The organism is Streptomyces sp. NPDC007164, assembly GCF_040634135.1.
Lineage (GTDB): Bacteria > Actinomycetota > Actinomycetes > Streptomycetales > Streptomycetaceae > Streptomyces > Streptomyces sanglieri.
Genome location: NZ_JBEYFB010000011.1, coordinates 164,102 through 209,570 on the forward strand (window position 1 = coordinate 164,102; position 45,469 = coordinate 209,570).

Annotated in this window: 34 protein-coding genes and 3 pseudogenes; 15 read left to right on the forward strand and 22 right to left on the reverse strand. The window is 72.8% G+C overall.

The features are described from left to right. Positions 1 to 277 precede the first annotated feature (277 nt). Together ABZ622_RS17305 and ABZ622_RS17310 are read right to left on the reverse strand one after the other, a co-directional pair. A pseudogene (locus ABZ622_RS17305) lies at positions 278 to 601 on the reverse strand (cytochrome); the annotation flags it as partial. A gap of 144 nt (positions 602 to 745) precedes the next feature. After that, a pseudogene (locus ABZ622_RS17310) lies at positions 746 to 1,126 on the reverse strand (LysR family transcriptional regulator substrate-binding protein); the annotation flags it as partial. Between ABZ622_RS17310 and ABZ622_RS17315 the strand changes: the two are divergent. Further along, positions 1,109 to 1,459: pseudogene (locus ABZ622_RS17315) on the forward strand (dihydrolipoyl dehydrogenase); the annotation flags it as partial. The pseudogenes ABZ622_RS17310 and ABZ622_RS17315 sit on opposite strands and share 18 nt — an antisense overlap. A gap of 89 nt (positions 1,460 to 1,548) precedes the next feature. Here the strand turns inward: ABZ622_RS17315 and ABZ622_RS17320 are convergent. Then, entirely contained in the window at positions 1,549 to 2,115 is a 567-nt protein-coding gene (locus ABZ622_RS17320; RefSeq protein WP_360543899.1) for a DUF1707 and FHA domain-containing protein, read from the reverse strand. A gap of 182 nt (positions 2,116 to 2,297) precedes the next feature. On the opposite strand from ABZ622_RS17320, the gene ABZ622_RS17325 reads away from it, so the two are divergent. Both ABZ622_RS17325 and ABZ622_RS17330 read left to right on the forward strand, forming a co-directional pair. Further along, a complete protein-coding gene (locus tag ABZ622_RS17325) occupies positions 2,298 to 3,251 on the forward strand; it encodes a GNAT family N-acetyltransferase (RefSeq protein WP_360543901.1) in 954 nt (317 codons plus the stop codon). Between the two features lie 174 nt (positions 3,252 to 3,425). Beyond that, entirely contained in the window at positions 3,426 to 4,337 is a 912-nt protein-coding gene (locus tag ABZ622_RS17330; RefSeq protein ID WP_360543903.1) for a GNAT family N-acetyltransferase, read from the forward strand. Here the strand turns inward: ABZ622_RS17330 and ABZ622_RS17335 are convergent. Further along, positions 4,288 to 5,439, reverse strand: a complete 1,152-nt coding sequence (locus tag ABZ622_RS17335; RefSeq protein WP_360543905.1) for an alpha-L-fucosidase — start codon at positions 5,437 to 5,439, stop codon at positions 4,288 to 4,290. The genes ABZ622_RS17330 and ABZ622_RS17335 overlap by 50 nt on opposite strands. Before the next feature lie 38 nt (positions 5,440 to 5,477). Then, on the reverse strand, positions 5,478 to 6,839 hold the full coding sequence (locus tag ABZ622_RS17340; protein ID WP_360543907.1) for a GH1 family beta-glucosidase: 1,362 nt from the start codon (positions 6,837 to 6,839) through the stop codon (positions 5,478 to 5,480). Positions 6,840 to 7,007: 168 nt separating this feature from the next. Here ABZ622_RS17340 and treZ point away from each other — a divergent pair, with 168 nt between their 5' ends. After that, on the forward strand, positions 7,008 to 8,798 hold the full coding sequence (gene treZ / locus ABZ622_RS17345) for a malto-oligosyltrehalose trehalohydrolase (protein WP_360543909.1): 1,791 nt from the start codon (positions 7,008 to 7,010) through the stop codon (positions 8,796 to 8,798). Between the two features lie 38 nt (positions 8,799 to 8,836). Here treZ and ABZ622_RS17350 read toward each other — a convergent pair whose 3' ends face one another. Further along, entirely contained in the window at positions 8,837 to 9,964 is a 1,128-nt protein-coding gene (locus tag ABZ622_RS17350) for a Xaa-Pro peptidase family protein (RefSeq protein WP_360543911.1), read from the reverse strand. Between the two features lie 354 nt (positions 9,965 to 10,318). Here ABZ622_RS17350 and ABZ622_RS17355 point away from each other — a divergent pair, with 354 nt between their 5' ends. Next, a complete protein-coding gene (locus ABZ622_RS17355) occupies positions 10,319 to 11,770 on the forward strand; it encodes an amidase (RefSeq protein ID WP_360543913.1) in 1,452 nt (483 codons plus the stop codon). Between the two features lie 161 nt (positions 11,771 to 11,931). On the opposite strand, the gene ABZ622_RS17360 is transcribed toward ABZ622_RS17355, so the two are convergent. The 5 genes from ABZ622_RS17360 to ABZ622_RS17380 all read right to left on the reverse strand — a co-directional run bounded on the left by ABZ622_RS17360 (position 11,932) and on the right by ABZ622_RS17380 (position 16,931). Further along, entirely contained in the window at positions 11,932 to 12,507 is a 576-nt protein-coding gene (locus ABZ622_RS17360) for a hypothetical protein (protein ID WP_360543915.1), read from the reverse strand. A 788-nt stretch (positions 12,508 to 13,295) separates the two neighbouring features. Continuing rightward, entirely contained in the window at positions 13,296 to 14,204 is a 909-nt protein-coding gene (locus ABZ622_RS17365; RefSeq protein ID WP_360543917.1) for an aminoglycoside phosphotransferase family protein, read from the reverse strand. Positions 14,205 to 14,372: 168 nt separating this feature from the next. Beyond that, a complete protein-coding gene (locus ABZ622_RS17370; protein WP_360543919.1) occupies positions 14,373 to 14,822 on the reverse strand; it encodes a hypothetical protein in 450 nt (149 codons plus the stop codon). Positions 14,823 to 15,030: 208 nt separating this feature from the next. Continuing rightward, positions 15,031 to 15,690, reverse strand: coding sequence for a response regulator transcription factor (locus tag ABZ622_RS17375; RefSeq protein ID WP_360543921.1), 660 nt, complete (start codon positions 15,688 to 15,690; stop codon positions 15,031 to 15,033). Then, on the reverse strand, positions 15,678 to 16,931 hold the full coding sequence (locus tag ABZ622_RS17380; protein WP_360543923.1) for a sensor histidine kinase: 1,254 nt from the start codon (positions 16,929 to 16,931) through the stop codon (positions 15,678 to 15,680). Before ABZ622_RS17380 ends, ABZ622_RS17375 begins: the two co-directional genes overlap by 13 nt. Positions 16,932 to 17,097: 166 nt before the next feature. Here ABZ622_RS17380 and ABZ622_RS17385 point away from each other — a divergent pair, with 166 nt between their 5' ends. Together ABZ622_RS17385 and ABZ622_RS17390 are read left to right on the forward strand one after the other, a co-directional pair. Continuing rightward, a complete protein-coding gene (locus ABZ622_RS17385) occupies positions 17,098 to 17,817 on the forward strand; it encodes an ABC transporter ATP-binding protein (RefSeq protein ID WP_360543925.1) in 720 nt (239 codons plus the stop codon). Positions 17,818 to 17,990: 173 nt separating this feature from the next. Next, positions 17,991 to 20,594, forward strand: coding sequence for an FtsX-like permease family protein (locus ABZ622_RS17390; protein ID WP_360543927.1), 2,604 nt, complete (start codon positions 17,991 to 17,993; stop codon positions 20,592 to 20,594). An 88-nt stretch (positions 20,595 to 20,682) separates the two neighbouring features. Here ABZ622_RS17390 and ABZ622_RS17395 read toward each other — a convergent pair whose 3' ends face one another. The 7 genes from ABZ622_RS17395 to ABZ622_RS17425 all read right to left on the reverse strand — a co-directional run bounded on the left by ABZ622_RS17395 (position 20,683) and on the right by ABZ622_RS17425 (position 30,094). After that, positions 20,683 to 21,615, reverse strand: coding sequence for a LysR family transcriptional regulator (locus tag ABZ622_RS17395; protein ID WP_266910824.1), 933 nt, complete (start codon positions 21,613 to 21,615; stop codon positions 20,683 to 20,685). Between the two features lie 67 nt (positions 21,616 to 21,682). Next, on the reverse strand, positions 21,683 to 22,876 hold the full coding sequence (locus ABZ622_RS17400; protein WP_259933951.1) for a glycine C-acetyltransferase: 1,194 nt from the start codon (positions 22,874 to 22,876) through the stop codon (positions 21,683 to 21,685). Positions 22,877 to 22,914: 38 nt separating this feature from the next. Beyond that, the gene (gene tdh, locus ABZ622_RS17405; RefSeq protein ID WP_124721196.1) at positions 22,915 to 23,943 is read right to left on the reverse strand and encodes an L-threonine 3-dehydrogenase; all 1,029 of its coding nucleotides are present in this window, start codon (positions 23,941 to 23,943) and stop codon (positions 22,915 to 22,917) included. A gap of 297 nt (positions 23,944 to 24,240) precedes the next feature. Then, positions 24,241 to 26,358 (reverse strand): bifunctional serine/threonine-protein kinase/ABC transporter substrate-binding protein, encoded by a 2,118-nt coding sequence (locus ABZ622_RS17410; RefSeq protein ID WP_360543930.1) that lies wholly within the window; start codon positions 26,356 to 26,358, stop codon positions 24,241 to 24,243. Positions 26,359 to 26,364: 6 nt separating this feature from the next. Next, positions 26,365 to 28,509, reverse strand: coding sequence for a bifunctional serine/threonine-protein kinase/ABC transporter substrate-binding protein (locus ABZ622_RS17415; RefSeq protein ID WP_360543932.1), 2,145 nt, complete (start codon positions 28,507 to 28,509; stop codon positions 26,365 to 26,367). 15 nt (positions 28,510 to 28,524) lie between these two features. After that, entirely contained in the window at positions 28,525 to 29,292 is a 768-nt protein-coding gene (locus ABZ622_RS17420) for a hypothetical protein (protein WP_360543934.1), read from the reverse strand. A gap of 166 nt (positions 29,293 to 29,458) precedes the next feature. Further along, positions 29,459 to 30,094, reverse strand: a complete 636-nt coding sequence (locus tag ABZ622_RS17425) for a GNAT family N-acetyltransferase (RefSeq protein ID WP_360543936.1) — start codon at positions 30,092 to 30,094, stop codon at positions 29,459 to 29,461. Positions 30,095 to 30,402: 308 nt separating this feature from the next. Here ABZ622_RS17425 and ABZ622_RS17430 point away from each other — a divergent pair, with 308 nt between their 5' ends. Together ABZ622_RS17430 and ABZ622_RS17435 are read left to right on the forward strand one after the other, a co-directional pair. Continuing rightward, positions 30,403 to 32,079 (forward strand): cellulose synthase catalytic subunit, encoded by a 1,677-nt coding sequence (locus ABZ622_RS17430; protein ID WP_360543938.1) that lies wholly within the window; start codon positions 30,403 to 30,405, stop codon positions 32,077 to 32,079. A 16-nt stretch (positions 32,080 to 32,095) separates the two neighbouring features. Further along, positions 32,096 to 35,080 carry an acyltransferase family protein gene (locus ABZ622_RS17435; protein WP_360543940.1) on the forward strand — a complete coding sequence of 995 codons (2,985 nt, stop codon included), beginning with the start codon at positions 32,096 to 32,098 and terminating at the stop codon, positions 35,078 to 35,080. 277 nt (positions 35,081 to 35,357) lie between these two features. On the opposite strand, the gene ABZ622_RS17440 is transcribed toward ABZ622_RS17435, so the two are convergent. Together ABZ622_RS17440 and ABZ622_RS17445 are read right to left on the reverse strand one after the other, a co-directional pair. Continuing rightward, positions 35,358 to 36,242 (reverse strand): peptidase S1, encoded by an 885-nt coding sequence (locus ABZ622_RS17440; protein ID WP_360543942.1) that lies wholly within the window; start codon positions 36,240 to 36,242, stop codon positions 35,358 to 35,360. Between the two features lie 167 nt (positions 36,243 to 36,409). After that, on the reverse strand, positions 36,410 to 37,420 hold the full coding sequence (locus ABZ622_RS17445; RefSeq protein ID WP_360543944.1) for a winged helix-turn-helix domain-containing protein: 1,011 nt from the start codon (positions 37,418 to 37,420) through the stop codon (positions 36,410 to 36,412). Between the two features lie 263 nt (positions 37,421 to 37,683). Here ABZ622_RS17445 and ABZ622_RS17450 point away from each other — a divergent pair, with 263 nt between their 5' ends. The 3 genes from ABZ622_RS17450 to ABZ622_RS17460 all read left to right on the forward strand — a co-directional run bounded on the left by ABZ622_RS17450 (position 37,684) and on the right by ABZ622_RS17460 (position 41,381). Further along, positions 37,684 to 37,959 (forward strand): hypothetical protein, encoded by a 276-nt coding sequence (locus ABZ622_RS17450; protein WP_360543946.1) that lies wholly within the window; start codon positions 37,684 to 37,686, stop codon positions 37,957 to 37,959. A gap of 352 nt (positions 37,960 to 38,311) precedes the next feature. Further along, positions 38,312 to 40,792 carry a GTPase-associated protein 1-related protein gene (locus ABZ622_RS17455; RefSeq protein WP_360543948.1) on the forward strand — a complete coding sequence of 827 codons (2,481 nt, stop codon included), beginning with the start codon at positions 38,312 to 38,314 and terminating at the stop codon, positions 40,790 to 40,792. 124 nt (positions 40,793 to 40,916) lie between these two features. Next, positions 40,917 to 41,381, forward strand: coding sequence for a hypothetical protein (locus tag ABZ622_RS17460; RefSeq protein ID WP_360543950.1), 465 nt, complete (start codon positions 40,917 to 40,919; stop codon positions 41,379 to 41,381). A gap of 33 nt (positions 41,382 to 41,414) precedes the next feature. Here the strand turns inward: ABZ622_RS17460 and ABZ622_RS17465 are convergent, their stop codons facing one another. Together ABZ622_RS17465 and ABZ622_RS17470 are read right to left on the reverse strand one after the other, a co-directional pair. Beyond that, positions 41,415 to 42,536, reverse strand: coding sequence for a DUF5808 domain-containing protein (locus ABZ622_RS17465; protein WP_360543952.1), 1,122 nt, complete (start codon positions 42,534 to 42,536; stop codon positions 41,415 to 41,417). A gap of 108 nt (positions 42,537 to 42,644) precedes the next feature. Beyond that, complete coding sequence (locus tag ABZ622_RS17470; RefSeq protein ID WP_360543954.1) at positions 42,645 to 43,046, reverse strand: GntR family transcriptional regulator; 402 nt, start codon at positions 43,044 to 43,046, stop codon at positions 42,645 to 42,647. 121 nt (positions 43,047 to 43,167) lie between these two features. Between ABZ622_RS17470 and ABZ622_RS17475 the strand changes: the two genes are divergently transcribed. From ABZ622_RS17475 to ABZ622_RS17485, 3 genes are read left to right on the forward strand one after another with little or no spacing between them, the layout of a single operon-like run. Next, positions 43,168 to 43,539: a hypothetical protein gene (locus tag ABZ622_RS17475; protein WP_360543956.1), complete on the forward strand. Its 372-nt coding sequence runs from the start codon at positions 43,168 to 43,170 to the stop codon at positions 43,537 to 43,539. Further along, complete coding sequence (locus ABZ622_RS17480) at positions 43,536 to 44,597, forward strand: ATP-binding cassette domain-containing protein (RefSeq protein WP_360543958.1); 1,062 nt, start codon at positions 43,536 to 43,538, stop codon at positions 44,595 to 44,597. The genes ABZ622_RS17475 and ABZ622_RS17480 overlap by 4 nt, the downstream gene beginning before the upstream one ends. Next, positions 44,594 to 45,391: an ABC transporter permease gene (locus ABZ622_RS17485; protein WP_360543960.1), complete on the forward strand. Its 798-nt coding sequence runs from the start codon at positions 44,594 to 44,596 to the stop codon at positions 45,389 to 45,391. Before ABZ622_RS17480 ends, ABZ622_RS17485 begins: the two co-directional genes overlap by 4 nt. Positions 45,392 to 45,469 lie beyond the last annotated feature (78 nt).

Consider the following 45,469-nt stretch of genomic DNA (forward strand, 5'->3'; position numbering starts at 1 on the left):
CCGACATGTGACGTGGTACCGATGTGGGGTCCCACATGTGACGTGGTACTGAATCGGGGCCCGCCGTGTGACGTGTCACCGGATACGGACCGGTGCTCGGACTCGGGTCTGACATGTGACGTGGCACTGCCCCGGGGTCTGACGCGTGACATGGCACCGTCCCTGGGTCAGACATGTGACGTGGCACCGCCTCGCCATCTGACATGTGACGTGGCACCATCCCAGGGCCTGACGCGTGACATGGCACCGCCTCCGGCGTCGCCTGGGGCTGATTGCGGGGTGCGCAGAGTGGGTCGCCGTGGCAGAGGCCGAGCGGGGCGGGGGCGCCGCGGGGTGCGGTGTCGTGCGGGAGGCCGGTGAACCGGGGGTCGGTGAGGGCCGTGGCCACGTCCGCGTACCGGCTGACCAGCCAGGCGCCCAGAGGTGCGTCGTAGCTGAGCGGGTATTCCTCGCGCAGGACCCGGTAGAGCCGGTAGGGGTCGTGCGCCGCGCCGGGTTCGAGCAGGCTGGGGCCGGTGCTCGGGCGGGGGCCGCGCACCGGCCGGTGCGCTCGGCGGCCGAGGTCCGGTGCGGATATGCCTTCCGGCGCGTCGGCCTGCATCCGTACCCCCGGGGCGTCAGGGCGCCGGTGTGCGGCGCGGTTCCCCACCAGGGGATCACCGGCGCGGGCGTCGCGCAGTCGGCGTGCGGCCGTACGGGTGAATGCGGTGCGACCCGCCTGGCGGTGAGCCCGGTCCGGGCGGTCTCAGTCGGTCGGTGTGCGGGAGCCGGGCGGCCGGGCGCCCGCGAGCAGTTCCGTGAACGCGGCGGCGGCCCCCGTGAGTTGCACGCGGGAGAAGACCGCCAGTCGGCGCCGCCACGGTGGGTCGACGGCGAGGACCGCGCAGTCCTCGCCGACCGCTCCCCGGACGACGTGCGCCGGAGCCGTGGCGACTCCGACCCCGGACGCCGCCATCCGTACCGCTGTCGACGTGTGTTCGGTGCGCACCGCCGTACGGGGTGTGAAGCCGGCTTCCCCGCAGGCCAGGTCCAGGAACGGCCGGCCCTGGACCACGGGTTCCATCGCGCAGCGCACCCAGGGACGGTCGGCCGGCTCCTGCAGGCGGACACGTACTCGTCCCCGCAGACCGCCGCGGTGGGCCTGACCGAGTCACAGGCCCGTGACGCCGGGCACGATGTCACGGTGGGCAGCATGCCACTGACCGCCGTGGCCAAGGGGATGGTGCACGGGCGGGGCGGGATGGTGAAGGTGGTCGCCGAACGGGACGGGCGGGTCCTCGGGGTGCATCTGGTCGGGCCGCAGGTCTCCGAGATGATCGCCGGGAGCCAGCTGATCGTGGGGTGGGACGCCGAACCGGCCGATGGGGCCCGTCACGTACACGCCCATCCGACGCTCTCCGAGGCGGTCGGCGAGGTCTTCCTCACTCTCGGAGGACGCGGCCTGCACCAGCGGATCTGAGCCGGGCCGCCCGTCGCCGGGCCTCGACGGGGCCCGGCCCGGTCGTTCGAGCGGCTCCGGCCGGGCCCTCAGCGGGGCCCGGCCGGCTGTCAGGCAGGGGGTCCGAGGACGGGCGCGGAGAGCCGGAAGCTCATCCGGCCGAAGCTCACCTGGTCCCCGTCGCGTACCGGGACCGTGCCGGTGACCCGCTGGCCGTTGACACAGGTGCCGTTGGTCGAGCCGAGGTCGCGCAGCAGCCAGTGGCCGCCCTGGGCGGTGAGCTCCGCGTGCTGCCGGGAGACGGTCTCGTGGTTGAGCCGCAGCCCGTTCACCGGATCGCGGCCGATCCGCAGCGGGTGCGGGCTCGGCGCCGGGAGCAGGAGCTTGGGGAGCCGTTCGGTCTGCCAGACGCGGCGCACCCGGCCGGGGAATCCGGACACCCCGCTCACCACCCGGAGTACCCGCCGGGACCAGCGGCCCTCGCTCTCCAGGTCGGCGGTGAGCGCCTCCAGTTCCTCGGGGCGGCGGGCGGTGAGGACCAGTTCCATGCGCCGCATGAAGGTGTCGTGGGAGAGCTTGCCCTGTGCCGCGCCGTCTCTGAGTACGCCGAGCACACGGTCGCGCTGGGCGTCGGACAGCCGCACGGGATACGTGTGGGACTCGAAGGAGGACGTCACGCGGCCAATTGTCGGTCCGACCGCCCCGGAGTGTCCAGAACATGCCCGCGCTCCGCCCCTCGGCCCGCACGGCGCCGTCGCGGATATCCCCGCGCATGGCGGCGACGACGCTGCTACCGTCTCCCGCCGCGGCCCGCCCGGCATTCGCCGGTGGGCCTTTGTGCGCACTTCAAGGAGCTTGTGTGACCCGTGCACCACTGGAATTGACCATCCGTCCGCTCGCCGGCCCCGAGGAGCTCGCGCTCTTCCTCCGGCTGTCGTACACCCTCGATCACGAACTCGCCGAGGACCTGGAGAGCGGGCGCCGCCGGCCCGGGTGGATGTGGGTGGCGATGCGCGGCGGGCAGGTGGTGGCGCGGCTCGCGTGGTGGAGCCAGAACGGGGAAACGCCGCTGTTCCTCGACTTCTTCGACCTGGACGACACCGAGCCCGAGCCCGAACGCGGCGAGGCGGGCCTGAAGCTGCTGGAGGCGGCGACGGCCGCGGTCGTGCCGGCCGGCGCCCCTCGGCCCGAGTACGGGCGCTTCGTACCGGCCGACTGGCGCGAGGATCCGGCCGTCCGTGAGGGCGTCGAGGCCCGGATCCGGGTCATGGAGCGTTCCGGTGCGCGGATGCTGGTCGAGCGGCTCCGTCTGGAGTGGCGCGCCGGCACTCCGGTCCCCGCCGACAGCGGCCGGCTCCGGTTCCGCCCGGTGGAGGGTCGCGAGGACCTTCTCGCGCTGATGACACCGGTGATGGAGGGCACTCTCGACGCCCACGGGCAGGCCGACCTGGCGTCCGGGCTCGGCACCCGTGCGGCCGCCGAGAAGCACTACGACGAGGAGCTGGCGACGTACCGGACACCGCGCGAGTGGTGGCGGATCGCCGAGCTGCCGGACGGCGATCCGGTCGGCTTCGTGATCCCGGCCCGCAACGACTACAACCCGATCGTCGCGTACCTCGGTGTGCTGCCCGCCCACCGCGGCCACGGCTACATCGACGACATCCTCGCCGAGGGCACCCGGGTGCTGGCCGCGCAGGACGGTGTGGAACGCATCCGGGCCGCCACCGACCTCGGCAACGTCCCGATGGCCAAGGCCTTCGCCCGTCTCGGGTACGTGAACTTCGAGCGGTCCTTCGACATGGTGTGGGACTGAATCCGGTGGACGGTTCGCCGGCCCCCAGGTTACGGTGACGGCTCCGCCCGAGAACCGAGGAAGGAGGCGAGAACAGTGCGTACACCCACCATTTCGTTCCCGCGCTCCCGTCCCGTTCGCCGGGCGGTTTCGGTCTGACCGGGAGCGCATCGCTTTCTTCCGGAGGACTGTTCCATGACCGATCTGGTCATCCGCGCGCTCACCGAGAGCGACGCACACCTTTTCCACACCATGCGGGGCCGTGATCTCGTCGGCCGCGCCGCGTTCGGGCACCGGTACGCCACCGCGGACAACGGCGGCGACTACCGCCCCGAGTGGACCTGGATCGCCCTGCGCGACGAGGTCGTGGTGGCCCGTGCCGCCTGGTGGGCCGGGCCCCACGACACCGAGCCGGTGCTGCTCAACTGGTTCGACTTCGCCGATGGCGAGGAAGCGGCGGGCGCCGAACTGCTGCGCCGCGCCCCGCTGCACGCCGAGTACGAACTGATCCTGCCCGCCGACTGGCGGGAGCGGCCCGACGTCCGGGCCGCCGCGGAGGGCCGGATCTCCGCCGCCCGCGCGGCCGGGATGAAGCCGCTGGTCGAGCGGTACAGCTACCGGTGGACACCGGAGTCCGGCCTGCCCGAGCAGCCGGGGCGGCTGGAGTTCCGGCCGGAGCCGGACGACGAGGTGATCCTCGATGTGCTGCGCCGGGTCCACTCCGTCACGCTGGACGCCCATGCCCGGAAAGCCATCGAGGGCCCTGGCGGTGTGGAGCAGGCGGCGCGGGAGGAGCTCGAATTCTTCCACTGGTGCCCCTCGCCGCGCTCCTGGTGGCAGTTGGCGTACACCGCCGGCGGTGAACTGGCCGGCATCCAGGTGCCCGCCCACAACCCGTCCGGCCCGTGCGTCGGCTTCATCGGTGTCGTGCCCGAGCAGCGGGGGCACGGCTACGGGTACGACCTGCTCGCGGAGTGCACCCGGTTCCTGGCGGCCGAGGGTGCCGAGTTCATCTCGGGCGCCACCGACCGGGGCAATGTGCCGATGGCGGCCGCGTTCACGAAGGCCGGTCATCGCGTCGTCCAGGAACGCGTCCATCTCGTGTGAGTTCGGGGGCTGTTTCCGCCAGCCATTGCAGGCGGAGACGCTGCGCGGCGGGGATCTTCGCGTCCTCGCCGCGTGGCCCCACGTTGAGCAGCAGATTGCCGCCCCGGGCCGCCGTCTCCCGTACCAGCGATTCCAGCGCCTGCCGGCCGAGGTGCGCCTCGGGCGGGGAGTTGCGGTTGTAGCCGAAGCCGTGGTCGATGGAGCGGGTGATCTCGTACGGGTCCGGACCGGCGCAGCGGGCGGACTGCGGGGTGCGGAAGTCGTAGTACGGGGGCCGGCGCGGTGCGAAGCCCTCGCTCGGGGCGGTGGTGCGGCGTTCCCAGTTGTTGTACAGGGCCCTGGCTCCGGGGAGGGACAGTGTGCGCCGGAGCGGTGTGCGGGGCAGCAGCCGGTCGTTGACGACGCCGTGCGGGACGGTGAAGCGGTAGTACTCGACGATCTTCTGGACGTCCGTGCGTGGTCCGGGCCAGCCGATGTCGTTCCAGAGTATGTCGGGGTGGTGACAGCGGATCAGTTCGCACAACTGGGCGCCGGCGTAGGCGGGGTAGCATCCGCGCGGGACGGCCGAGACGATGTCCGCGCCGGTTCCTATCGGGCGGTCGTCGAAGGTCCGGTCGAGTCCGCCGGAGTAGTGGATGCCGAACCGCAGTCCCTCGGCCCGTACGGCTTCGGCGAATTCGCCGACGACGTCGCGTGGGGTGTGCCAGCCGGCCCGGTGCGGGTTGGCGGCCTCGGAGGGCCAGAGGCAGAAGCCGTCGTGGTGCTTGGTGACGAGGACGGCGTAACGGGCTCCCGCTGCACGGAAGTCACGGGCCCATGCGGTGGGATCCCACTGGTCCAGGGCGTCGTTGAAGTCGCCCGCGAAGGCGGTGTACGGGCGGCTGCCGTAGGTCGCGCGGTGGTGGGCCGAGACGGGGCTGCCGGGGTACCGGAGCGCGTTCTCGTACCACTCGGCGTACGGTGTCCAGCCGAGCGGCGACCGGCGCCCGGCCAGGGGGAGTTCGGCCGCGGGGACGTACGGCGGGGCCCAGCCCGGTACGGAGGCGGGCGTCCAGTGCACGAGTATCCCGAGGCCGGCCCGGGGCCACCATGAAGCAACCATGCGGCGAAGTATGGATCACTCCGGGGCCGTTCGTGAGGTCAGCGTGCCGGGCTGCCCGTCTTCTGCGTACGGATCAGGTCGCGGTACCAGGCGTAGGAGTCCTTGGGGGTCCGGCGCAGCGTCTCGTAGTCGATGTGGACGAGGCCGAAGCGCTTGCTGGCTCCCTCGGTCCATTCGACGTTGTCGGTGAGCGACCAGGTGAAGTAGCCGCGCACGTCGACCCCGGCGTCGATGGCGGTGCGCAGGGCCCGCAGGTGTCCTTCGAGGTAGGCGATCCGGCGGGTGTCCTCGGCGGGCTCGTCGACGGCGCAGCCGTTCTCGGTGATGTAGAGCGGCGGGAGGCGGTCGCCGTAGCGGCTGTGGAGCTGGACGAGGGTTTCGCGCAGGCCGTCGGGGACGACGGGCCAGCCGAAGTCGGTCTTCTCGTAGCCCTCTATCTCGCGGATGCCGAAGGGGAGTTCGGGGGGCATCCGGTAGCCGGAGAAGGTCTCCGGGGTGCTGGTGTCGGGGGCGCCGACGAGGGTGGGGTTGTAGTAGTTGATCCCGTACCAGTCGAGCGGGGTGGAGATGGTCGCCAGGTCGTCCTGGACCGGGCCGGGCATCAGTGCGGCGATGTTCTCGTCGGGGTAGCGGCCGGTGAGGACCGGGTCGGCGAACATCCAGTTGGTGATGGTGTCGTACAGTTCCGCGCCCAGGCGGTCCTCGTCGCGGTCGCCGGCGGTCCAGACGGGGGTGTGCGAGACGGCGATGCCGATGTTGTCGGCGCCCGCGCCGCGCAGCGCGCGGACGGCGAGGCCATGGGCGAGGAGCTGGTGGTGGGCGGCGGGCAGGGCGTCGAAGAGAAGGGTGCGGCCCGGTGCGTGCTCGCCGAGGGCGTAGCCGAGCAGTGTCACTTCGGCCGGTTCGTTGATGGTGATCCACATCGGTACGCGGTCGGCGAGGCGCTCGGCGACGATGCCCGCGTACTCGGCGAAGCGGTAGGCGGTGTCGCGGTTGAGCCAGCCGCCCTCCTCGTCGAGCGGCAGCGGGGTGTCCCAGTGGTAGAGGGTGGGGGCCGGGGTGATGCCGTGGGCGCACAGTTCGTCGACGAGGCGGTCGTAGAAGTCGAGCCCCTGCGGGTTGACCGGTCCGCTGCCGCCGGGCACGACGCGCGGCCAGCTGACGGAGAACCGGAAGGCGTCGGCGCCGAGGCCGGCCAGCAGGGCGACGTCCTCGCGGTAGTGCTGGTGGAAGCCGGTGCCGCGGGTGGTGTCGGTGCCGTCCTTGATCCGTCCGGGCTGTGCGGCGAAGGCGTCCCAGCCGGAGGGGCCCTTGCCGTCGGTGTCGGACGCCCCCTCGGTCTGGAAGGCGGATGCTGAGGCTCCCCAGAGGAAGCCGGGCGGGAACGACGGCACAGTCATCTCGGTCTCCACAGCCGTACGAGGGAGTGCGTATTGAGCGGAACCTGACGGGGCAATGATCAGAACCAGACCTTAATCGCCAGTAACGGGCTCGATCCAGTGTTGTGGGCCGGTGATCGTGGCCGCTGCCCACGATGGGGCGCGGGGCGATGAGACGAGGAGCGTTGCATGCTGTTCGAGGTATGGGCACCGGATGCGGACGAGGTGGGGCTGCGGCTGGCGGGCGAGCCGCGGGCGATGGAGCGTGATCCGGCCCGCTCCGGCTGGTGGAAGGCCGAGGCACCGGCTTCGGACGGGGACCGCTACGGCTTCGTCCCGGACGGGGGCGGGAGCGGAAGCGGGGGCGGGAGCGACGGGAGGGTGCTTCCCGATCCCCGTTCGCGGCGCCAGCCGGACGGGCCGGACGGCGAGAGCGCCGTCGTCGACCACTCGTTGTTCGAATGGCGCAGCGACTGGTCCGGCCGCGGGCTGCCGGGCGCCGTGCTGTACGAGCTGCACATCGGTACGTACACCGAGGAGGGCACCTTCGACGCCGCGGCCGCCAGGCTGGGGCATCTGGCCGAGCTCGGTGTCACCCATGTGTCGCTGATGCCGGTCTGCCCGTTCCCCGGTACCCACGGGTGGGGGTACGAGGGGGTGTCGCTGTGGGCCGTGCACGAGCCGTACGGAGGACCGGACGGGCTGAAGCGCTTTGTCGACACGGCGCACGGTCTGGGGCTCGCGGTCCTGCTGGACGTGGTCCACAACCATCTCGGCCCGTCCGGCAATCACCTCCCGGCCTTCGGCCCGTACTTCACCGAGACCCATCACACGCCGTGGGGGGCGGCGGTCAATCTGGACGCCCCCGGTTCGGACGAGGTGCGGGCCTTCCTGCTGGGCAGCGCGCTCGGCTGGCTGCGGGACTACCGGCTGGACGGGCTGCGGCTGGACGCGGTCCACGCCCTGGCCGACGGCCGGGCGCTGACCTTCCTGGAGGAACTGTCGACGGCGGCCGACGCGCTCGCGGCGGAACTGGGCCGTCCGCTGCCGCTGATCGCCGAGTCCGACCTCTGTGACCCGAGGACCACGACTCCGCGCGAATCGGGTGGCATCGGGCTGCACGCCCAGTGGAACGACGACTTCCACCACGCCCTGCACACCGCGCTGACCGGTGAGTCCCAGGGCTATTACGCGGACTTCGCCCAGGCTCCGCTGGCTGCCGTCGCCAAGACCGTGACCAGTGCGTTCTTCCACAACGGGACGTACTCCAGCTTCCGGGGCCGGACCCACGGCCGCCCCGTCGACATCGCCCGCACGCCCGCCCACCGCTTCGTCGGCTACGCGCAGACCCACGACCAGATCGGCAACCGGGCCCTGGGCGACCGGCTCTCCGCGACGCTCTCCCCCGGCCGGCTGGCCTGCGCCGCGGCCCTCGTGCTGACCGGGCCCTTCACTCCGATGCTGTTCATGGGCGAGGAGTGGGGCGCCCGCACTCCCTGGCAGTTCTTCACCGACCACACCGATCCGGAGCTCGCCGAGGCGGTCCGCAACGGCCGGCGGCGGGAGTTCGCGGCGCACGGCTGGGCGGCGGACGACATTCCGGACCCGCAGGACCCGGCCACCCGCGACCGCTCCTGTCTGGACTGGACCGAACCGTCGCGGGAGCCGCACGCCCGCCTGCACGCCTGGTACCGGGAGCTGATCGCGCTGCGCCGCGCGCTGCCCGACCTCAGCGATCCGGATCTGGCGTCGGTGCGCACCGCCCACGACGAACGGGCGCGCTGGCTGGCGTACCGCAGGGGCGATCTGCGGATCGCGGTCAACCTGGGCGAGAAGCCGGCCGTGATCCCGCTGGGCGGCGGTCGGCACCGGGGCGGCGGGGACCGGGTGGTGGCGGCGTGGGAGCCGGTGGCGGCCCCGGGCGCCGACGGGCTGCTGCGTCTGCCGCCGGAGTCGTGCGTGGTGCTGGCCGACGGCTGAGGGGGCTCGGGCGCGGCGGGCGGGGCCCCCGCGTCCGGCTACTCGACGATCGCGAGCTCGCGTGCCGTGCTGTTGAGGCGCCGGCCGCCGTCCTCGGTCACGGTCACGATGTCCTCGATCCGTACCCCGAACCGGCCCGGCAGATAGATGCCAGGCTCCACCGAGAAGCACATCCCGGGCACCAGCGGCTGCTCCTCGCCCTCGATCATGTACGGCGGTTCATGGGTGGTGACGCCGATGCCGTGGCCGGTGCGGTGGATGAAGCGTTCGCCGTAGCCGAACTCGGTGATGACGGCGCGGGCCGCCCGGTCGATCTCCTGGCAGGCGACGCCCGGCCGGACCGCCTTGCAGCCCGCCTCCTGCGCCTCCCGCACGATGTCGTGGACCCGCTGCTCCTCGGCGGTGGGTTCGCCGACGTGGACCGTGCGGGAGGTGTCCGAGCCGTAGCCGTGCTTGAGGCCGCCGAAGTCGAGTACGACCATGTCGCCCCGCTCGATGGTGCGCTCCCCGGCCTCGTGGTGCGGATTGGCGCCGTTGGGGCCGGAGCCGACGACCGTGAAGTCGACCTGGGAGTGCCCGAACCGCTTGAGCAGTGCGGCCAGTTCGGCGGCGATGTCGGTCTCCTTGCGGCCGGAGAAGCGCACCTTGAGGATCTCGCCGTACGTGGCGTCGGCGGCGGCTCCGGCGGCGGCGATCCGCTCCAGCTCGTGGGCGTCCTTCACCGCGCGCAGCATCGGCAGGGCCTCGGTGAGCGAGACGTACGAGGTGTCCGGCAGCGTCCGCTGAAGCCCGAGCAGATGCATCGCCCAGGCGTTGTCGCTGATCCCGAACCGGCCGCGGCCGTCGAGCAGCGGGGCGGTGACGGCGTAGGGGTCCGTGCCGTCGGTCCAGTCCCGCAGGGTGAGCGCCGGGGCGCCGACGGCCTCCTCGGCGTCCGGGGCCTCCAGCGTCGGGACGACGAGGACCGGGTCCTGCCCCGGTGTGAGGACGAGGACGGTGAGGCGTTCGGTGTTCACGGGCCGATAGCCGGTGAGGTAGACGAGATCGGGGCCGGGAGCGACCAGTACGCCCGCGAGCCCGGCCTCGGCGGCGGTGTCGGCCGCGCGCGTCATGCGGGCCCGGTAGTCGTCGGCGGTGAACGGCACGGGCTGGCTCTGGCTGGACATGCGGGACCTCCTGGCGACGCGACACGGCACACAGCATCCTGCCCGTCCGGGCTGCCCGACGCGAGTGGGACTCGGGCGTGCCGTGGCTACGGGTACGGCCCGTCGCGGTGGCACCGGCTGTTGTGGATCTCGCAGAAGTCTTGGGAGAAGGCCGCCGATCGAATGCACGGCCCGCAGCCCGGGACGACCGGCCGGTTCGACGGCCGCCGGCTCGGCAGCCGCTCCGCGAGCGGATCAACGGAGCCCGGAACCAACGCAGTGGCGGGCCGGACGAGTGCGGCTGAGACGCACCGTCACCCCGTTGTGCGAAGTGGTATTTCGTGCCCTCTTCCACAGGCCCATACGGTCGGATTCATGGAGTGGAAATTTTCTACGGCCGGACAACTCGCGGCTGCCCTGCGTGCCGGTGAAGTGACCTCGGCGGAACTGACCGACGAGACGATCGCCCGTATCGAACGGGACGACGATGCGATCAACGCGATCTGTGTGCCGGACTTCGACCGTGCACGGGCCGCCGCGCGCGATGCCGACCGGGCGCGTGCCCGCGGTGAGGACCGGCCGCTGCTGGGCATTCCGGTGACGGTCAAGGAGTCGTACGACATTGCAGGGCTGCCCACGACCTGGGGTATGCCGTCGCACCGGGACTTCGTGCCGGCCGAGGACGCGGTGCAGGTGTCGCGGCTCAAGGCCGCGGGCGCGGTGGTGCTCGGCAAGACCAATGTGCCCGTGGGGCTGCAGGACGTGCAGACCTTCAACGAGATCTACGGCACCACCAACAACCCGTGGGACCACCGGCGTACGTCGGGCGGATCCTCCGGCGGCTCGGCGGCGGCCCTGGCGTCCGGATTCGGCGCGCTGTCCATCGGCTCCGACCTCGCCGGTTCGTTGCGCACCCCCGCGCATTTCTGCGGCATCTACGCGCACAAGCCGACACTCGGGCTGGCGGCGAGCCGCGGCATGGTCCCGCCGCCCGGTCCGGCCCTGCCGGTCGAGCATGACCTCGCCGTCGTCGGTCCGATGGCGCGCACCGCCCGCGACCTCACGCTCCTGCTCGACGTCATGGCCGGACCGGACCCCCTGACGCTCGGTTTGGCGTACCACCCGACGCTGCCGCCCGCGCGTCACGAACGGCTCCGCGACTTCCGGGTCCTGGTCCTCGACGAACATCCGCTCATACCGACCGGGTCCGCCGTGCGGGCGGGCGTGGGCCGGGTGGCCGACGCGCTTGCCGACGGCGGTGCCCGCGTAGAGCGGGACAGCCCGCTGCTGCCCGATCCGACCGAAGCCGCGGTGCTCTACACGAAGTTCCTGTTCTCGGGCTCCGTTGCACGTTTTCCCGTCGAAGCGTACGAGCAGCTGCAGGCCCGCGCCGCCGGACTGGGCGCAGACGACGAGAGTCTCGATGCGGCACGGCTGCGTGGCATGGTGTTCAGCCACCGCGACTGGATCGAGGCGAACGGCCTTCGCGAGTTCCACCGCCATGGCTGGCGCCGGTTCTTCGCCGAGTTCGACGCCGTGGTGTGTCCCATCACGCCCACGCCCGCGTTCCCGCACGACCACGACCCCGACCTGATGAAACGTCGGATCGACATCGACGGCGTCGGGTATCCGTACTTCGACCAGCTCGTCTGGGCCGGTCTGGCCACCATGCCCGGTCTGCCCGCCACCGTGATACCAGCGGGCCGGTCGCCCGAGGGTCTGCCGGTGGGAGTGCAGCTCATCGGTCCGATGTTCGAGGACCGCACCCCGCTGCGGCTGGCCGAATTGCTTGAGCAGAGGATCGGCGGCTTCCAGGCACCGAAGTAGGGCGTACTGTCCGGGTGTCCGTCGAGGGCGAGGTGCGGATCACGACGAGTTCCTCCGAGTGCGCGCAGTCGCTCCCCGGAACCGGAACGCCGAGCCGGGTGCCGCCGCCTCCGGCACCCGGCTGCGGCCCAGAGGCCTTGGCCGTGCTGTTCGGGCGGTCTTCATGGCCATCGCCACGAAGCACTCGCCGCGCCGACAGCCCCGGCGGTGAGTACAACAGTCGGCCCGCACGGGAGCGTCGGTGGGACGAAGCGTCGAGATCTCGTCAGGAGGGGACCTGGTCCTTCGCCGTGAAACGCCTGGGCGAGCACCCACTGGGGCGGGTGCTCGGGGCCGGCCGGGCAGACGAAGACGTGCAGGTCCCGGTCCCGGCCGAAGCGGAGCCGAGTGGGTTGGGCAACGGACTGGCCACCCCGGATCGATGCCTTCCCCCTCAGGGTCGGGTCCCGGTCCTCCAGTGGCATCCAGCTGTGAGAGCCGGCGTCCATCTCGTAGCCCTCGGCCGTCAGCAGCAGTCGCATGGGGGTTGCGCAGGACGCGCAGTCGATGGCCATCGGGCCCGTCGACGCCCAGCTGGGACAGCCGCCGACGCGCCAGCCGGGAGGGATCGACAGGTCGTACTGGTAGCAGGGGGCATCGGGGCCGTGTTCCGATACCTGGGCGTCGTCCCACGCGTCGATGCGCGCGATCAGCGAGGCGGGCAGCGTGTCGTCCTCCGCCCAGGGATAGCTGTCCACCTCTTCCGGGTGCAGGACACACGGCTCGGGGAGCTCGTGCTCCCGTCGAGCAGGGGCATTTCGGGCGGAACAGCGAGGAAGCGTTCCGCGTCCTCGGTCTGCCCGGCCTGTCGCCACCGCAGGTGGTAGCGGCGCTCCAGGTACGGGCCGTGGGTGCGGGGGCAGCGGAAGAGCTGCACCAGGTCTGCACCGTCGGGCCCACGGTGAAGGCCTGGGATGTCACGGCGGAAGAACTGGGCCAGCCCCACGAAGGGCACCGAAAGGTCCTTCTCGGGAGTTCCCGCGCGGGGCCATGGCCGGCTCGGCGGCCGGACGCCTGCGGCCCGGGCGCTGTGGATCTCCTGCGGTGCGTACCCTCCGGTCTCGCGCCGGTGCGGCTCGTGGCAGACCGGCCATGGTTCGCCGTCCGGCCACAGCATCGGCCCGCCGACATGACTGTCATGCGTGCCGGGCCGCCCCGGTCGGGTGCAACCGGGTCGTCCGGGCCCGGTAGGGGGCCAGCTCCGGGAACACGGCCTCCACGGACACCGGTCTGGCCGGCGCGGTCCTCGTCATGCGCAGACCGTACGCGGCCGGGCGACGGCGCCACGCGAACGGACTGCCGCGATCCCGGTGCACCAGGGTCTCCAGGCCGGCCTGGCCGACGCCGAGGAGAAGCTCGGCCGGCTCGATCGGCCGGCTCGATCGGGGCCACGGGCAGCGTACGGCGGCGGACCTTGGCATCCCCACCACGCGTGATGACCGATGAACCCACGAAGGCGGGGCTGCCGCCTGGCCTCGACCAGGAATCAAACGCCCTTCAGGACACGATCAAGTGCCGCCCGGCCCGCAGGTCCCCAGTTCGGCTTGCCGCCGGGAAGGCCCCGATCTCCGTTCTGCCCCATGAGCATCAGGAAGAGGCTCTTCATGGCGGCCAGCCCGCGGGCGCGCCGGATCGCCGCCTCGTCGGCACGCGCGTACATGTCGAAGAAGCGTGAGGCCGTGCCCGCGGGCAGCAGCACCCATGCGGCGGCGAGGTCCCACGCCGGATCTCCGGCGAACAGACAACCGAAGTCGACGATGCCCGAGAGCGTTCCGTCCGAGACGACGACGTTCGCGGGATGGAGGTCTCCGTGCACCCACACCGGCGGGCCCACCCACGCGTCGGCCGCGACGGCGTCGTCCCAGACGGCCCGGACGTCGGCAGCGATGTCGACGGGGGCGACGGCCTGGAAGAAGCTCTCGAAGCCGTCCGTGCAGTTCCTGGGATGACCACCGCGCTCCGTAGTGATCGGCGCCTCGGCGGGCGCCTCCACATGGAGCGCCCGAAGAAAGCCCGCCAGCGTGTCGGCCGCGTGGGCGCCGCGGCTGATCGAGCCGTGGTCCAGCGGCACACCGGGAACCCACGTCATCACGGTCCAGTGCTTGGGGAAGCGCTCGGACGGTTCACCGAGCCGCACCGGGGTCGGCACCGGGAGCGGCAGGCGCGGGGCCAGCACGGGTAGCCACCGCCGCTCGTTGAGCTGGAGCTCCGGGGTGGGGTCCATGCGCTGCATGCGCACGGCCAACTCGTCCCCGAGGCGCCACATTTGGTTGCCCCAGCCGCCCGCCACCTCGCGGATGGCCAGCCCTGCAAGGTCCGGATGTTGCTCCTGCAACAGGTCACGGACCAGGTCTGCGGTGATCTCGGTGTCGGTGTCGATGTCGGTGTCGTTCATGCGAAGTCACCTTACTGAGGCGGCAGGCGGAGCGGCTCTCACTCTCCGTGACATCTCCCGTGATTCCTCTGCCATCACCGATTCGGTTCCGCCCCCGCCCAGCTCACCGCCCGCACCGGCGAAGCCACCGGGTGACGAGCTCGTACGGGCTGTCCCGCCATGTTCTCGTCACCAGCACAGTCGTGGGTCCTGTTCATGCTCGGGGGAGTGCGGGGACACCTCCTCCGCGTCCGGCCCGTCCGTGCGCCACAGGTATCCGGGGCGGGGGCTGTCGTCCCACCACGGTGGTGGCGGGGTATGGACCCGCTGGACGCGCGGGATCGGCACCTCGGCCAATGTCCCGTCCTGGAACATCCAGAGCCCGAAGCAATCGTCGTCCTCGTCGTGGAGCATGACCTGGACGCACTGCGGCGCCTTCCACGGCAGCGCCTCCAGGTCCGCGAGGACCCCGCGGCGCTGGCTTTCGCGGAAGAACTCGAGATACCACCCGCCGACGAACCAGTCCGGTATCCGCTCGAAACAGCCACGCCAAGTACGCGTCTCGTCGAACCGCGTCAGCGGCTCCATCACCTCGTCCTCGTACCGCGCGAGGACCAGGACCTGCGCCATTCTGCTCATGGGGGCATGTCATCCCGTAGAGCGGTCGGGTGGCAAGTTCGTTTCGGCTCGCGGCCCGCGACTCCCGCGTCCAACACGATCGCGAACCCTTACGGAGCGGGTCACAGCCGCCGCCGGCGCTTCGTGGACCAACTCTCGCCAGGGCACGCTTCGCGGAGCTGGCAGCGGTGCGGCCGGACGGCGGGCATCCGGCCGATCGGGTCCGGGATCAGCGAACCCCTCTGCCTTCCAGGTATGCCAGTACCGCCAGCACCCGTCGGTGCACCGTGCCGTCGTCGGGTTCCAGGCCGAGTTTGGCGAAGATCGAGCCGATGTGTTTGCTCACCGCCCGTTCCGTCACGACGAGTTCGGCGGCGATGGTGCCGTTCGCCTTGCCCTGCGCCATCAGTTCCAGTACCTCGCGCTCGCGCGGGGTGAGGCTCTGCAGCGGCTGGGCCGAGGACTTGCGGGTCAGCAGCTGGGTCACCACCTCGGGGTCGAGCGCGGTGCCGCCGCCCGCCACCCGTTCCAGCGCCTGGAGGAACTGGTCGACGCGGCCGATCCGGTCCTTCAGCAGGTAGCCGATGCCCTGCGCGCCCTTGGCGAGAAGTTCGGCGGCGTACGTCTCCTCCACGTACTGCGAGAGCACCAGGATCGGCAGTTCGGGCAGCTCCGCGCGGGCGGCGAGCGCGGCGCGCAGCCCCTCGTCGCGGAAGGTGGGCGGGAGCCGTACGTCGAGCACGGCGGCGTCCGGACGGTGTGCCAGCAGAGCGGGCAATACCTCGGGCCCGGTCGCCACGTCGGCCACCACCTCGTGGCCCGAGCTGGTGAGCAGCAGGATCAGGCCCTCCCGCAACAGCGCGTTGTCCTCGGCGATCACGATCCGCACGGCAGCTCCACTTCGATGTCTGTCGGCCCCCCGATGGGGCTGCTGATGCGGGTGGTGCCGTCCAGAGCGGCAATCCTCCGCCCGATGCCGACCAGACCACTGCCGGTGGAGGGGTTCCCCGAGGTGCCGTGCCGTTCGTCCGCGCCGCCGTGCCCATTGTCGCTGATGGTCACGCGCAGGGTGCCGGGGGTACGGGCGATGCGCACGGTCGCGGCCGTCGCACCGCTGTGTTTGCTGATGTTGGTGAGTGCCTCGGCGATGACGAAGTAGGCGGCGGCCTCGATCGCGGCCGGTAGCCGCCGGCCGTCCTCCACGCCGTCCAGTTCCGCCGCGACGGGCACTCCCGCGTCGGCGGCCAACGCCCTCACCGCACCGGCCAGTCCACGGTCCGTGAGCACCGGGGGGTGGATGCCACGCACGACGTGCCGGAGCTCCGCGAGGGCCGCCTCCGCACCGTCCTGCGCCTCGTCCAGACGGACGCGCGCGGCGGCCGGGTCGCTGTCGAGGAGCTGTCTGGCGAGGCCGATACGCAGGGACAGGGCGACGATCCTGGCCTGGGCGCCGTCGTGCAGATCGCGTTCGATGCGGCGCAGCTCGGCGCCGTGCGCCTCCACCGCACCGGCCCGGCTCTCGGTCAGCTGGGTGATGCGCTCGGCGAGCGCGGTGGACGGTGAGGCGGTGAGCAGGGACCTGGTCCAGCCGGCCGACAGGTCGGCGAGTACGCAGTGCCAGCGCAGCACCCAGCCGGGCCGCTCGGGCATCGGTGTGCCGTATTCGTCGGCGGCCCGCCGGTCCAGCAGGCGCACGACCGGCAGCGCGGCGCCATCCACAAGGAGGCCGACCGGCCACAACATCATCGCCAGATACCCCACGGCATTGCCCATGAGCGCCTGGAGCGGCAGCCAGAGCGCATCGCGCCACACCGTCGGATCGGTGAGTACGCGCCGCACCCGCTCGGAGAGTTCCGCGCTTTCCAGCGATGGATACGGCGTCGGTGTGAACTCGATGCCCAGCCGCTTCGCCGCCCTGCGCCGCTCGTACTCCGCGAACCGGCGCAGCACCTTGGCGGCCTCCGGCAGTGCGGGCAGCCCGATGATCACGGCGCCGAACAGCAGGACAGCCACCACCAGGAACGCGCTCACATATGCGAGCAGTGCGACCGCGATGCCGATGAACAGGTAGCGCGATGCATCCCAGGAGCGCCGGATGGCGGCTGTCAGCGGGGCGGGTGCGGTGCTCATGACGGACCACGTTACGGGGGTTGTCCGGCCGCCGGAGTGGGGCCCTCACCCGCGCCCCGGTGGAGCTGGCTGCACCCCCGTTCCGGGACCGCGCACCCTCGCCCGGCAGACCCCCGGTTCATAGCGTTTACGCAGGTCGGAACGGACCCGGCGGGCAGACGAAGGAATGGTGGAATCAACGGTGGACACGATCACGGCGGTGCGGGCGGCCGCGCTGAGTCTGGAGTCGGTGAGCCGGCGCCACGGCCGGGGCGACCGGGAGACGACCGCGCTCGACGCGGTCAGCTGCGCGGTGCCGGTGGGGAGTTTCACCGCGGTGGTGGGTCCTTCGGGCTCGGGGAAGAGTACGTTCCTCCAGTGCGCGGCGGGGCTGGACCGTCCGACGGCGGGCACGGTACGGATCGGGGGCACCGATCTCGGTGCGCTCTCCGAAGCGGCGCTGACCCGGTTGCGCCGGGACCGGATCGGCTTCGTCTTCCAGTCGCACGCCCTCAATCTGGTGCCCTCGCTGAGCATCGAGGAGAACGTCGTGCTGCCGCTGGTGCTGGCGGGCGCCGACCCGGAGGACGAGCAGGTGCTGAGCCGCGGGCGGGATCTGCTGACCCGGGTCGGCCTGGCGGGGCGCGGTATGCAGGGGCCCGCCACGCTCTCCGGCGGGCAGCAGCAACGGGTTGCGGTGGCACGGGCGTTGGTGACCGGACCCGAGGTGATCTTCGCGGACGAGCCGACGGCCTCCCTGGATCCGGAGTCGGCGGCGCTGGTGCTCGGTCTGCTGCGGGACGCGGTGCGGATCGACGGCCGTACGGTCGTCATGGTCACCCATGATCCGGTGGCGGCGAGCTGGGCGGACACCGTGCTGACGATGGACGGCGGTCGGCTGCGATGAGCAGGAACGGCGCCAGGCGCGGAGACAGGGACGGAAACGGAAACGGGAACGGGAACGGGAACGGGAACGGAAACGGAAACGGGAACGGGAACGGGAACGGGACCAGGCGCAGGAACAGGAACAGGAACAGGGACAGGAACGGTGGCGAGGGTGCCGCGCGGACGCGGGACGACGTGCGGGACGACGTGCGGGCCGGGGTCCGGCGGGCGTCGGCGTTTCTCGCCCGGCGTTCGCTGAAGGCCCATCGCCGGGCCTGGGGCGCGGTGTTCGCGGCGACCACGGCGGCGGCCGCGCTGATCGGCGCCTTCGCCGTCGTCGTCGGTTCACTGCTGCTGGCGCAGCCGCCGGTGGAGCGTTACGCCGGGGCCGACGCGGTGATTGCGGGTGACCAGCGGGTGACGTACACGGCGAAGCCGTGGGGCAGCGAGCCGCAGACCTCGACGGCGTATCTGCCGGAACGGGTGCGGCTCGACCGCTCCGTGGTGGCGAAGGCGGCGAGCGCGCGGGGCGTCGCGAAGGCCGTCGCGGACGATTCGGTTCCGGTGACGGTGACGGGCCCCGGGAGCGGTGGTGCCGGGGCGGACGCGGCCGTTGCCGTCGGCCGTTCCTGGGCCGCCGCCGCGCTCACTCCGTACCGGCTGACGGACGGGCACGCGCCCCGGACCGCCGGTGAGGTGGTGATCGACGGCGCGCTGGCAGCCGCCACCGGGAGCGGGACCGGCGCGCATGTGACATTGCAATTTGACGGGGCTCCCCGGCCGTACACCGTCAGCGGGATCGCCGGCACCGATCGCCGGGGCGGCTCCCCCGCGGTGTTCCTCACCGAACACCACCTCGCCGCCGTGGCCGGACACCCCGGCACGGTCGACGCGATCGGCGTCCTCGCCGAGGAGGGCGTCTCCACGGACGCGCTGCGGGCATCGCTGGAGGCGGCGCTGCCCGACCGGGCCCGTGGCGACCGTGAGCTCCGGGTGCTCACCGGCGCGGAGCGCGGACAGGCCGAGTATCCGGACGCGCTCGGCGCCCGCAACGAACTGCTTCCGCTGCTCGGCTCCATCACCGGAACGGTCTTCATGGTGGCGCTCCTCGTGATCGCCACCACGATCTCCCAGGCGGTCCACCAGCGCTCCGGCGAGCTGGCGCTGCTGCGAGCCGTCGGGGCGACGCCCCGGCAGCTCAGGTCGGCCGTCGGCCGCGAGGTGAGCCGGGTGGCCGGGGCCGCGGCGGTGCTCGGCGCGGTCGGGGCCGTACCGCTGGGGCTGCTGATGCGGTCGCTGCTGACGACGGACCCGCTGCCGTTGCCGGTGCCGGTGTGGCTGCTGTTCGCCGCGACGGCCGTGGCCGCGGTGCTCGTCGCGCTCGCCGCCCGTCCGGTGGCGGTCCTCGCGGCCAGGGCCGTCACCGGGCTGCGCCCCGCCGCCGCGCTGGGTGCGGCCGGCGCCCCCGAGCCGGGAGAGCCGGGGCGGGCCCGTACGGTCACCGGGGCGGTGCTGGCCCTGGCGGGGGTGAGCGCGGCCGGTGCGGCGACGGCGCAGGGCGGGCAGGCCGCCGCGGTGGCCGCGTCGGGTGCGGCGACCTCGCTGATCATCGCGGTGGCACTGCTCGGTCCGTGGATCGCCCGGGGGGCGACTCAGGTGCTGGGCACACCGTTGCGGCGGGGCGGCGGGGTCTCGGGCTTCCTCGCCGACAGGTCCGCCGCCGCGCACCATCGGCGCCTCGGTGCGGCGATCACCCCGATCGTGCTGGTGGTGGCGTTCGTCTGTGTGCAGCTGGCGGCAAGCTCGACGCTGGAGCGGGCCGCCGACCGGCAGGCCGCTGCCGCGCTCCGGGCCGACCTGGTGGTGACAGGCCCGGCCGGGCTGCCGGCCGGTGCGGCGCGGGCCGTGCGCGAGGCCCCGGGGGTTGAGGCGGCGACCGGGGTACTGCGCTCCGGCGTCGTGCTCGCCCACCGCGAGATGGGCGATCCGAAGCTGGACCGGCTCCCCGTGCTGGGTGTGACGGCGGACCAGCTGGCCGGCACGCTCGACCCGCACATCACGGCAGGCGATCCGGCGGACCTCACCGGCAGGGGCACGGTCGCGGTCGGCGAGGACCGGGCCGCCGATCTCGATGTGGGCGTCGGCGACTCGGTGGAACTCCGTCTCGGCGACGGCACCGAGGTACGGCTGCGGGTGGTCGCGCTGTACGAACGAGCCCTGGGACTGGGCGAGTTCATGCTGCCTCGCGAGGCACTGGCCGAGCACGTCGCGGTCCCGCGCGACCAGCGGATCCTGGTCCGCTCGGCAAGCGGCGGGGCGGCCCCGGCGGTACGGCGCGCCCTCGCCGCGTATCCGGGGGCCCAGGTGCGTCCCGCGACGGCCGACGACGTACGGATCGCACCGCCGTCCTCGGACCAGGACAACGCCATGGTCGTCATCGGTGTCGGGGTGATCGGCGGCTTCGCGCTGCTCGCCGTGGTCAGCACGCTGTCCCTGATCACGGTGGGCCGCCGCGCCGAGTTCCGGCTGCTGCGGACGGTCGGTGCGGGCCGCCGTCAGGTGCGGCGGATGCTGGTGCTGGAGACGGGAATGGTGGCGGTGACCGGGCTGGCGATCGGCACACTGGTCGCGGTGATCCCGCTGCTGGCGTTCTCGTTGTCGGCGACCGGTTCGATGCCGTATCTGCCACCGGCGCGGTACGGGGCGCTCGCGCTGGCCGTGACGGTGGCGGCGGGTGCGGGGGCGTTGTGGCCGGGATGGTCCGGCGGCGGCCGCTCCGTACTCGGACGCCGGAAGTGAGGACGCCCCGCCGGACCGGACCCGGGCCGCGTCCGCGCCCGCATCCGCATCCGCATCCGCGAAGTACCGTACGGCTCGCGGCGCGGTGTCACGGCGACGCGGGCAGGGGCAGCGCCCCCTCCCGCGCCGCCGCGGCGGCCAGCGCGTCGAGCACCGGGGCGATCAGCGGATGCGCCGCCGCCCCGTGCCGCACCGCGGCGAAGACCCGGCGGGTCGGCGCGCTGCCCTCCACCGGCCGCACCACCACACCGGCCAGTTCCATCCCCCGCAGCGCCGACCGCGGCACCAGCGCCACCCCGGCGCCCGCCCCGGCCAGCGAGACCACCGCGCGGAAGTCGTCCGAGGAGTGCTCCATCCTGGGCTGGAAGCCGGCGAACTCGCAGGACAGGACCACCACGTCGTGGCAGGGGTTGCCGGGGTACGGGCCGATCCACGCGTCCTTCTCCAGGTCCGCGATCGCCACCTGTGCCCGGCCGGCCAGCCGGTGCCCGACCGGCAGCACCGCGTCGAACGGCTCGGAGTACAGCGGCACCCGGGTCAGCCGCCGGTCGTCCTCGTCCGGGGCTCCCCGGTACTCGACGGCGACCGCTACATCGACCTGCCGGTCGAGCACCATCGGCACGCTGGCGTCGCCCTCGGCGTCCTGGACCCGGACCCGGATGCCGGGCGCGGTGCGCGACAGTGCAGCGATCGCGGGGGCGAGGACCAGGCCGATGCCGGTGGCGAACGCGGCGACGGTGACCGTACCCGCGTCGCCCGCGCTGTAGGCGGCGAGCTCCGCCTCGGCCCGTTCCAGCTGGGCCAGCACCGCGTTGGTGTGGGTCAGCAGGATCTCTCCGGCGGCGGTGAGCCGGGCACCGCGCGCGCCCCGTTCGACGAGCCGGTGCCCGGTCTCCTGCTCCAGCGCGGCGAGCTGCTGGGAGACGGCGGAGGGGGTGAGGTACAGCGCGGCGGCCGCGGCGGTCACCGTACGGTGGTCGGCCACCGCACGGAGGATGCGCAGCCGCCGTGAATCGATCATGTGCCCATTGTCCCAGGTCACGGCGGGAACCCTTGCCCGGCCGGGGTTCCCGGCCGGGCCCCGGGTGCTACTCCCCCAGCGCGGCCCGCGCGTCGACGAACGCGTCGACGGCGCGGTTCACGTCCGCGGTGGAGTGCGCGGCGGAGAGCTGGACGCGGATGCGGGCCGCGCCCTGCGGGACGACCGGGTAGGAGAACCCGATCACGTACACACCGCGCTCCAGGAGGAGTTCCGCCATCCGGCCTGCCTTCGCCGCGTCCCCGATCATGACGGGGGCGATGGCGTGGTCGCCGGGCAGGATGTCGAAGCCCTCCTCGGTCATCCGGGTACGGAAGAGCGCGGTGTTGGCGTTGAGCTGCTCGCGCAGGTCGCCGGCGGCCTCCAGCAGGTCGAGGACCTTGAGCGAGGCGGCCGCGATGACCGGGGCGAGGGAGTTGGAGAAGAGGTACGGGCGGGAGCGCTGGCGCAGCAGTGCGACGATCTCGGCGCGGGCCGCGACATAGCCGCCGGACGCGCCGCCGAGCGCCTTGCCGAGGGTGCCGGTGATGATGTCGACGCGGTCCATCACGTCGTGCAGCTCAGGTGTGCCGCGGCCGCCGGGGCCGACGAAGCCGACGGCGTGCGAGTCGTCGACCATGACCATGGCGTCGTAGCGCTCGGCCAGGTCGCAGATCTCGCGCAGCGGGGCGACGTACCCGTCCATGGAGAACACGCCGTCGGTGACGACGAGCCTGCGCCGGGCGCCGGACGCCTCCTTGAGCTGCTTCTCCAGGTCGTCCATGTCCCGGTTGGCGTAGCGGAACCGCTTGGCCTTGGAGAGGCGGATGCCGTCGATGATGGAGGCGTGGTTGAGGGCGTCGGAGATGACCGCGTCCTCCGGGCCGAGGACGGTCTCGAAGACGCCGCCGTTGGCGTCGAAGCAGGAGGAGTAGAGGATCGTGTCCTCCTGGCCGAGGAACGTGGAGAGCCGCTGCTCCAGTTCCTTGTGGACCTCCTGGGTGCCGCAGATGAAGCGGACCGAGGCCATGCCGTAGCCCCAGCGGTCCAGTGCCTGGTGGGCGGCGGCGATCACGTCGGGGTGGTCGGCGAGGCCCAGGTAGTTGTTGGCGCAGAAGTTGAGCACCTCACCGGGGCGGCCGCCCGCGGTGACGGCGACCGACGCGGACTGCGGGGTGCCGATCACGCGCTCGGGCTTGTGCAGTCCGGCGGCCTCGATCTCTTCGAGGGTGGTGCGCATGTCGTCGCGTACGGAGTCGAACATGAGGGGTCTCTCCCGGCTCGATAGCTGGATACGGGTGGTCAGGAGGTCCAGTCGAGGATGACCTTGCCGCCGCGGCCGCTCGCCGCGTCGTCGAAGGCCGCCTCGAAGTCGCGGTAGCCGTACCGGCCGGTGATCACGGGGGCGAGGTCGAGGCCGCCCTCCAGCAGTACGGACATGGCGTACCAGGTCTCGTACATCTCGCGGCCGTAGATGCCCTTGACGGTGATCATCGAGGTCACGATGCGCGCCCAGTCGACGGCGAACTCCTCGGACGGCAGTCCGAGCATGGCGATCCTGCCGCCGTGCGTCATGTTGGCGATCATGTCGCGCATCGCCTCGGGCCGGCCGGACATCTCCAGGCCGATGTCGAAGCCCTCGCGCAGTCCGAGCTGCTTCTGGCCGTCGGCGATGGTCTCCTCGGCGACGTTCAGGGCGAGGCTGACGCCGACCTTCCGGGCCAGTTCGAGGCGGGCCTCGCTGACGTCGGTGATGACGACGTTGCGGGCGCCCGCGTGCTTGGCGACGGCGGCGGCCATAATGCCGATCGGTCCGGCGCCGGTGATCAGTACGTCCTCGCCGACCAGCGGGAACGACAGCGCGGTGTGCACGGCGTTGCCGAACGGGTCGAAGATCGCGGCGACGTCGAGGTCGACGGGGACCCGGTGCACCCAGACGTTGGACGCGGGCAGCGCGACGTACTCGGCGAACGCCCCGTCCCGGCCGACGCCGAGCCCGAGCGTGGAGCGGCACAGGTGGCGGCGGCCGGCCAGGCAGTTGCGGCACTTGCCGCACACCAGGTGGCCCTCGCCGCTGACCAGGTCGCCGACGTTGATGTCGACGACATCGGCGCCGGTCTCCGCGACCTCGCCGACGAACTCGTGGCCGAGGACGAGCGGGGTGCGCACGGCCTGCTGGGCCCAGCCGTCGTAGTTGCGGATGTGCAGGTCGGTGCCGCAGATGCCGGTGCGGAGCACCTTGATCAGTACGTCCGAGGGGCCGATCTCCGGCTCGGGCACGTCCATCAGCCAGAGTCCCGGCTCGGCCTTCTGCTTCACGAGTGCCTTCACGGCGGTGGCTCCCTGCGCTGGTGCGGCGTTGAGTACCCCGGGCCGGGGGCTTACCTGAACGAAGCCTGCGGCCCGGGGAGGATCGAGAGGGACGGGGCGATGGCAGCGCGCGTCGACCGGCTGCCGCGCACCATCCTCTGCCGTCACGGAGAAATCTGCCGCACCCCGCGCCACAGGTCCATCGAGGTTTTCTTAAGCGCGTCCGAAGATCCGCTTCATGCCGTGCTCCGGCCTGGAGCCGCAGGTGCGTACCGCTCCCGCGCCGTACCCGCGCCGTTCCGCTTCACACCTTCGAGTTCACACCTTCGAGAAGAGCCCCAGGAAGCGCGCCCGCCCGCCCCGGACCCGGTGGATAAACATCCCCTCCTCGATGCGCACCTGACGGATGTCGGGGCGGAAGGACAGTGTCCGGGTGATGCCCCGGTGGGTGGTCCGGAAGAGCCGCTGGGCGATGCCGCCGCGTTCCACGTCGGCCGCGCTGGTGGTCCGGGCGGCCCTGGCGATCAGGCCGGCCGCGTCGTACGCCTCGGCGGACCAGCGGCCCGGCGGGGCTCCGAACCGCTCGCGGTGCGCGGCGGTGAACGCCTTCGCGGCCGGCAGCGCCGTCGGGTCGGTGTACGCCTGGGCGAAGACCCACCCTTCGGCGGCCCTGCCCGCGCCGCGGAGGAAGGCGGGCGCCAGGACCGGCCCGACGGACATGCCGGTGCCGGTGAATCCCGCGTCGGCCAGGGCGGTGGCGCAGCGGGCGGCCCGGCCGGGTACCGATCCGGCGTAGACGACCGCGGCCGCCCGGGCGGCGACCGCCGCGCGGGCGGCCGGAGCGAAGCCGGTGGTGTCCGCGTCGACCGGGTGCACCGATATCCGGGTTCCCGCGATCGAGGCGTCCTGGAAGTTGTGGGCGACCCCCCAGCTGCTCCCGGGGCTGCCACGGTCCTCGATGACGACCACCCGTCCGGCCGTGCGGGTCCGGACCAAGTAGCCGATCAGGGCGATGGACAGCGAGTCGTCGAAGGGCCGGGTCACACAGAGGGACTTGGCGACCGACGACACAGCGGTGGTGGATCCCGCCGCGACGACGACCTGGGCCAGGCGCGCCGCCTCGTAGCGGCTGACGACGGCCGCGGTGGCGACGTTCCCGGTGGGGCCGACCACGGCGAGCACGTCCGGATCGGCGACCAGCCGGTTGGCGGTGCTCAGGGCGCGGTCCGCGACCCCGGCGTCGTCCTCGGTGCGCAGGGCGAGCCGGAAGCCCGCGTCGGTACGGGAGTTGTGGTCGTCGACGGCGAGCCGGATGCCGCGTTCATGGGCCAGGCCGACCGCCCTGCCCGGCCCGCTCAGGTCCGCGTGCAGGCCGATCGTGTACGTGGGCAGGGTGCGGGAGGACCTCCCCCGGTCTCGTTGCCGCCCCGCCACCAGGGCGGCGGCGGTGCCGCCGGTCAGGAGGACCGCGCCGGTGGCCGCGGCGGTGAGCAGCCGGCGCCGGGACGGGCCGGGCGGGCCCGGATCCCCGATGACGGTGGGTGGTTCCGGGGTGGGGAGCGCGAGGGCGGCGGCCGAGCGTTCGGCGATCAGGGCGGACAGACCCGGCGGCGCCCAGGAGCGCGCGTCCGGGGGCGCGGCACCGGTGAGCCGTTCTTCGGCCTGGCGCGCGGTGGGCCGGTCGGCCGGGTCCTTGGCCAGGCAGGCTTCGACCAGGGGCAGCAGCCCGGGCGGCAGTCCGTCCAGGTCGGGTTGTTCGTGGACGGTCCGGAAGAGCACCCCGGCTGCGGTGCCGTGGCCGAACGGACGCCGCCCGGTGGCCGCGTACACCAGGACGCAGCCCAGCGAGAAGAGGTCGCAGGCCGGTCCGACCGGCCCGGCCGAGGCCTGTTCGGGGGCGAGGTAGCCGGGGGTGCCGATCACGGCGTCAGTCGCGGTGAGGGCGGTGGCGCCCTCGTGGCGGGCGATGCCGAAGTCGATGAGCCGGGGCCCGTCGAGCGCGAGGAGCACATTGCCGGGCTTGACGTCGCGGTGGACGAGACCGGCCTCGTGGACCGCGACCAGCGCACCGGCGAGGCGGGCGCCGAGCACCCGGACGGTCCCGGCCGGCAGCGGCCCCTCGGCGGCGACGGCCTCGGCGAGCGAGGGGCCCGGCACGAACGCGGTGGCCAGCCAGGGTTCCCGGGCCTCGGTGTCGGCTCCGGTCACCGGGACCACCCACGGTCCGGTGACCCGCCCGGCGGCCTCGGTCTCGCGCCGGAAGCGGGCCCGGAAGCCGGGGTCGGCGGCGTGCTCGGCCCGGATCACCTTCACCGCGGCGAGCGCCCCGCCCGGCGAACGGGCCAGGTACACCACGCCCATGCCGCCCGCGCCGAGCCGCACCAGGGTGCGGTACTCGCCGATGGCGCGGGGGTCGTCCGGAGTGAGCGGCCGCATGCCGGATCAGGTCCTGATCTTCGGCGCCGGGCCGAGGTAGTGGTAGTCGCCGTCGCGCACTCCGTAGAGATACGCGTCGCTGCCCTTGAGGCGGTGGCTCTCGTCGAAGGCGTAGGTCCGGGACACCCCTTCGTACGTGGAAACGGCGATCTTCGCCACGAGTGCGGCCCGCGCGGGTCGTTGGGCCCCTTTGGTGAGCGCGGTGAGGGCGGCGACGACGAGTCCGGCCGCGTCGTACGCCTCGGCGGCCCAGTGGCCGGGAGCGCCCCCGAATCTCGCGCGGTGCGCCGCGGCGAACTCCTTGGCCCGGGGAGCGGTCGCGCCGATGTAGGGGGCGGTGAACTCCCAGGTTTCGGCGCTCTCCCCGGCGTCCTTCAGGAAGCCGGCGTCCATGGCCGTGTGCATGGCCATGCGGGGCCCCTTGAAGGGGGTGGCGGCGAGGGCGCGTGCGGTGCGGGCGGCGCCGGCCGGGTCGCCCGCGTAGAAGAAGGCGTCACTGGCGTGCGCGAGCATGTCCGCGACGACCGGAGCGAAGTCGCGGGTTCCGGGCGGCACGACCCGTGGGTAGGTGGTGCCGGTGGTGAGCAGCCCGACGTTCATGTTGGTGAGGTAGCCGACCTGGTAGGCGGACTGGCCGCCGGAGCGGTCGAGCAGCACGCCGAGCCGTTCGACGTCGGGCCGCAGCACCAGCCGGCTGATGATCGGCCCGGACAGCGTGGCGTCGGTCGGGGCGGCCTGGAAGAAGGACTTCTGGGACCTGGCGGGGTAGGCGATCTGGAGCGAGGACACGGTGATGAGCGGCAGCATCGCCTCGTCGTACGCGGCGAGGACGGCACCGGTGGCGGGGTCGCCGGTCGGGCCGATCACGGCGAGCACATCGCGGTCGCGGGTGAACTGCTCGGCGACCCGCACGGCGCGGGCGGCCTCCCCCCGGTCGTCGCGGGTCTTCACCCGGAGCGTGAAGGGCTTGTCCGCACGGGAGTTGAACCGTTCGACGGCGAGGCGCACGCCACGTTCCTGCGCCCGTCCGGCCGCACTCCCCGGACCGGAGAGATCCGCCTGTACGCCGATGATCCAGGCCCGTTCGCCGGGCGCGGCCGCACCGCTCGCGTCCGGGTCGTCGCGCAGCCATTCCCGTACGGCGAAGGCGCCGCCACCGGCTGCGGCCACCGCTCCGGCGCCCGCCAGCAGCAGGAGCCCGCGCCGCCCGGGGCGGGGCACGGCCGTCGTGGGTTCCGCGGTGACCGTGGCGTCGATCTCGGGCAGCGCGAGCATCGCGGCGGACCGGTCGGCGATCAGCCGTACGACGTCCTCGGGCAGCCAGTCGACGGAACCGTCGGGCGCGTCCTCGACGATCCGCCCGTCGAGCTGCGCGGCGGTGGGCCGCGCGGCGGGGCCCTTGGCCAGCAACGTACCGAGCAGTGCGCGCAGTTCGGGGTCGTCGACCCCGTCGAGGTCGGGTTCGTCGTGCACGGTGCGGTAGAGGAGGGCCTCTACGGCGCCGCTGCCGAAGGGGGGCCGTCCGGTCGCGGCGTACGCCAGGAGGCAGCCCAGCGAGAAGACGTCGCTCGCGGGTCCGGCGGACGTGCCGCCGCCGGTGGCCTGCTCCGGCGAGAGGAAGCCGGGGGTTCCCACCAGCAGGTCCGTCGCGGTCAGCGCGGTGGCGTCGACGGCCCGTGCGATACCGAAGTCGATCAGGCGTGGTCCGTCGACGGTGAGCAGCACATTGCCCGGTTTGACGTCGCGGTGGACGAGCCCGGCGGCGTGCACGGAGGCCAGCGCACGGGACAGCAGGCGTCCGAGCACCCGGACACTGCGTGCGGGCAGCGGGCCGCACCGGGCGACCGCCTCGGACAGTGCCGGGCCCGGCACGAACGCCGTTGCCAGCCAGGGGCGTTCGCCCTCGGTCCCGGCGCCGGTGACCGGAACCGCCCAGGGGCTCTCGACCCGGCGGGCGGCCTCGACCTCGCGGCGGAAGCGGGCCCGGAAGTCGTCGTCCTCGGCGTACTCGGGCAGGATCACCTTGACCGCGGCGAGTGCCCCGGTGTCCGTGCGGCCGAGGTAGACGACCCCCATCCCGCCGGCTCCGAGCCGGCCCAGCAGCCGGTGTCCGCCGATCCGCGACGGGTCCGAGGCGTGCAGCTCATCCATCGGCCGGTCTCTCCCTCAACTCTGCTTCTCGACGGCGGACTTGAGCCGGAGCTCCATGGCGGCCTGGGCCTGGGTGGTGAGATCGTCGATCTCGTCCTCGGTCCGTCCCTTGGCACCCCTGCCCGTCACGGCCAGGGTGAACCGCAGCATCTGCGACTGCTGCCAGGAGTACGGATGGGGGCCGCCGAGCTCGGTGCTCCGGTACTCCCCGAACTCGGTCAACGCGTCCTCGGAGCCGTTCTGTCCGCTCTCGCCCCGCAACAGCGAGGCGGAGACCATGGAGCCGATCGTTTCGCCCTTGCGCAACTGCTGCGTGGGGCAGCGCATCGTCTCCTCGATCGACTCGGCCATCTCCCACCGCGCGTCCTCACGGGTGCGGTGGACGGTCATGACGGCGGAGAGCCGGATGGGCCCCTTGCCCTGGGCCGCGGGTACTTCGAAGGAGCGGGTGACGGTGGCGAGGACGCTGCCGGCCGGCTTCTCCTGGTGCCAAACGCAGTCGGTCCCGAGGACGGGCCAGGTGGCCGGATCGCTCTCGTACGGGCTGCGCCGGACCACTCCGGGCCCGAAGCTGTCGGGGTCGGCGATCACTCGTGCGATGAGATCGAGCGCCGCGCTTCTGGAGGCGGGGAGCCGGGCCGGGTCCGCGTCGATGGTCCCGGCGTCCTCGGAACCGGCGGCGGGTCGTGTGGTCGCGCCGCCCGGCTTCGTGCTCGCACTGCCCGACGGGTGCGGACTCTCACCTTTTCGTCCCGGGTTCTGCTCGCTGCTGGAACAGGCCATCAGCAGTAATGGCGTCAATAGCAGGATCCCGTACCTGCGTATCGGCCCGCCGTACATCACGATCGACCACCCCGTCTCCCCGATGCCGCGTCGATCCTATGATCGTGGGCCGGGCACGGGGAGTTCAGGGCAGAACTGTTGCGCCTTCAGGACGTTGTGGTGACGCTCACGCCACGGGCGCCGCCGCGACCGGTTCCGGGTCGGTGGCCAGGCGGGCGTGCAGGTGCTCGTCGTGGTACTTGCCGTCGCCGAAGCGGTGGGAGTCGCGCAGGGTGCCCTCGGGGAGGTAGCCGCAGCGGTCGGCGACCCGGCAGGAGCTCTCGTTGCCGGTGGCGTGGGCTATCTCGATCCGGCGGGCATCGGCCGTCGCGAAGCCCCAGCCCGTCACCGCGGCGGTCGCCCGGGTGGCGATTCCCCGTCCGCGGGCGGCCGGCAGCAGCCAGTAACCGATCATCGCGAGGCCGTCCTCGCGGTCGACCCAGCGCAGTGTGACGGCGCCCAGCAACGCGCCGTCGGCGGCTTCCACCACGGCGAAGGGGGCGACGGCGCCGCGGTCCCAGGCTCCGTCGCGCGCCTCCACCCAGGCGAGGGCGGCGGCGCGGTCCTTCGTTGCGATCGGGTTCCAGAGGGCGATCTGCGGGTCGGCCGCGGCGGCCACCAGGCCGTCCAGCATGCCCTCCGACTCGGTGTCCCGCCGGCTCCATGGGCGCAGCACCACATCACCGAGGTCGAATGTGGTGCGGACGAAGTCCCGTCGGTCGACGGAGTCCTGCGCGGTCTGCGGGGGCGTGGATGTGCTCATGACGGCATTCCTACCTGGCGGCCGAGGCCCGCGCCAGTGAATATCCGCCGGTCACAGGCGCGAGGGGCCCGCGCCGCCCCCTGCGGCCCCGTCGTTCCCGACGCGCCGGTCCGGGAGTTGGACGACTGTTAACCCGCGTGCGGTCTCGCGATTCCCGCACGGCACGGACGCGGGCGATCGAATAGGTCCGGACCACTCCCGGACACCTTGATCCGCATCGCATTTAACACTCCCTTAGCGAATGGTCTATACCTTTGACGATACGGTGGATCTCCTGATGCCACCACATGCACGGCCATGGGGGCCTTATGACGATCCATCACCTTCCGCAACCTCCTTCCGATCAAGAGCTCTACTGGTATTTCGGCCCGCAGCGCCGCTGGGTACTGATCAGCTCCTCGCTGGCCTTCGTACTCACCGCGGCGACAATGCTGACCTTCGCCCTGCGCACCCCGGCCCTCTGGGCCTTTCTCGCGGTGCTCGCCCTCAACCTCGTCGCCCTGGCGCTCTCCTCGGTCAACAGCCTGCGCCAGCGGCGGCTGACCAGGCGCTCGCACGAAGTGCTCGTGCACGCCTGGAATCCGGCTGAACTCCCGGGTGTCGACCTGTACTTACCGACCTGCGGCGAACCTCTCGCCATTCTCGACAACGCCTACCGCGCGGTCTCGGCGGTCGACTGGCCCGGCGCGCTGACCGTGTGGGTGCTGGACGACGCCGCGAGCCCCGAGGTCGCCGGGCTGGCCGCCTCGTACGGATACCGGTACGTCGTCCGGCCCGACCGGGGCCACCTCAAGAAGGCCGGCAACCTCAACCACGCGCTCACCCTGAGCGGCGCCCAGTACATCACCGTCCTGGACGCCGACTTCGCGCCCAGGCCCGACTTCCTGCGCCACCTCGTGCCGTATCTCGCCGATCCGGGGGTCGGCATCGTGCAGAGCCCGCAGTGTTTCGACACCGACGGGACGATGAGCTGGATCCAGCGCGCCGCAGGGTCGGCGCAGGAGTGGTTCTTCCGCTGGATACAGCCGTCCAGGGACGCGAGTGACGCCGCGATCTGCTGCGGCAGCAACGCGGTCTACCGCCGCAGCGCCCTCGACCTGGCCGGCGGCTTCGCCCGGCTCGACCACAGCGAGGACCTGTTCACCGGGCTCGCCCTCCACGAGCAGGGCTTCCGCACCCTGTACGTGCCGGTGCTGGTGGCCAAGGGCACCTCGCCGGACAACCTCGCGTCGTTCGTCAATCAGCAGTACCGCTGGGCGATGGGCAATCTGCACCTGCTGAGCACGCCCGTACTCGCCCGCATGCGCGCCCCCTGGCGGATGCGGCTGTGCTTCTACGAGGGCATCGTCGGCTATCTGACGACGGCGGTGAACACCTTCGCCGCCCCGCTGCCACCGCTGGTGATGCTGCTCCGCTACCCGGACGACATCCGCCCCTGGCACGTACTGCCGCTGCTCGCCCCGCTCTGGCTCTGGCACGTGCTGCTGCCACGGATCAGCCGGACCCGCTGGCGGGTCGAGGTGATCCGGGCCAACGTCCTGACGAGCGTCGCCGCCGGGGCCGCCTTCCTGCACACCCTGCGCGGCCGCAGCGCGGCCTGGGTGCCCACCGGGGCCGGCGGTGCGGCGAAGGGCGGCATGGCCCGCCGGGTCGTGATCGTCTCCCTCGTCTGGCTCTGCTGCTCCACCGGCGCGGCCACCGCCGGGCTCGCCCTGGCCCTGGCCCGCAACGGGTGGACGCCCAACTGGGGGCTCGCGCTCTATCTGCTGGTGCAGTGGCAGATCAACCTGCCCCTGATCCGCGACCTGTGGGCCGAACTGCGCCCCGCTTCCACCACACGCCTTACCGCCCGGCCCACGCGGCCGGGCGGACGCTCCCTGCTGCCCAGACGCTGGCCCGAGGCACTGGCCGCCACAACGCTCCTCGTGCTCACCGCCCTGCTCGCATCCGGTTGGGTCAACCCGATGCTGCCCTGGCTGAGTTGAAAGGCCCGTCAGAACAATGCCCACGCCCACATCCCCCGTCGCGCCGCCCGGCGGTCCCGGACCGGGTTCGCGCCGCGCCGGGTTCCGCCCCGACATCGAGGGGCTGCGCGCGGTCGCGGTGCTCGGGGTCCTCGCCTTTCACGCGGCCGAGCCCGGTCTGACCGGTGGCTTCGTCGGGGTGGATGTCTTCTTCGTCATCTCCGGATATCTGATCACCGGGCTCCTGTTGCGCGAGGCCGTCACCACCGGCCGGATCCGGCTCGGCGAGTTCTTCTCCCGCCGGGCCCGCCGACTGCTCCCGTCGGCCGCCGTGGTCCTCGGCGCCGTCGCACTGGCCGGGGCCTGGCTCACCGCCCCGCTGCGCCGCATCGAACTGGAGTACGACGTGGTGGCGGCCGCCCTGTCCACCGCCAACTGGCGCTTCGTCCAGCAGCAGACCGACTACCTCGCGGCGGGGCACGACCAGAGCCCACTGCTGCACTTCTGGTCCCTGGCGGTGGAGGAGCAGTTCTATCTGCTCTGGGCCCCACTGCTCGCCGGGTTCGTGTACGCCGCCGCCGGGGCGGCACGCCGGGGGCGGGCCGTGCGGTCGGCGGTGACCGCCTTCACGGCGGTGCTCACACTCGGTACCTTCGTCCTGTCACTGCGCTGGACCGGCGACTCCGTATCGCTGGCGTACCTCGGAACTCCTTCGCGAATATGGCAGTTCGGCGTCGGCGCGCTGCTGGCGCTGCTGCCGTGGCACCTGCTGCGCGGCCCGCGCCCGCTGCGTCTGCTGTCCGGGTGGGCGGGGGCCGCGGCACTGTTGTGGTGCATGGCCGAGTACGACGCGTCGACCCCGTACCCCGGCTACGCGGCGCTCGTGCCGACGCTGGCGACCGCGGCGGTCATTCTGGCCGGGATACCCGACCGGTCGGCCGGCGCGAGTACGGACGGCCCGGACCGCCCGGACCGCCCGGACGAGTACGGGGTCGGGCGGCTGCTGGGCGGCCGGGCACCCCGTGCGATCGGACGGCTCTCCTACCCCCTCTATCTGTGGCACTGGCCCGTGCTGGTGCTCGCCGAGGCCCGCCTCGGCCCGCTGGACTGGACGGCGAAGGCGGCGCTGACGGCGGCGGCCGTGCTGCCCGCGCTGGCCACCATGCGCTGGGTCGAGCAGCCGGTGCGGCACAGCCGTACGGTCTCCGAACTGCCCCGGCGCGGGCTGTCGGTGGGGGTCTCGGCCGTCGCCATCCCGGTCGTCCTCGCGCTGGTGATGGGCACCACGGCCCTGCGCCTGCTGGGCCCGGCCACACCGGTGGACGTGAAGGGCCTGCCGCCGGGCGCGGCCGAGGGCCCGCATCTGCTGTCGCGGGACGGTACGCCACTGCGGGGCGGCCCCGTGGTGCCCAGTCCCGTCCAGGCGCGCAAGGACTTCCCGCCGGACGGCGCCTGCGAAGTGGCCCCGCCGGTGACCAGCAGTCCGCGCTGCCTGTTCGGAGCGGCGGACAGCCCGGACCGGATGGTGCTGCTCGGCGACTCGCATGCCGGGCAGTGGTTTTCCCCGATGCTCGCGCTGGCCGCCGGACGCGGCTGGGCGCTCCAGGAACTGGTGAAGCAGGGCTGCCCGCTGCCTGAACTGAGCGTGGTCAACCCGCAGTTGGGGCGTACGTACCATGAGTGCGACACCTGGCGCGCGGACGCGCTGGCCCGTATCACGAAGGGGCCCAAGCCCCGCCTCGTGGTGATCGCCTCCCTCAACCGCTACACCGACGACCAGCGGCTCCTCGCCAGGGGCTGGGAGCGGACGCTGAAACCGCTGCGTGCGCTCGGTGTCCCGATCGTGTACCTGGAGGACACGCCCGTACCGGGGAAGGACATCCCGGCCTGTGTGTCCGGGCACACCGCGGACCCGGAGTCATGCGCGTTCGCCCGCTCCCCCGCACGGTGGCCGGACCCGCTCGCGCGGCGGATCGCGGCCGGCCGGCTGCCCGGGGTGCGGGCCGTCTCGGTCAACCCGGTGCTGTGCCCGCCGGAGGGGGCCGACTGCCCGGCGGTACGGGACCGGATCCTGCTGTACCGGGACGACGCCCATCTGACCGATGTCGCGGCGGTGGTCCTCACGCCCCGGCTCGAACGGCTCCTCTCGGAGGCGGGAGCACTGCCCGGCGGTACCGGGGCGGCGGCGGGCGCGGACGGCTGGACCCGGGTCATGCACGACGACTTCGAAGGACCGGCGGGGGCCCGCCCGTCCGCCGACCGCTGGAGGTACGACATCGGCACCTGCTACCCGGGCTGCCCGGCCCCGCAGTGGGGAACCGGTGAGATCGAGACCATGACGGACTCGGCCGACAACGTGCGGCTGGACGGGAAGGGGGCGCTGGAGATCGTCCCCACCCGCAGGGACGGAAAGTGGTACTCCGGCCGGATCGAGTCCCGCCGGGCGGACTTCGCCCCGCCGCCCGGCGGGGTGATGCGGATCGAGGCGTCCATCGCGCTGCCCGACGTCACCGGCCCCGCCGCGGCGGGCTACTGGCCCGCCTTCTGGACCCTGGGAGCGAAGCTCCGCGACGGCTACACGGGCTGGCCGTCCGTCGGCGAGCTGGACATCATGGAGTCGGTCAACGGCCGCGACACCTTCTTCGGCAGCATGCACTGCGGGACCGCCGACGGCGGCCCCTGCGAGGAGCCGGCGGGCCTCACCTCGGGACCGCAGCCGTGCCCCGGCTGCCGTACCGGATTCCACTCCTACGCCGTCGAGGTCGACCTGACGCCCGGCGCCGAGGAGGTGCGCTGGTACCTGGACGGGCGGATCCACCACCGGGTCGGCGCGGCCCGGATGGATGCCGGGACGTGGGACCGGGCGGTGCACCACGGGCTGTTCCTGATCCTGAACGTGGCGATGGGCGGCAAGCTACCGGCCGCCGACGGCCTCACCGCGGGCCCCGGCACCGAACCGGGCCACCCGATGCGAGTCGGACACGTCACCGTCTCGACCCGGGAGGGCACCACCCACTCCTGACCGCACCCCCGCTGCGCCGCGGTGCGCGGCATCACACCACGCCGCGCACCGCCACACCGCAATGCCACACCGCACCGCGCACCGAGTCGGCTCCGGTACGCGGCGCGGCGGGGCGGGGCGGGGCGCGGCGCGGCGCGGCGGGGCGGGGATTCGGGTGTCACATGTCACGAGTCCGGTGTCCGGCACCACATGTCACATGTCACGCGCCGGACGCCAGGCACGCCATGTCACACGTCACGCGCCAGATCCAGGCGTCACATGTCACACACCCACACCCCTAGGAGAGAGCCAGCTCCGTGACGTTGTCGGCCTCCAGGACCCACGTCGCGCTCAGGCCGCCCTCCTTGACCCGTGCGTCGCCGTCGCCCTTGAGCACGCCGATGCGGTTGCCGGACAGGGCGATCTGAATGGCCTGGTTGTACTCGTGGACCCACGTCGCGCTCAGGCCGCCCTCCTTCACGCGGGCCTCACCGTTGTCCTTCAGGATGCCGATGCGGTTGCCCGACAGTTCGAGCTGGATGACGTCGTCGGCCTCGCGCACCCAGGAGGCGCTGAGGCCGCCTTCCTTCACCCAGGCGACACCGTTGCCGGCGAGGACGCCGATGCGGTTGCCGGCCAGGTCGATGCCGATGGCGTTGTCGGACTCGCGCACCCAGCTGGCGCTGAGACCGCCCTCCTTCACCCAGGCGACACCGTCACCGGTGACGACACCGATGCGGTTGCCCGACAGTTCGAGCTCCTTGACCTTGTCGGACTCCTTGACCCACGTCGCGCTCAGGCCGCCCTCCTTCACGTAGGCGTCGCCGTTGTCCTTGAGGACGCCGATGCGGTTGCCGGACAGGGCGATCTGCTTGACGTCCGTGGCTTCCTTGACCCAGGTGGCGCTGAGGCCGCCCTCCTTCACCCAGGCGACGCCGTCACCGGTGAGGACGCCGATGCGGTTGCCGGAGAGGGTGATCTGCTTGACGTCGCCCGACTCCTTGACCCAGGTGGCGCTGAGGCCGCCCTCCTTGACGAAGGCGTCACCGTTGACACGCAGGGTGCCGATGCGGTTGCCGCCGTCGCCGGAGACCGTGCCGGGAACCGCGCCGGCCTGGGTCGTTCCGGCCAGACCGGCCAGGGCCAGGGCGGCGACCGCCGCGGCGAGTGTCTTGCGCTTCATTGGAGCATCTCCTCAGTTCGGATGGCCCCTTGGGCCCGTTGAGCGGCACCCTCGGGGAATCGATCGATCCGAAGACGACCAACGACCGGCGGGGCGGCCGGTGCGTGAGCCATTGAGGTGAGCCGGGCGCACTGGGCACGGTTCGTCGCGCGCCCCGAAATGCGCCGTCAGGAAACGTGGTTGAGGAGGCTGTGGCCTGCGGGAGTGGTGGTGTGGAGAGCGGTGTTGTGATGCCGGGTGGTGCGGGTGAGGCCGGCGGTGCGGAGGACGGTCGCGTGCTGGCTGGCGCTGGCCGGGGAGATACCGGCGTGGCGGGCGAGTTCGGTGGTGGTGCAGCCAGGGCGGTGGGCGATGGTGCACAGGACCACGGCGCGGGTATGGCCGAGCAGGGCCGTCAGCGAGTCGGAAACGGTGCTGAGGGTTCGCGCGGTGTCGATGGGGGACAAGAAGTGATCGGTGTCGCGGAGGCCGACGGGGTAGGTCAGCCACGGCTGGGGCTCGGCCGTGTCGTCCAGCGCGGGGTACACCGCCCCGAAGACCGAGGGGATCAGGAGTAGGCCGCGGCCCGCGAGATGGATGTCGCCCGTGCTGCCGGAGGCCATGGTGAGTTCCAGAACGGGCGGCCTCCACCGGATGTAGCGGGGGTTGAGTCCGGAAAGCAGGGCCTGGAGCCCGCCATGAGCGACCTGCCGCGCACGCAGTGCCTGGTCCGCACCGCTGAGGGCATCGATGTGCTGCTGATACGGGGCGATGACGTGCTGGTGCGCGTGGGCGGCGGTCTCGGCCAGTTCCATCAGCAGTCGCTTGTCGCTGCCGAGTGACTGTGTCCAGGACGGCACGGGGCGCCGTTGGTCGAGTCCGACCCAGGTCTCCATGTTCTTGCGGACCTGGGCGGCGGGCGTGGCGCGGACCCGGTCCAGCGCTTCTTCGATGGTGCCGGCGGTCGCGTGGCCGAGGAATTCCACCGTCCAGCCCGTCGGTGGGATCAGGTCGCACAACCGCCTGACTCGCGGCGACAGACGGCGCAACGATTCCCGGCGCCAGGCCCCGAACCGGGTCGGATGGCTGGTTTCCTGCAACAGGCGCAGCGCGATGTCCAGCTCCAGCATGGGACCCGGCCCGCCGGCCAGCCGGGTGCGGGTCAGGTCTTCGGCGGTGAAGTGGATACGCAGCGGCATGACGCAGAGCCTGCCCAGGATGTCGTTATTCGGGCCAGGTCAAATCGCGTCGATCACCGAGCGGCCGCCCGGCCACTCTTGTCCGTGAGCGAGCACGAACACGGTTCGGTTCGTCCCTGGCCATCGGCCGCCCGGCCCGGATGCGGTCGGACGGTCGGGACAAGGGGGAGTCGGGGCCGTCCGGCCGTGTCCGTGCCGCTCGGAGGCAGTTTCCGGCACCGCGTCGGGAACCTGCAACGCACCCGAGAGACGAGGAACGCATCATGCGTATCAGCCATGTCCTTGCCGGCACAGCAATGGGGGCCGCTCTCCTGCTCGGGGGAGTCGTCGCCGCTCCGGCCCAGGCCGCCACCGCACCCGCCGACTCCCAGAGCGCTTCCGTCACCGTGGCGGCGACCGGGCAGGAGACCGGCGAGTACTTCTCGGCGAAGTCCCGTTGCGACAAGCGGGCGTCGTACTACCTGGCCGCCTCGAACGTCTACGACTACAAGTGCAAGCCGAGCGGCAGCCTCTGGGCCGGCTGGGTCCTCGCCGACTGACGGACCCGACTCCATCGGCGTGTGCGGGACGGGCGCGCCGCCCGTCCCGCACATGCTCCGCGCGGCGTCAGTGCGACGCGTCCGGCTCGGCCCGGGCCGTCTTGCCCGGGGGCTTCCGGTCCAGCACCGCCCACCGGTCGGCCGGCGCGTCCGACACACCGTGCCGTGTGCCGGAGCGATTCCGGTGCGCGGTACGGCCGTTCGGCGGGGCGCGCGGGAGAGGCGCGCGCCTTGATAGCGTCGCTCCCGCGATCGCGGTTTCCGCCTCCCGCCGGGGTCGTCGCCGTGCGTCGTACGGTCCGCCCCGAGGGGCACGGGGAGTTCTGCGGCAAGGACGAAGAGGGCCCGACGCATGAGTCTCGCGCAGTTGCACTACACCTCTGCCTCTGCTGCTTCTGCTTCCTCTGCGGACGACGACGGGGGCGGGAGCGGCGCGCACTTCACCGCTGTCAGCACAGGGCTGCCCACGCAGGTGCTGGCCGAGGCCGAACAGCTCCTTCGCTACGAGCCGCCCGCCGACGCCCCGCACCGGCCGACGGCCGACCAACTCCGGTCTCTGCCCGAGGCGTTCAGCTTCAGCGCGCTGCCGGACGGCGGACACCTGCTCTCCCGTGCGGTGGGGTTCGCCGGTCACGGCACCCTCGGGTTCCACGCGCACGCGGTGCATCTGGAGGCCGGTACGCGGCTGCCGGGCGACGCCCTGCCGATCACCGCCTGGCGGTCGCCGAACTGGGCCTCGACCCCGCCGGGCGGCGGCACTCCCGAGCGGATATCCACGCTGCCCGCCTCCGCCGCCTTCGGCCCCGAGGCGCTGAACGACTTCGCGGTCTCCCGGAGCCCCTGGCTGGCGGCGGTCTTCGCCGATCTGCGCCGGGTGTGCGAGGACCCGTCGGCGGGACGCCTGGTGCTGGTGGAGCGGCACAGTGCGGACGTGGCCAGGTGGATCGCCCTCGCCTCGGCCGTGCTGCCGCCGGACGACGCGCACCGGCTGACGTTCACGACGTACACCCGCCGCCCGGCGCACTCCCCGCACCAGGTCGTCGGAGTACTGCCACAGGATGCCCCGCCGCCGGACGGCTCCAAAGGCTCCGGGGCGCAGGCGCTGCGGGTGCGCGACTGTGCGGGCGCCCGTCCCGGCGAGCCGGTGGACGACGCCTGGGCCGAGACCTGCGCCCGGATCTGGCGGAACCGGTCCCCCGAGTTGTTCCGGGCGGCGGCCGAACTGCCCGGCGGGCCGTTCGCCGCCGGACCGCTCGCCGTGACGGCGCTCTGCGCGGGTGTTCCGCTCGGGGCGGCCGAGCGGGCCGCGGCGGCCGAGTGGGCCGCCGAGCGGCCGTACGCGCTGGACGAGGAGCGCACCCACCGGCTCGCCGACGCCCTGACCGACCCGGACATCGACCGCACGTCGCATGAACTCGCCGCTGTGGCCCGGCTGTTGACCGCGCTCGACGGAAGGGCCCCGGCCGCCGTGACGGGCTCTCTCGGCGCCCTGCTGGTGACGGTGGCGGTCTACGGGGGCGATGTCTCCGTGGCTCCCCCGGGGCGTTCGGTCTTCACCGGGCCGGGCGGGGAACGTGTCGCCGCGGCGCTCGTCGAGGCCGTCGGCGACGATCTGCGCGCCGAGCTGGCCGCCGGCGGGCCGGTCGTCCCGGACGCCGTGCCCGGCCGGAGCGTGGGGCGCACCGTGCAGTTGCTGCGGATCGCGCGGCTGCTCGACGTGGACTGCGCGGAGCTGCTCCCCGCCGTCGTGAGCCGGATGGCGCGGTCCCTGCTGGACGAAGGGGCGGGCGGCTTCGGGCCGGTGCTGCTCGACCTCCTGGACGAGCAGTTCGATGTGCGTACGGCGCTGCTCGGTGAGCTGGACCGGATCGCCCCGCAGGATCCGTCGGCGACGGAGCGGTTGCTGGCCGGGGTCGCGCTGCCGTTCACCGGGGCGCAGGCGCTGCCGCATCTGCGGATGTGCGCGGCGGCGCCGGAGGCCAGGGCGAGCGGCGGCGAGGACCGGGTGAAGGTGCTGAACGCGGTGCTGCGGGCCGGTGGCATGTCACCGTTCACCGAGCCGCTGGTGCTGCGGACGGCGGTGGGTCTGGTCTGGGGCGACGGCGTCCCCACAGTGGGCGAGGCCCGGCTGCTGCTGGCCGGGAGCACGTCCGACGCGCATCGCACGGCCGGTACGTGGTCCGTTCTCGTCGGGGCGGCGCTCGGTGCCCCGGCCGACGACCACGAAGCCCCCGAGCTCGCCCATGATCTGTTGCGCGGGTTCCCGCAGGAGATCGACGCGCGGGCGCGCGGTGCGCTGCACCTCCTGGAGTTCGCGCGGGACGTCCGGTCGGGGGCGGCGGAGCCCGGCTGGGCGGAGCAGGCCCGGACGCTGTGTGCGGGGGCCGAACCGGTGGAGCCGGGCGTGCGCGAGCAGGCGTTCGGCGCCCTGGCCGGGCGGCTGCTCGACCCGGACCGGCCCGAGGCGGAGCTGTACGCGTTCGTCCACTGCGACGACCCGGACCTCATCGCGGCCTACGGCAGCGCCGCCCGCCGGGACGCGGTGCTCGCCCGGCTGCGCTCCGACCCTGCCTATGTCGCGGACTGCTTCACCGTCTGGAGCTCCCACCCGCACGCGGGCCGTGCCTGGAGCGAGACCAGGGCGGCGCTGCTGGAGGAGGTGCTGCGTCCGGTGGTGCGCGGCCTGTCCGCCGGCGAGGTGACGGCGGTGGAGGAGGCGGCCGAGCGGGCGGGAAGCAGCCGTACGGCGGAGGCGTTCCGGGCGTGGAACCGGCCGGACGGCTTCCGCAGGCGGCTCGGCAACAGGCTGGCGGCACGGGTCCGGCGGTCATGAGAGGCCGCCTCGGCCTTCCCGGACGGGAGACGGAAGTCGTGGCCCGTCCAAGGTGACCGGTACCGTGTGACATATCGATCTCGTGCGCTCCCGGCGGGCTGCGTGACACCCCCAGGAGGAACAGATGACGACGAACCGCGGACGCAAGGACGTCATCCGGGACCGGATGGCCGCGACGGGCGAGTCGTACAACGTCGCGGCCCGCAATCTGAAGGCCATGAAGGACATGGGCGCCACGCGTGAGGCCGTCCTCACCCAGCGCTGGCGCCCCGCGGACACCCTCGATGTCCCGTGCCCCTGCGGCGGCACCTGCGAGCCCGGCGAGCGGTGCGAACGCTGCCACGCGCTGCACCGGCACGTGGCGCGCTACCCCGGCAGCGTCACGGACGTGGAGACCTGGGCCGACCGCTACGACTGCCTGGGCTGTGCGTCCTCGTACATCCTGACCGTGGTGCTGCCCGGACGGCCGTGGGGTGTCGCCGAGACGGTGATCCAGGGCGGATCCGCGGAGCCGGTGGTGCGGGCCCGGGTGTTCCCGGGGGTCGCCCATCCGCTGCTGAAGCCGGAGAGCGCCGAGGACGAGGGCTGACGACCGGCGTCGCCCCCGGCGCGGAACACCGCGTCACAGCACGGCCCGCACGCCGGCCGCTCCCGCCGCGACGGCGAAAAGCGATGCCGTGGCGACGAGGACTCGCGGGTTGCCGAGGTTGACCGTCCAGCCGATGCCGACCCGTTTGGGCACCAGGACCGCCGGGTCGTCGGCATTGACGTAGACGGTGCCGGCGCCGCGCCAGAAGCGGTCGTCGTCGCGTGGTACGAGTCCGGTGTCCGCCTCGTCCGCGGAGTCGGGCAGCCGGCTCCCCGCGGGCCCGACACGCAGGACGAGGCAGGCGACCAGGGCGAGCACCGCGACGAGCGGCACGCCGGTGACGGCCCAGGTCATGGGCTTGGAGCGGGTGTCGCTCCACATCAGCGCGGACAGCCCGAGCAGCATGAGGTTCAGCAGTGCGGCGATGCCCATCATGGAGCGGGCCGTGAAGACGAGGTAGCGGCGGTACCGTGCGGCGCCGGCCGCGGGGCGTGCCACGTCGAGGTCGGCGCGGGCGCGCAGCAGTCCGGCGACCACGGCGGCCACGACGAGGGTGAGGAGCACCTGGCACAGGACGAGGCCGAAGGCCGTCCACACAGTGGTGGGGTACGACTCGTAGACGGTGCCGCCGGCCGAGCGCCGGGGCATGGAGATGCGGTCGGGCAGCCCGGGGTAGACGATGACGCCCGCGGCGGTGCTGACGGCGATCACTACGAGCGCGGGGACGGTCCAGTACCAGGGGAAGCGGACCGGGTCGGTGCGCAGCGAGGTGTCCATGACGGCGCCCTGCCGGGTGTGTTCGTACCAGCCGCCGGCCGCCTTCGCACGGGCTATGCCGCGATGTGCCCGCACCCACAGCGCGGCGGCGAGGGCGCAGAGCAGCAGGGAGCCGGCGGCTCCGGCGGTGAGGGTACCGAGGGCCGCGCCGAGCGCCGAGGCGAGCACGGTGACGACGACCGCGGCGACGAGGAGCGTGCCGCGGTACTGGTGGCGCTGCTCCTCGACGGCGGCGGCTCGCGCCCTGTCCGGCGGTACGCGTACGCCGAAGGGGACGGCGGAGGGGTTGAGGAGCGGGCTGGGGGCGGCGTACAGGACGGCGCTCAGCACCGCGAGCATGCCGAAGTTGAGAGCTGCGTCGACCAGCAAGGTGTTCACCTGTCCGTTCTTGTCACTGATCCCGGCGGGGCGGGACGTCGCGCCGGTACATGGCGCGAATTTTCGGATCCGTGTTCCGAGAGCCGTAGCTCGCGGCGGTCCCACGGGTCATGGTGTCTCGTCCGGTCGCCCGGGGAAGCCGTCCAGGACCGTCCCGACATGGCGCGTCACCTCCTGTCTCGGGATCCCGCGGACGTCCAGCTCGGCCAGGAGGGTGCGCATGCGCGCCTCCCAGTCGACACCGGCCCGCAGTTCGTCCGACGGCTGCTTGACGTCGGACCGGACCGCCGCGCCGCTCTTGCGGTTGATGCGGATGATCCCTTCGCGTCGTAGCAGGTCATAGGCCTTGTTGACGGTGTGGAAGTTGATCGCCAGATCGACGGCCAGCTGCCTGGTGGACGGGAGTCCGGCACCGGGCGCCAGCGCGCCTTCCGCGATGGCTTCCACCACCCGGTCCCGGATCTGCTGATAGATCGGCACCTCGCTGTCGAGGTCGAGCACTAGGTACACACCCCGATCCTATCTGCTATACATCTAATAGAACAGATGCTCACGGCAACGCGGCAAGCGCGGCGTCAGCGCGCAATTGCCCAGGGGCCCCCACCGGGCCCCAAAAGGAGGGGGAATCCCCATGGCACTGATGAACGTCTCCGACACCGGCCTCACCATCGAGTTCAGCGGCCGCGAGCGCACCTGGACCCGGCGCGGCTCCCTGACCGTCCCGCTCGCCGCGGTCCGCCGGGTGACCGTCGTCGACGCTCCCCTGCGCGCCGCCCACGGCACCCGCAAGGGCCTGCACGCCTCCGGAATCGCCAAGATCGGCGTCTGGGGACTGGTCGTCGGCCCTCGTCAGCTCGTGGCCGCCTACCGGGGCAGGCCGGGACTGCGCGTGGAGCTGGACCGCGCCGCCGCCGGTGGCGACTTCGACGAGCTGGTCCTCTCGCTCGACGATGCGCGGCAGGCCGCACGGCTGATCGAGCAGCGGGTGGGGAGCCACCGATGAGCGGACGGCCGCAGGGCCCGCACATAGAGGTCAGCGGGCTGACCAAGCGTTACGGAGCGGTCCGGGCCGTCGATGACCTGAGCTTCACCGTGCGGCCGGGCGTCGTGACGGGCTTCCTCGGCCCCAACGGCGCGGGCAAGAGCACGACGATGCGGATGATCCTCGGCCTGGTGGCCCCCACCTCCGGCACCGCCACCATCGGCGGCAGGCGGTACGCGGACCTGCCCCGGCCCTCCGCCACCGTGGGCGCCGTGCTCGACGCCTCCGCGGTCCACCCCGGCCATTCGGCACGGGACCACCTTCACATCTACCGCACCATGGGCGGCCATCCGGCCGACCGGGTCGACCGGTTGCTGACCCGGCTGGGACTCGCCGAGGCGGCGGACCGCCCGACCCGCACCTTCTCCACAGGCATGCGGCAACGGCTCTCGCTCGCCACCGCGCTGCTCGGCGACCCGCGCGTACTGCTGCTGGACGAACCGGGCAACGGGCTCGACCCGGAAGGCATCGCCTGGCTGCGCGCCCTGCTGCGCGGACTGGCCGCCGAGGGGCGCACCGTGCTGATCTCCAGTCATGTGCTGAGCGAGGTGCAGCAGATCGTCGAGGACGTCGTCGTGATCCGCAAGGGCCGGCTGGTGGCGGCCGGACCCCTGGCGGAGATCGAGCGGACGTCTCCGGGCACGGTGCTGGTCCGCTCCCCGGACGCGGCGGAGCTGCGCGCCGCGCTGCTGCGCGGCACCGCTCGGGACGGGGCGGCCGACCGGGTGGACCTCATGGCGGACGGCAGCCTGCGCGTGTACGGGATGGCGGACCGCGCCGTCGCCGATCTGGCCGCAGCCGCGCGGCTGCGGGTCCACGGGCTGACCACCGAGGCCGGCCTGGAGCAGCTCTTCCTCCGGCTGGCGGGGGACGACGGAGCGGGCGGCCACGACCGGCCGCAGGCAGCGACGGACAACGGAGCCAGCAACCACAACCGGCCCCAGGCAGCAGGTGCCGACGGAACCAGCGGTCACGACCGGCCCCAGGCAGCGACGGACGAGAAGGCGGCACGGCGATGAGCGCACTGATCAAGGCGGAGTTCCGGCGGCTGGCCGCCACCCGCCTCCCGATGTGGGCGCTCCTCGCCGCCGTGGTCCTCGGCGGCGGCATGGTGGGGGCGATGACGCTGGTCGGCCCGGAGAACTTCGATCCGCCGGCGCCCGGCCTGGACACCGAGGCCGGCGTCCGCTCCGTACTCGGGATGCTGAGCTTCACGGTGTTCCTGCCGGCCGCGCTCGGCACCCTGGCGATGACGTCGGAGTACCGCCACCGCACCGCCACGTACACCTTTCTGTACGCCCCGCGGCGCCGCCAGGTACTGACCGCCAAGCTCGTCGCGTACGGCGTCGCCGGTCTGCTGTACGGGCTGGTGCTCACCGGTACCGCGGCGGCGGCCTTCTTCGGGGGTGTGGCGGCGCGCGGGGTGACGCCGGGCATGGCCACCGGCGAGGTGCTGGGACTGCTCGTCCGGCCGGCGGTGGCGATGGCGGTGTACACCCTGCTGGGCGTGGCCGCCGGGGCGCTGATCCGGCATCAGGTCGCGGCGCTGGCCGTCGTCATCGGCTATCTGTACGCGGGCGAGTACCTGCTGATGCTGATCCCGGGCGTCAAGCTGCTCTACCCGCTGCTGCCCGGCGGCGCCACGGCGTCCCTGACCGGCTTCAGCTATCTGGCGGACACGATGGCCGCCGAACTGGCGACCGGCCCGGTGCCGCTGCTCTCCCCCGTCGGCGGCGCACTGCTGCTCGCCGGGTACGCGCTGGTCGCGGCGTTCGTCGCGGTCCTGGTGCCGATGCGCAGGGATGTGCACTGACCCCGCACGACCCGGCGGGGGGGGGGGGGGCCCCCCCCGCGGGCCCCCCCCCGCCCCCCCCCCCCCCCCAGCGCGCGC

Excerpts from the sequence above, each read along its gene's own strand:
- ABZ622_RS17370 (WP_360543919.1), bottom strand. The coding sequence starts at position 14,822 with ATGAGCAGAATGGCGCAGGTCCTGGTCCTCGCGCGGTACGAGGACGAG.
- ABZ622_RS17455 (WP_360543948.1), top strand. The coding sequence starts at position 38,312 with ATGAGTCTCGCGCAGTTGCACTACACCTCTGCCTCTGCTGCTTCTGCT.
- ABZ622_RS17395 (WP_266910824.1), bottom strand. The coding sequence starts at position 21,615 with ATGATCGATTCACGGCGGCTGCGCATCCTCCGTGCGGTGGCCGACCAC.
- ABZ622_RS17425 (WP_360543936.1), bottom strand. The coding sequence starts at position 30,094 with ATGAGCACATCCACGCCCCCGCAGACCGCGCAGGACTCCGTCGACCGA.
- ABZ622_RS17430 (WP_360543938.1), top strand. The coding sequence starts at position 30,403 with ATGACGATCCATCACCTTCCGCAACCTCCTTCCGATCAAGAGCTCTAC.
- ABZ622_RS17420 (WP_360543934.1), bottom strand. The coding sequence starts at position 29,292 with ATGGCCTGTTCCAGCAGCGAGCAGAACCCGGGACGAAAAGGTGAGAGT.
- ABZ622_RS17435 (WP_360543940.1), top strand. The coding sequence starts at position 32,096 with ATGCCCACGCCCACATCCCCCGTCGCGCCGCCCGGCGGTCCCGGACCG.
- ABZ622_RS17335 (WP_360543905.1), bottom strand. The coding sequence starts at position 5,439 with ATGGTTGCTTCATGGTGGCCCCGGGCCGGCCTCGGGATACTCGTGCAC.
- ABZ622_RS17445 (WP_360543944.1), bottom strand. The coding sequence starts at position 37,420 with ATGCCGCTGCGTATCCACTTCACCGCCGAAGACCTGACCCGCACCCGG.
- ABZ622_RS17410 (WP_360543930.1), bottom strand. The coding sequence starts at position 26,358 with ATGCGGCCGCTCACTCCGGACGACCCCCGCGCCATCGGCGAGTACCGC.
- ABZ622_RS17440 (WP_360543942.1), bottom strand. The coding sequence starts at position 36,242 with ATGAAGCGCAAGACACTCGCCGCGGCGGTCGCCGCCCTGGCCCTGGCC.
- treZ (WP_360543909.1), top strand. The coding sequence starts at position 7,008 with ATGCTGTTCGAGGTATGGGCACCGGATGCGGACGAGGTGGGGCTGCGG.
- ABZ622_RS17460 (WP_360543950.1), top strand. The coding sequence starts at position 40,917 with ATGACGACGAACCGCGGACGCAAGGACGTCATCCGGGACCGGATGGCC.
- ABZ622_RS17480 (WP_360543958.1), top strand. The coding sequence starts at position 43,536 with ATGAGCGGACGGCCGCAGGGCCCGCACATAGAGGTCAGCGGGCTGACC.
- ABZ622_RS17355 (WP_360543913.1), top strand. The coding sequence starts at position 10,319 with ATGGAGTGGAAATTTTCTACGGCCGGACAACTCGCGGCTGCCCTGCGT.
- ABZ622_RS17385 (WP_360543925.1), top strand. The coding sequence starts at position 17,098 with ATGGTGGAATCAACGGTGGACACGATCACGGCGGTGCGGGCGGCCGCG.
- ABZ622_RS17330 (WP_360543903.1), top strand. The coding sequence starts at position 3,426 with ATGACCGATCTGGTCATCCGCGCGCTCACCGAGAGCGACGCACACCTT.
- ABZ622_RS17475 (WP_360543956.1), top strand. The coding sequence starts at position 43,168 with ATGGCACTGATGAACGTCTCCGACACCGGCCTCACCATCGAGTTCAGC.
- ABZ622_RS17365 (WP_360543917.1), bottom strand. The coding sequence starts at position 14,204 with ATGAACGACACCGACATCGACACCGACACCGAGATCACCGCAGACCTG.
- ABZ622_RS17485 (WP_360543960.1), top strand. The coding sequence starts at position 44,594 with ATGAGCGCACTGATCAAGGCGGAGTTCCGGCGGCTGGCCGCCACCCGC.
- ABZ622_RS17380 (WP_360543923.1), bottom strand. The coding sequence starts at position 16,931 with ATGAGCACCGCACCCGCCCCGCTGACAGCCGCCATCCGGCGCTCCTGG.
- ABZ622_RS17450 (WP_360543946.1), top strand. The coding sequence starts at position 37,684 with ATGCGTATCAGCCATGTCCTTGCCGGCACAGCAATGGGGGCCGCTCTC.
- ABZ622_RS17415 (WP_360543932.1), bottom strand. The coding sequence starts at position 28,509 with ATGGATGAGCTGCACGCCTCGGACCCGTCGCGGATCGGCGGACACCGG.
- ABZ622_RS17350 (WP_360543911.1), bottom strand. The coding sequence starts at position 9,964 with ATGTCCAGCCAGAGCCAGCCCGTGCCGTTCACCGCCGACGACTACCGG.
- ABZ622_RS17400 (WP_259933951.1), bottom strand. The coding sequence starts at position 22,876 with ATGTTCGACTCCGTACGCGACGACATGCGCACCACCCTCGAAGAGATC.
- ABZ622_RS17340 (WP_360543907.1), bottom strand. The coding sequence starts at position 6,839 with ATGACTGTGCCGTCGTTCCCGCCCGGCTTCCTCTGGGGAGCCTCAGCA.